Source organism: Polynucleobacter sp. CS-Odin-A6, assembly GCF_018882095.1.
Lineage (GTDB): Bacteria > Pseudomonadota > Gammaproteobacteria > Burkholderiales > Burkholderiaceae > Polynucleobacter.
In genome coordinates, this window is sequence record NZ_JACVPD010000001.1 from 679,790 (window position 1) to 737,460 (window position 57,671).

54 protein-coding genes and 1 tRNA gene (1 of these 55 cut by a window edge) are annotated in these 57,671 nt (G+C 47.4%); 41 read left to right on the forward strand and 14 right to left on the reverse strand.

Annotated elements, in window-relative coordinates; all coding sequences use genetic code 11:
* Positions 1–41: 41 nt before the first annotated feature.
* From ICN15_RS03485 to ICN15_RS03495, 3 genes are read left to right on the forward strand one after another with little or no spacing between them, the layout of a single operon-like run.
* Positions 42–1,214, forward strand: coding sequence for a UxaA family hydrolase (locus ICN15_RS03485; RefSeq protein ID WP_216201251.1), 1,173 nt, complete (start codon positions 42–44; stop codon positions 1,212–1,214).
* 9 nt (positions 1,215–1,223) lie between these two features.
* Positions 1,224–1,943, forward strand: coding sequence for a GntR family transcriptional regulator (locus tag ICN15_RS03490; RefSeq protein WP_216201252.1), 720 nt, complete (start codon positions 1,224–1,226; stop codon positions 1,941–1,943).
* 6 nt (positions 1,944–1,949) lie between these two features.
* A complete protein-coding gene (locus ICN15_RS03495; protein WP_216201253.1) occupies positions 1,950–2,954 on the forward strand; it encodes a YeiH family protein in 1,005 nt (334 codons plus the stop codon).
* 8 nt (positions 2,955–2,962) lie between these two features.
* On the opposite strand, the gene ICN15_RS03500 is transcribed toward ICN15_RS03495, so the two are convergent.
* Positions 2,963–3,127 carry a hypothetical protein gene (locus ICN15_RS03500; RefSeq protein ID WP_216201550.1) on the reverse strand — a complete coding sequence of 55 codons (165 nt, stop codon included), beginning with the start codon at positions 3,125–3,127 and terminating at the stop codon, positions 2,963–2,965.
* Positions 3,128–3,235: 108 nt separating this feature from the next.
* Positions 3,236–4,012 (reverse strand): ferredoxin--NADP reductase, encoded by a 777-nt coding sequence (locus tag ICN15_RS03505; RefSeq protein ID WP_216201254.1) that lies wholly within the window; start codon positions 4,010–4,012, stop codon positions 3,236–3,238.
* A gap of 150 nt (positions 4,013–4,162) precedes the next feature.
* Between ICN15_RS03505 and ICN15_RS03510 the strand changes: the two genes are divergently transcribed.
* The 3 genes from ICN15_RS03510 to ICN15_RS03520 are packed head-to-tail and all read left to right on the forward strand — an operon-like array spanning position 4,163 to position 5,442.
* Positions 4,163–4,435, forward strand: a complete 273-nt coding sequence (locus ICN15_RS03510; protein WP_216201255.1) for a hypothetical protein — start codon at positions 4,163–4,165, stop codon at positions 4,433–4,435.
* 40 nt (positions 4,436–4,475) lie between these two features.
* The gene (locus ICN15_RS03515) at positions 4,476–4,961 is read left to right on the forward strand and encodes an isoprenylcysteine carboxylmethyltransferase family protein (RefSeq protein ID WP_216201256.1); all 486 of its coding nucleotides are present in this window, start codon (positions 4,476–4,478) and stop codon (positions 4,959–4,961) included.
* A gap of 28 nt (positions 4,962–4,989) precedes the next feature.
* Positions 4,990–5,442, forward strand: coding sequence for an OsmC family protein (locus ICN15_RS03520; RefSeq protein WP_216201257.1), 453 nt, complete (start codon positions 4,990–4,992; stop codon positions 5,440–5,442).
* A 75-nt stretch (positions 5,443–5,517) separates the two neighbouring features.
* On the opposite strand, the gene lysS is transcribed toward ICN15_RS03520, so the two are convergent.
* The 4 genes from lysS to ICN15_RS03540 all read right to left on the reverse strand — a co-directional run bounded on the left by lysS (position 5,518) and on the right by ICN15_RS03540 (position 10,978).
* Entirely contained in the window at positions 5,518–7,074 is a 1,557-nt protein-coding gene (lysS, locus tag ICN15_RS03525) for a lysine--tRNA ligase (protein ID WP_216201258.1), read from the reverse strand.
* A 34-nt stretch (positions 7,075–7,108) separates the two neighbouring features.
* A protein-coding gene (gene prfB, locus ICN15_RS03530; RefSeq protein ID WP_216201259.1) for a peptide chain release factor 2 occupies positions 7,109–8,213 on the reverse strand; the annotation gives its coding sequence in 2 pieces (ribosomal slippage) (positions 7,109–8,131 and positions 8,133–8,213; 1,104 coding nt in all).
* Positions 8,214–8,276: 63 nt separating this feature from the next.
* Positions 8,277–10,022, reverse strand: coding sequence for a single-stranded-DNA-specific exonuclease RecJ (recJ, locus tag ICN15_RS03535; RefSeq protein ID WP_216201260.1), 1,746 nt, complete (start codon positions 10,020–10,022; stop codon positions 8,277–8,279).
* Entirely contained in the window at positions 10,019–10,978 is a 960-nt protein-coding gene (locus ICN15_RS03540) for a hypothetical protein (RefSeq protein WP_255532847.1), read from the reverse strand. The genes recJ and ICN15_RS03540 overlap by 4 nt, the downstream gene beginning before the upstream one ends.
* A 70-nt stretch (positions 10,979–11,048) precedes the next feature.
* Here ICN15_RS03540 and ICN15_RS03545 point away from each other — a divergent pair, with 70 nt between their 5' ends.
* The 6 genes from ICN15_RS03545 to ICN15_RS03570 are packed head-to-tail and all read left to right on the forward strand — an operon-like array spanning position 11,049 to position 17,004.
* Entirely contained in the window at positions 11,049–12,308 is a 1,260-nt protein-coding gene (locus tag ICN15_RS03545) for a lipoprotein-releasing ABC transporter permease subunit (RefSeq protein ID WP_216201529.1), read from the forward strand.
* Complete coding sequence (locus tag ICN15_RS03550; RefSeq protein ID WP_255532848.1) at positions 12,301–13,011, forward strand: ABC transporter ATP-binding protein; 711 nt, start codon at positions 12,301–12,303, stop codon at positions 13,009–13,011. The genes ICN15_RS03545 and ICN15_RS03550 overlap by 8 nt, the downstream gene beginning before the upstream one ends.
* The gene (locus tag ICN15_RS03555; RefSeq protein ID WP_216201262.1) at positions 13,008–13,880 is read left to right on the forward strand and encodes a TatD family hydrolase; all 873 of its coding nucleotides are present in this window, start codon (positions 13,008–13,010) and stop codon (positions 13,878–13,880) included. The genes ICN15_RS03550 and ICN15_RS03555 overlap by 4 nt, the downstream gene beginning before the upstream one ends.
* Before the next feature lie 4 nt (positions 13,881–13,884).
* Positions 13,885–16,377, forward strand: coding sequence for a DNA internalization-related competence protein ComEC/Rec2 (locus ICN15_RS03560; protein ID WP_255532849.1), 2,493 nt, complete (start codon positions 13,885–13,887; stop codon positions 16,375–16,377).
* 42 nt (positions 16,378–16,419) lie between these two features.
* Positions 16,420–16,611, forward strand: coding sequence for a type II toxin-antitoxin system HicA family toxin (locus ICN15_RS03565; protein WP_216201263.1), 192 nt, complete (start codon positions 16,420–16,422; stop codon positions 16,609–16,611).
* Positions 16,612–17,004: a type II toxin-antitoxin system HicB family antitoxin gene (locus ICN15_RS03570; RefSeq protein ID WP_216201264.1), complete on the forward strand. Its 393-nt coding sequence runs from the start codon at positions 16,612–16,614 to the stop codon at positions 17,002–17,004.
* 165 nt (positions 17,005–17,169) lie between these two features.
* Here the strand turns inward: ICN15_RS03570 and ICN15_RS03575 are convergent.
* A tRNA-Met gene (locus tag ICN15_RS03575) sits at positions 17,170–17,246 on the reverse strand.
* Between the two features lie 156 nt (positions 17,247–17,402).
* On the opposite strand from ICN15_RS03575, the gene ICN15_RS03580 reads away from it, so the two are divergent.
* The 3 genes from ICN15_RS03580 to radA are packed head-to-tail and all read left to right on the forward strand — an operon-like array spanning position 17,403 to position 21,221.
* Positions 17,403–19,346: a potassium transporter Kup gene (locus ICN15_RS03580; RefSeq protein WP_216201265.1), complete on the forward strand. Its 1,944-nt coding sequence runs from the start codon at positions 17,403–17,405 to the stop codon at positions 19,344–19,346.
* Positions 19,343–19,852: a hypothetical protein gene (locus ICN15_RS03585; RefSeq protein WP_216201266.1), complete on the forward strand. Its 510-nt coding sequence runs from the start codon at positions 19,343–19,345 to the stop codon at positions 19,850–19,852. The genes ICN15_RS03580 and ICN15_RS03585 overlap by 4 nt, the downstream gene beginning before the upstream one ends.
* A 4-nt stretch (positions 19,853–19,856) precedes the next feature.
* Complete coding sequence (radA, locus tag ICN15_RS03590) at positions 19,857–21,221, forward strand: DNA repair protein RadA (protein ID WP_216201267.1); 1,365 nt, start codon at positions 19,857–19,859, stop codon at positions 21,219–21,221.
* A gap of 12 nt (positions 21,222–21,233) precedes the next feature.
* On the opposite strand, the gene prmB is transcribed toward radA, so the two are convergent.
* Genes prmB through dapD form a run of 3 tightly spaced genes read right to left on the reverse strand, consistent with a single transcriptional unit; the run spans position 21,234 to position 24,158 of the window.
* Positions 21,234–22,130: a 50S ribosomal protein L3 N(5)-glutamine methyltransferase gene (gene prmB / locus ICN15_RS03595; RefSeq protein ID WP_216201268.1), complete on the reverse strand. Its 897-nt coding sequence runs from the start codon at positions 22,128–22,130 to the stop codon at positions 21,234–21,236.
* Positions 22,131–22,169: 39 nt separating this feature from the next.
* A complete protein-coding gene (gene dapE, locus ICN15_RS03600; protein WP_216201269.1) occupies positions 22,170–23,321 on the reverse strand; it encodes a succinyl-diaminopimelate desuccinylase in 1,152 nt (383 codons plus the stop codon).
* A 9-nt stretch (positions 23,322–23,330) separates the two neighbouring features.
* The gene (gene dapD, locus ICN15_RS03605; protein ID WP_216201270.1) at positions 23,331–24,158 is read right to left on the reverse strand and encodes a 2,3,4,5-tetrahydropyridine-2,6-dicarboxylate N-succinyltransferase; all 828 of its coding nucleotides are present in this window, start codon (positions 24,156–24,158) and stop codon (positions 23,331–23,333) included.
* A 174-nt stretch (positions 24,159–24,332) separates the two neighbouring features.
* Here dapD and smc point away from each other — a divergent pair, with 174 nt between their 5' ends.
* The 4 genes from smc to ICN15_RS03625 all read left to right on the forward strand — a co-directional run bounded on the left by smc (position 24,333) and on the right by ICN15_RS03625 (position 31,488).
* Positions 24,333–27,854, forward strand: a complete 3,522-nt coding sequence (gene smc / locus ICN15_RS03610; RefSeq protein WP_216201271.1) for a chromosome segregation protein SMC — start codon at positions 24,333–24,335, stop codon at positions 27,852–27,854.
* 18 nt (positions 27,855–27,872) lie between these two features.
* The gene (locus tag ICN15_RS03615) at positions 27,873–28,904 is read left to right on the forward strand and encodes a cell division protein ZipA C-terminal FtsZ-binding domain-containing protein (protein WP_216201272.1); all 1,032 of its coding nucleotides are present in this window, start codon (positions 27,873–27,875) and stop codon (positions 28,902–28,904) included.
* A gap of 9 nt (positions 28,905–28,913) precedes the next feature.
* Positions 28,914–30,929, forward strand: coding sequence for an NAD-dependent DNA ligase LigA (ligA, locus tag ICN15_RS03620; RefSeq protein WP_216201273.1), 2,016 nt, complete (start codon positions 28,914–28,916; stop codon positions 30,927–30,929).
* Between the two features lie 67 nt (positions 30,930–30,996).
* A complete protein-coding gene (locus ICN15_RS03625) occupies positions 30,997–31,488 on the forward strand; it encodes an NUDIX hydrolase (protein ID WP_216201274.1) in 492 nt (163 codons plus the stop codon).
* A gap of 5 nt (positions 31,489–31,493) precedes the next feature.
* Here ICN15_RS03625 and ICN15_RS03630 read toward each other — a convergent pair whose 3' ends face one another.
* Complete coding sequence (locus ICN15_RS03630) at positions 31,494–34,097, reverse strand: [protein-PII] uridylyltransferase (RefSeq protein WP_216201532.1); 2,604 nt, start codon at positions 34,095–34,097, stop codon at positions 31,494–31,496.
* Between the two features lie 14 nt (positions 34,098–34,111).
* On the reverse strand, positions 34,112–34,948 hold the full coding sequence (gene map / locus ICN15_RS03635; protein ID WP_216201275.1) for a type I methionyl aminopeptidase: 837 nt from the start codon (positions 34,946–34,948) through the stop codon (positions 34,112–34,114).
* A 257-nt stretch (positions 34,949–35,205) separates the two neighbouring features.
* On the opposite strand from map, the gene rpsB reads away from it, so the two are divergent.
* The 17 genes from rpsB (at position 35,206) to ICN15_RS03720 (ending at position 50,545) form a co-directional block, all read left to right on the forward strand.
* On the forward strand, positions 35,206–35,955 hold the full coding sequence (rpsB, locus tag ICN15_RS03640) for a 30S ribosomal protein S2 (protein ID WP_216201276.1): 750 nt from the start codon (positions 35,206–35,208) through the stop codon (positions 35,953–35,955).
* Positions 35,955–36,833: a translation elongation factor Ts gene (tsf, locus tag ICN15_RS03645; protein ID WP_216201277.1), complete on the forward strand. Its 879-nt coding sequence runs from the start codon at positions 35,955–35,957 to the stop codon at positions 36,831–36,833. Before rpsB ends, tsf begins: the two co-directional genes overlap by 1 nt.
* A 189-nt stretch (positions 36,834–37,022) precedes the next feature.
* Positions 37,023–37,733: a UMP kinase gene (gene pyrH, locus ICN15_RS03650; RefSeq protein ID WP_046330461.1), complete on the forward strand. Its 711-nt coding sequence runs from the start codon at positions 37,023–37,025 to the stop codon at positions 37,731–37,733.
* 11 nt (positions 37,734–37,744) lie between these two features.
* The gene (gene frr, locus ICN15_RS03655) at positions 37,745–38,305 is read left to right on the forward strand and encodes a ribosome recycling factor (protein WP_216201278.1); all 561 of its coding nucleotides are present in this window, start codon (positions 37,745–37,747) and stop codon (positions 38,303–38,305) included.
* 31 nt (positions 38,306–38,336) lie between these two features.
* Positions 38,337–39,110 (forward strand): polyprenyl diphosphate synthase, encoded by a 774-nt coding sequence (uppS, locus tag ICN15_RS03660; protein WP_216201279.1) that lies wholly within the window; start codon positions 38,337–38,339, stop codon positions 39,108–39,110.
* 21 nt (positions 39,111–39,131) lie between these two features.
* Entirely contained in the window at positions 39,132–39,959 is an 828-nt protein-coding gene (locus ICN15_RS03665) for a phosphatidate cytidylyltransferase (protein WP_216201280.1), read from the forward strand.
* A 2-nt stretch (positions 39,960–39,961) separates the two neighbouring features.
* A complete protein-coding gene (gene ispC, locus ICN15_RS03670; RefSeq protein WP_216201533.1) occupies positions 39,962–41,149 on the forward strand; it encodes a 1-deoxy-D-xylulose-5-phosphate reductoisomerase in 1,188 nt (395 codons plus the stop codon).
* 12 nt (positions 41,150–41,161) lie between these two features.
* Positions 41,162–42,295, forward strand: coding sequence for an RIP metalloprotease RseP (gene rseP, locus ICN15_RS03675; protein WP_216201281.1), 1,134 nt, complete (start codon positions 41,162–41,164; stop codon positions 42,293–42,295).
* A 5-nt stretch (positions 42,296–42,300) separates the two neighbouring features.
* Entirely contained in the window at positions 42,301–44,640 is a 2,340-nt protein-coding gene (bamA, locus tag ICN15_RS03680; protein WP_370625395.1) for an outer membrane protein assembly factor BamA, read from the forward strand.
* Positions 44,641–44,658: 18 nt separating this feature from the next.
* On the forward strand, positions 44,659–45,186 hold the full coding sequence (locus ICN15_RS03685) for an OmpH family outer membrane protein (RefSeq protein WP_216201283.1): 528 nt from the start codon (positions 44,659–44,661) through the stop codon (positions 45,184–45,186).
* Positions 45,187–45,191: 5 nt separating this feature from the next.
* Positions 45,192–46,265, forward strand: coding sequence for a UDP-3-O-(3-hydroxymyristoyl)glucosamine N-acyltransferase (lpxD, locus tag ICN15_RS03690; protein WP_216201284.1), 1,074 nt, complete (start codon positions 45,192–45,194; stop codon positions 46,263–46,265).
* An 83-nt stretch (positions 46,266–46,348) separates the two neighbouring features.
* Positions 46,349–46,798 carry a 3-hydroxyacyl-ACP dehydratase FabZ gene (fabZ, locus tag ICN15_RS03695; protein ID WP_216201285.1) on the forward strand — a complete coding sequence of 150 codons (450 nt, stop codon included), beginning with the start codon at positions 46,349–46,351 and terminating at the stop codon, positions 46,796–46,798.
* Complete coding sequence (gene lpxA, locus ICN15_RS03700; RefSeq protein ID WP_216201286.1) at positions 46,798–47,595, forward strand: acyl-ACP--UDP-N-acetylglucosamine O-acyltransferase; 798 nt, start codon at positions 46,798–46,800, stop codon at positions 47,593–47,595. The genes fabZ and lpxA overlap by 1 nt, the downstream gene beginning before the upstream one ends.
* The gene (gene lpxB, locus ICN15_RS03705; RefSeq protein ID WP_216201287.1) at positions 47,555–48,808 is read left to right on the forward strand and encodes a lipid-A-disaccharide synthase; all 1,254 of its coding nucleotides are present in this window, start codon (positions 47,555–47,557) and stop codon (positions 48,806–48,808) included. Before lpxA ends, lpxB begins: the two co-directional genes overlap by 41 nt.
* Positions 48,805–49,398: a ribonuclease HII gene (gene rnhB / locus ICN15_RS03710; RefSeq protein WP_216201288.1), complete on the forward strand. Its 594-nt coding sequence runs from the start codon at positions 48,805–48,807 to the stop codon at positions 49,396–49,398. Before lpxB ends, rnhB begins: the two co-directional genes overlap by 4 nt.
* Positions 49,399–49,406: 8 nt before the next feature.
* Positions 49,407–50,231 carry an RNA methyltransferase gene (locus ICN15_RS03715; RefSeq protein WP_216201289.1) on the forward strand — a complete coding sequence of 275 codons (825 nt, stop codon included), beginning with the start codon at positions 49,407–49,409 and terminating at the stop codon, positions 50,229–50,231.
* 158 nt (positions 50,232–50,389) lie between these two features.
* A complete protein-coding gene (locus ICN15_RS03720; protein ID WP_216201290.1) occupies positions 50,390–50,545 on the forward strand; it encodes a DUF3309 family protein in 156 nt (51 codons plus the stop codon).
* Between the two features lie 106 nt (positions 50,546–50,651).
* Here ICN15_RS03720 and ICN15_RS03725 read toward each other — a convergent pair whose 3' ends face one another.
* On the reverse strand, positions 50,652–51,488 hold the full coding sequence (locus tag ICN15_RS03725; protein ID WP_216201291.1) for a pyruvate, water dikinase regulatory protein: 837 nt from the start codon (positions 51,486–51,488) through the stop codon (positions 50,652–50,654).
* Between the two features lie 106 nt (positions 51,489–51,594).
* Between ICN15_RS03725 and ppsA the strand changes: the two genes are divergently transcribed.
* Positions 51,595–53,997, forward strand: coding sequence for a phosphoenolpyruvate synthase (gene ppsA, locus ICN15_RS03730; protein ID WP_216201292.1), 2,403 nt, complete (start codon positions 51,595–51,597; stop codon positions 53,995–53,997).
* 90 nt (positions 53,998–54,087) lie between these two features.
* Here the strand turns inward: ppsA and smpB are convergent, their stop codons facing one another.
* Positions 54,088–54,540, reverse strand: coding sequence for an SsrA-binding protein SmpB (gene smpB / locus ICN15_RS03735; protein ID WP_046330447.1), 453 nt, complete (start codon positions 54,538–54,540; stop codon positions 54,088–54,090).
* Positions 54,541–54,565: 25 nt separating this feature from the next.
* On the opposite strand from smpB, the gene ICN15_RS03740 reads away from it, so the two are divergent.
* The 4 genes in view from ICN15_RS03740 to guaA are tightly spaced (at most 26 nt apart) and all read left to right on the forward strand, a layout consistent with a single transcriptional unit that may run on beyond the window.
* Positions 54,566–55,000, forward strand: a complete 435-nt coding sequence (locus ICN15_RS03740; RefSeq protein WP_216201293.1) for a type II toxin-antitoxin system RatA family toxin — start codon at positions 54,566–54,568, stop codon at positions 54,998–55,000.
* Positions 54,990–55,349 carry an RnfH family protein gene (locus ICN15_RS03745; RefSeq protein WP_216201294.1) on the forward strand — a complete coding sequence of 120 codons (360 nt, stop codon included), beginning with the start codon at positions 54,990–54,992 and terminating at the stop codon, positions 55,347–55,349. Before ICN15_RS03740 ends, ICN15_RS03745 begins: the two co-directional genes overlap by 11 nt.
* 26 nt (positions 55,350–55,375) lie before the next feature.
* A complete protein-coding gene (guaB, locus tag ICN15_RS03750) occupies positions 55,376–56,842 on the forward strand; it encodes an IMP dehydrogenase (protein ID WP_216201295.1) in 1,467 nt (488 codons plus the stop codon).
* Positions 56,843–56,855: 13 nt separating this feature from the next.
* A protein-coding gene (gene guaA / locus ICN15_RS03755; RefSeq protein WP_216201296.1) for a glutamine-hydrolyzing GMP synthase crosses the window boundary here: on the forward strand, positions 56,856–57,671 show its 5' portion. Its footprint extends 792 nt past the window's final position; only the first 816 of its 1,608 coding nucleotides appear in the window; the start codon lies at positions 56,856–56,858; its stop codon lies off the right edge, out of view.

A 57,671-nucleotide genomic window follows, 5' to 3' on the forward strand; every position in this document is an offset into this window, starting at 1 on the left:
CAGCCCCTTATTTACTTACCTATTCATTAAAAGAGATAAAAATGACTAATTTGAAAAACGCGACCTTCTTAGGTTACCGCCGTGAAAACGGTCGTATGGGTATTCGCAATCACGTATTGATTTTGCCTTTAGATGACCTATCTAACGCCGCTTGTGAAGCGGTAGCGAATAATATTAAAGGGACCATGGCAATTCCTCACTCCTATGGCCGTTTGCAATTCGGAGCCGATTTAGATTTGCATTTCCGCACTTTAATTGGTACCGGTTCAAACCCGAACGTTGCTGCAGTGGTAGTCATTGGTATTGAGCCACAGTGGACAAAAATTGTGGTTGATGGAATCAAGGCATCTGGTAAGCCAGTCGAAGGCTTCTGGATTGAAGGTAACGGTGATACCGCTACGATTGCCTCCGCAAGCAAGTCTGCCTATAGCATGATGAAGCATGCCTCCAAGCAAAAACGGGTATCGGCCCCTTTATCAGAACTATGGGTATCAACAAAATGCGGTGAGTCAGATACTACTTCTGGTTGTGGTGCAAACCCGACTGTTGGTGATGCATTCGATAAGCTCTATGAGATTGGCTCTACATTGGTTTTTGGCGAGACTACCGAGTTAACTGGCGGCGAGCATTTGGTTGAAGCACGTTGCCGTACTCCGGAAGTAAAGAAGAAGTTTCGCGAAATGTTTGATCGCTATCAAGCGGTGATTGAGCGTCATAAAACAAGTGACTTATCGGATTCTCAGCCAACCAAAGGCAATATCGCAGGTGGTTTAACCACCATCGAAGAAAAAGCATTGGGTAATATCCAGAAAATTGGTAAGAAATGTATTGTGGATAGCGTGCTTGATAAGGGTGAGGAGCCAAAGATTCCAGGCTTACACTTTATGGACTCTTCCTCAGCTGCTGCTGAGATGGTGACCTTGTGTGCTGCTGCTGGTTTTGCTGCACACCTCTTCCCAACTGGGCAGGGTAATGTCATCGGTAATGCCATTCTTCCCGTAATTAAGATTTGCGCCAATCCAAAGACTTTTCGTACGATGGCTGAGCATATCGACGTTGATGTGTCTGGACTACTTCGTCGTGAAGAGAATATGGATCAGGCGGGTGATAAGTTGTTAGATTGCTTGATGCGTACTGCTGATGGTGAATTGACTGCTTCTGAGATTTTGGGGCACCGCGAGTTTGTATTAACCCGTTTGTACGAATCAGCATAAGTCTTAAGTATGAAATCCCTGGCCGCTTATCAAGAGGTAAAGCAAAAGATCACCGAGGATCTGGTCAGGGGTCGTTTTCCGATGGGGCAGGCATTGCCTGCTGAAAAGGATTTATCGAAAGAGCTAGATGTATCTATAGGAACCCTGCGCAAGGCGGTGGATGAATTAGTCGCTGAAGGTATCGTAGTTCGTCGCCAAGGCAGGGGTACCTATGTAGCTGAGCATGACCTCAAGCGGCTTTTATATTATTTTTTCCATATTGTTAAGCATGATGTAGATAAAAAGGTCTATCCCAATGTAGAGCTCGTTTCTTTAAATAGTGCTGTTGCTAATAAAGAAGAGGCAAGCAAGTTGCAGATTAAAGAGGGCTCGCCAGTTTGGAGAATTACAAACCGCCTCTCCTTAGAGGGGCAGTGTGTCATGATCGATCAGATTACATTGGATAAAAAAAGATTTAAAAATTTGACGCGGGCAGATTTTATTGATCGCAAGGGTAGTATTTATCAGATGTATCAGATGCAGTACGGTCAATCCGTTGTGCGTAGTAGTGAGCGCCTGCGTGCTGGACTTGCAGGTAGACAGTATGCAGAGTGGCTCGGATTAAACCCAAATGCTCCAGTGATTACTATTAGAAGGATAGCCCTTGGCATCCAGGATGAACCCTTGGAGTGGCGTGTTTCAACACTCAATACCAACCAACATGAGTATTTCAGTGAGCTGGTGGTCTAAAGCTCTATGTTGAGAACCTTGTTAAACAACATCCCCAAAAACATCCCAGGTGTATTGGTCTGTCTCGTGATAGCTATGTCGACCAGTTTTCTTTCTGAAAATTACGGTGGACCACAGTTGTTATATGCCTTATTAATTGGTTTATCGCTCCATTTTTTATATGCCAACGAGAGAGTGACGCCGGGAATTGATTTCTGCGCAAAAACGATTTTGCGTTTAGGGGTCGCATTTCTAGGTATCCGCATTACCTTCGCTGATATCAGCGCGATTGGCTTGAATACGGGTTTGATGGTGATGTTTGCTGTCACCGCTACAGTATGTCTTGGATTCTTTCTGGCCAAATTCTTAAAGCTATCTCCGGATTTTGGCTTGATTGCCGGCGGCTCTGTTGGAATTTGTGGAGCATCAGCAGCGCTAGCAGTGGCTTCAGTCCTCCCTAAGACTAAAGAGAATGAGCGCTTTACCTTACTCGTAGTGGTCGGTGTAACTGTCCTATCCACCATAGCAATGGTGAGCTATCCATTCATGTTGCAGTTGTTGAGTATTACTTCTTTACCTGCGGGAATCTTTTTAGGGGCAACGATTCATGATGTTGCCCAAGTGGTAGCGGCGGGGATGTTGTTTGGTCCCGAAGCGGGCGACGTGGCAACTGTAGTTAAATTATTTCGTGTTGCGCTGTTGTTACCGGTAGTCTTATTTATCTCTATTTTCTTTGGCGCTGAAAAATCATCTCAGCGCTTGGGTTGGGGCAGCCTTCGTTTGATCCCGACATTCCTATTGGGATTTGTGGCCCTCTCCGTGATTGCCTCTATGCAGATTTTGCCAAGTTCCGTAACTCACTCAATTAGTGACGTTTCTCGCTGGATGCTTGTCATTGCGATTGCTGCCGCTGGCTTGAAAACCAACTTTCAAGAGTTGGCTAAGCTAGGCTGGCAACCCGTGGTGATGTTGGTGGTTGAAACAATTTTCATTGCCACTATTGGCTTGATTTTTATTACTAGCTTTTCCTAGTATTCACCTCAGGCAAAAGACTCTTCCAGTTCATCCATCTTGATTCCTGACATCAAGAATAGAATTTTTCGTTGAACGCTTTTGCGCTCACTAATTTGGTCATGTGGCAGGCTGTCATGCTCACGCAGTAACTTAGTGATGATCGGGTTGTAGTGCTCGCGTACTAGGGACACCTGAATTCCTTGGTAAATATCTTGTGTAGACAATTTACCAAGGTAACTAATTACCCACAAGGAATATATAGCGATATCTAAATTACTTCTAGATATAAAGTGAGTACATTACTTTTCTACAAACGCCCTTTCAAATACGTAATCACCTAATTGACCGAGGCTTGGGGATACCTTGAGGCCCTTGGCATCCAGCATGTCTGCAGTTTCCTTGAGCATGGATGGACTGCCGCAGATCATGGCGCGGTCTACCGCGGGATCTAATGGAGGCAGGCCAATGTCTTTAAAAAGTTGACCGGATTCAATTGCAGTAGTCAGGCGGCCTGTTTGCTTAAATGCCTCACGCGTGACTGTAGGATAGTAGATAAGTTTTTCACGAATGATTTCGCCAATGTACTCATCTTGAGTGAGTTCATTCTTGATGTAATCGGCATAAGCCAATTCACTGACTAGGCGTACACCGTGAACCAGGATGACCTTTTCAAACTTCTCATACGTATCCGGGTCACGAATGATGCTCATAAACGGCGCTAACCCTGTGCCCGTACTAAAGAGATAGAGATGCTTGCCGGGATTTAGATCATCAATAACTAAGGTGCCAACGGATTTCTCACTAACCAGTATGGGATCGCCCACCTGAATCTTCTGGAGACGTGAGGTGAGGGGACCATCCTGAACCTTGATGCTCAAAAACTCGAGATGCTCTTCATAATTTGGGCTAGCAACGCTATAGGCTCGGACTAGCGGTTTGCCTTCTACCTCCAAGCCAATCATCAGAAAATGGCCGCTACGAAAGCGTAAACCTTTGTTTCTGGTGGTGGTAAAGCTAAAAAGCGTGTCATTCCAATGTTGAACGGTGAGAACGGTTTCGGTGTTATAGGCTGCCATAAGTGCTTAAAAGTAGATACAAAAACTGAATTATCCTCATTCTTAACAAGGGGCTATAGATTAAAAAGTATTTAGTATATAAAAAGGGAGTCTTTTACAAATAGACCCAGCCCCCATAAGATCTTTCTATGCCTATTCCAAGGAAGAATGATGTCCAAAAAGACTATAACTGAAAAGCCATTATTTCTGACGATCATCCAAATATTTTTGGGTTTAGCGCTCATCAGCGTATCCACCCACCTTGCTTTGGACAGTAGTCGCTATTTAGAGGTTCTAAACCAAAATGGCCTGAATCAATATCACGCTTTTGGCCTGCTGGTTTGTATTGGCTTTATTTCGGGGGTATTTTTGATTGCCCAGCACGTGCTCTCTCAGGATAGCGCCAGCATTGACGAGCATTTTGATAAGGCCCTGACTTACTAAAGCAGGCTAGACTGTGGTCTTATCTTCTTGAGACCTCAGAATGAATCCTGCATCCCGTCGATCTCTCTTTGACAGAGGCGCATGGTACGTTGTAGTTCAAGCCCTACTGATTGGCCTGATTCTGTTTGGGCCCCAAGGATTTCTTTTGGTGAGGGCGGAGCCCCTAAAAACTATCTTTCAATCGAGTGGCATTTCAATCGGCTTGCTAGCCTGTTTGATTGTGGTGATCTCTGCAATTAACCTAGGAAAAAATCTCACTCCTTTGCCTTGCCCAAGAGATGATGCGCAATTAGTTCAAGCTGGTCTATACGGCTTTGTTCGACATCCCATGTATTTTGGAGTCCTCTTAGCGGCCGTTGCATGGTTCCTCCTGCTTCCTGGCATGTTTATTTTGGCATACGTCATTTGCCTCTTTCTTTTGTTTGACCTAAAGGCAAGGCGGGAAGAGGTCTGGCTGGTTGAGCGCTTTCCAGAATATGGAGAGTATCAAGTCAATGTTAAAAAGTTAATTCCGGGCATCTATTAATATCTTGTTTTGAGACATTGGAGAATGTATGAGTGATACACCATCTGTAAGATTGGTTCAGCAAAGTGATTATCAATTTGCCATTTACTATAACGAAGAACGTGACCCTATCTATGGTGATGAGCCGCCTCCACTGGGTAAGTCACAAGGCGCCACACCCTCACAGTTCTTATTGGCTGGAGTAGCTAATTGCCTTTCGGATTCATTATTGTTTGCCATAAGAAAGTTTAAGCAAAATCCAGAGCCGATTGAAACTAAGGCCAGTTGTGAGATTGGTAGAAATACAGAAAATCGTTTGCGTATTTTGGCAATGGATGTGGAGCTCCGTATTGGAGTACCAGGCGCTACCCTAGAAAATCTTGAGCGGGTATTAGCTCAGTTTCAGGATTTCTGTACTGTTTCTGCCAGTGTGGGCTTAGGAATTCCTATCAATGTGACGGTAATCGATAGCGAGAATACGAAGCTATATCCAGCTAGCTGAGTTCTGTAAGCTCAATAAAAGAAAAAGCCGCAGACCTTATCCGCGGCTTTTGTATTTCTAAAGAGCTGAAGTCTTTTATTCTTCTTCCCGACGCAGATGGGGGAACAAAATCACATCACGAATATTAGGCACATCCGTTAGCAACATGACTAAGCGATCGATGCCAATGCCACAACCACCGGTGGGTGGCATGCCATATTCAAGAGCGCGGATAAAGTCATGGTCAAAGTACATTGCTTCTTCATCACCTGCTTCTTTTTGCTCCACCTGTTTTCGGAAGCGATTCGCTTGATCTTCTGCGTCATTGAGCTCAGAGAAGCCGTTAGCAATCTCACGGCCAGTGATAAACAATTCAAAGCGCTCGGTAATGCCAGGACGCGTATCGGATTCACGGGCAAGAGGACTGACTTCGATTGGGTAGTCAATGATGTAGGTTGGCTCCCAGAGATGCGCCTCAGCAACCAATTCAAATAAAGCCAATTGAAGTGCGCCAATGCCCGCATTTTTGAGGGTAGGCGAGTCTGGATTCTCGCCCCCTTTTTTCAATTCAGCACGAATGAATGCGATATCTTCCAATTGTGCAGCTTCATAGCTTTTATTGGACTGGCCGCAGTATTTGAGAATCGCCTCGGTGATCGTGAGCCGTTGAAAAGGTTTGCTGAGGTCGAGCTCACGACCTTGATGAGTCAGAACAGCGGTGCCCTGGGAATCTATTGCCGCAGCACGAATTAAATTCTCCGTGAAATCCATGAGCCAACGGTAGTCTGTGTAGGCTGCATAGAATTCCATCATTGTGAACTCTGGATTGTGACGTGGACTCACACCTTCATTACGGAAGTTACGGTTAATTTCAAAGACGCGCTCAAAACCACCTACCACTAAACGCTTGAGATACAACTCCGGCGCAATACGCATGAACATTTGCATGTCTAAAGCATTGTGATGCGTGATGAAGGGTTTAGCGGTTGCGCCACCAGGAATCGGATGGAGCATCGGAGTCTCCACTTCCATAAAGTCTGCATCCAGCATATGGCGACGTAAGGAGGCGATCGTATTACTGCGGGCTCTGAATGTATTGCGACTCTCTGGGTTCACAATCAGATCAACATAGCGTTGACGATATTTGGTTTCTAAATCAGAGAGACCATGGAATTTATCTGGCAGGGGGCGCAACGATTTGCTCAGTAAGCGCAGATTGCTACATTGTACTGAAAGCTCACCCTTATTGGTCTTAAATAAATTACCCTCAGCAGAAATAAAATCACCCATATCCCAATGCTTAAATGCACCATGGGTATCCACACTACTGATTTCATCGGTGATATAGAACTGAATTTGGCCGCTGCGATCCTGAATCGTTGCAAAACTCGCCTTACCCATTACCCGCTTAAGCACCATACGGCCAGCCACTTTGACGTGCACCTTCTTTTCGGCTAATTCTTCTTTAGTGAGGCTATCGAAATGAGCGTGTAAATCTACAGCTAAGTGGGTGGGTACAAAGTCATTCGGAAATGCCACGCCGTTTTCACGTAACTTGGCTAACTTTTCGCGGCGCTCTGCAATGATGTGATTTTCATCCACCGCTTCAGTTGTGGGGGTTTGGCTAGGGTTAGGATTGGATTGATCGTTCATGTAAATTATTTATAGCTGGAATAGGGGTAATGAATTAGACGCCTTGTTTTAGGCTTGCTTCAATAAACGCATCAAGATCACCGTCTAAAACCTTTTGAGTATTAGAGATCTCCACATTGGTACGCAAGTCTTTGATACGGCTCTGATCGAGAACATAGGAGCGGATCTGATGACCCCAGCCCACATCGGTTTTAGTGGCCTCTAATTTATCTTGCTCTACACGGCGTTTTTGCATTTCATGTTCATAGAGACGTGACTTCAGCATCGTCATGGCTTCAGCTCTATTGCGGTGCTGACTGCGATCGTTTTGACACTGCACCACAATGCCAGTTGGTAGGTGAGTTAAACGAACAGCTGAGTCGGTCTTATTAATATGCTGACCGCCCGCCCCAGAGGCGCGGTAAGTATCCGTACGAATATCCGCTGGATTGACATCAATCTCAATCGAATCATCAATCTCTGGATAGACATAGATACTGGCAAAGGAGGTATGACGGCCATTGGAAGAGTCAAAAGGGGACTTACGCACTAAGCGGTGCACACCAGTCTCCGAGCGGAGGTGGCCATAAGCATACTCACCATCGACTTTAATTGTGGCGCTCTTAATGCCGGCTACATCGCCATCGGATTCTTCGAGAATTTCTGTTTTATAGCCTTTGCGCTCACAATACTTGAGGTATTGCCGATAGAGCATACTGGCCCAATCACACGCTTCAGTACCACCGGCACCCGCTTGAATATCAATGAAGCAACTACAAGGATCCATCTCGTTGTGAAACATGCGACGGAACTCTAAGTCGCCAATGATCTTGCTGTAATTTTCGACATCGTGTTCGATCGCAGCAATGGTTTCAAAATCACTTTCTTCTTTAGCCATATCGAATAATTCGATGGCGCCAGTGATATTGGTATTTAAATCGGTGAGGGTAGCAACCACTCCATCCAGTAATTTCTTCTCTTTACCGAGGGCTTGCGCTTTTTTTTGATCGTCCCAGATAGTGGGATCTTCAAGAATTGAGTTAACTTCGGTGAGACGGCGTGACTTTACTTCGAAGTCAAAGATACCCCCGAAGTGCTTGCTCACGGGTGAGCAGATCGGAGAGGGTATTTGAAATGAGATTGAGTTGTTCGGCTTCCATCCCCTGATTATAAGGGGATGTTGTAGCTTAGTCCGCAGCTCAGCCTACAGCTCAGTCTGAAGCTCAACCCTCATCATGAGCCTCAATCATGAGCTGCACGCGAGCCTGTCCCTGAAAGCGGTCTGTCACCAGACGATAGGCCAGCTTAGCCTTGGCTGGTAAGGGCTGGGTCCGGTTAAACCAAACCCCAGTAAACGGTTTGCTAGCCAATTGACCTCCCCCGATGGGGCGAAGCTGTAAGCGCAGATGCTTTTCTTTCATGAGGCTTTGCTGGCCAATCTCAAATTCCCCATAAAAAATCGGCTGAGGAAAGCCTTGACCCCAGATTTCTTCGGCCAGCAGGTCGCCTGTCTCAGTAGTAAATTCCGATAAATCCAGAGCGCCATCATGAATGTGTTTTCGTTCAAGGAGCTCGTCGTTCAATAGCTCACTAGCAGCCTGCTGAAAGAGGATGTCAAACCGTTCAAAGTCGGATTTTCGGATGGAGAGTCCGGCAGCCATGGCATGACCGCCAAATTTCAGAATGAGGCCAGGCTCCCGTTTAGAAACGATATCCAACGCGTCTCTCAGATGAAAGCCGCTAATGGATCGGCCGGATCCCCTTAACTCTTCACCAGCGGCACCATCTGCAGGTGCAAAAACAATAGCAGGGCGATTAAAACGTTCTTTGAGGCGCGAGGCCACAATGCCGACCACACCTTGATGCCATTCTGGGTTCCAGAGACAGATACTGGAGCGTTCTGCCATAGTGCCAGCCAGTTGATCCTCTGCAAGATGCGCTAGTGCAGCTTCTTGCATGCCGCCCTCAATGACGCGGCGTTCACGGTTAATTCGATCGAGTTCATAAGCCAGCTCAATTGCCTCGTCTGGTTTATCGCTGAGCAATAGGCGGATGCCTAATGTCATATCCGCTAATCGTCCTGCAGCATTGAGTCTTGGTCCAATCGCAAAACCCAAGTCAAATGGCGTGGCTTTGCGAGGATCACGTACTGCCGCCTGAAAGAGTGCCTGAATACCCGCTTGTGAGACCCCAGTACGAATGCGTTTTAATCCGTTAGAGACTAAGATGCGATTATTGCGATCGAGTTGCGCTACATCGGCCACTGTACCCAATGCCACGAGATCTAAGAGATTCTCAATTTTGGGTTGCGTCTCGGCGGTAAATTTTCCACGCTTTCGAAGTTCTGCACGCAGTGCTACTAGTAAGTAGAACATCACACCCACACCTGCAAGCGCTTTGCTTGGAAAGCGACAACCGGGTTGATTGGGATTGACGATCGCGATCGCTTTGGGCAGTCGATCCCCAGGCAAGTGATGGTCAGTCACAATCACCTCCATACCTAATTCGCGAGCACGATCTACCCCAGCCTCGCTGGCAATGCCGTTATCTACCGTAATCAGATATTTAGGTTTAGGATTTTGCTGGGCCGCTAAATCGACAACCTCTGGGGTTAAGCCATAGCCCATCGTAAAGCGGTTGGGTACCAAGAATTGAATTGCTGTATCTGTGCCACCCAGCATTTTCAGACCACGCAGGGCAACTGCACAGGCGGTGGCGCCATCACAGTCGTAGTCGGCTACTACCAGCATCGGCTCTTTACGTTCCAGGATATCTGCTAGCAAGGTTGCGGTACTAATGCAGTTGTTGAGTTCTACTGGGGACAGTAGCTGCTTGAGATCGAGTGATAGCTCTTCTGGCTCATCAACACCACGTGCCGCAAATAATCTGGCGAGTAATGGATGAAGACCGCTTTGCTGTAACCAAGTAGCAGTGCGTTCAGAGAAGGGGCGTTGGGCAAATACACTCATGCTGAAATGATTTCCTGCCAAGTGAAGGGCTCTGACTTTTTCCAGAAGGCCCAGGATTTTTTATGCAAGTCCTTAGCAGAGAAAATCCGATGGCGAACTTGACCCTTTGGAAAGTCAATGATTTCAATTTCGGCTAAAGCTTGATTGAGTAAAGCCTTGCTTAATTCACCCCACACCTTTTTGGGGTGATCAATCCAAGCAAAGCCGTTTTCTAGACTTGAAAAATTGATTGATCCTTGATGACTTACCCCAATGTATTTGGCTAAACCCACTAACAAGGGATGGTCGCCATAAATATGAGTGATGTTCTGAAAGAGCATTGGTGGCTCAATCTCGTTTAACTTGCCAATGCCACTAATCCAAAGTGAATTGATGCTGGGGAAGCCACTTTGAGCACGCGCCTCATTGACTGGATCAATGTGCCACAGCATCTGAATTTCATTTTGAAGTTTGCGCCAGAGTTTGGCGATACCGAGCTCGCTGGTATCGCGCGGCATCCACCAATCGATATTGCGGCCATGCGCTTGATCAATAGAGTGTGTTGCTAAGCTAGAAAATGGCCCTGCTGGAATGAACCAATCACGCTGCCCTTGAAATAAGACTGTATGCCCAAAATCTTCTTCTATTAAGGGAAGTGCTACTCGAAGTAATGCCTTAGATTCTTCTACAGTCAGATCAATCTGACTTTGTGCCATCAAAATCAAGTGGTCTCTGGTGGCATGGAGGTGGACTGGCTGCAAGCAGGCAATCACTTGATCAGGGCTCAGAGGGAGGTCGCTTTGGCCCAATAAGAGGACTGGGGCAATCGGCAGATTTTCCCCCAAGAGGAAACGTTCTTGTGGGAGCCCACTTGGAGGGCTACCTTGTCCTGGGTTTGCATCCACTACATCTTCCCCCGATACCATGAGGGTAAAGCGGGATAGAGGGCGTGGTTGGGAGCTTGAATTGGCAGTCATTCCCCTGATTTTAGGTGGCATTTACACAATCCATCTATTTGTCCATGCGATTGTCTAAACTGTGGGTATGTTGAGACTTCCGATTGAGCTAGAAATTGGCCTGCGCTATACCCGATCCAAGCGTCGCAAGACGGTAGGGAAGCGTGATGGCTTCCTCTCGTTTATTTCTGGGATATCCACCGCAGGTATCGCTTTAGGGGTTGCCGCCTTAATTGTGGTCCTCTCAGTGATGAACGGCTTCCAGAAGGAAGTGCGTGATCGCATGTTGTCAGTTCTCTCCCATGTTGAAATTACCGCCCCAGACGGATTAGCCAATTGGGAGCCAGTTTCCCTGAAGGTAGCTGTCCAGCCCCACGTAGTCGGTGTAGCTCCGATGGTCAGTTCACAAGGTTTACTCAGTCGCGATAACGTCATGCGCGGTGTCTCCATTCGCGGAGTACTCCCGAGTGAAGAGGGCAAGGTTTCTGATTTGCCTAAACAATTTGTTGTGGGCAAGATTGAAGATCTCAAACCTGGCTCCTTTGGCGTTGCTTTGGGTGCGCAATTAGCCAACATGGTTGGAGCACGTGTAGGTGATCGCGTTAACCTCATCGTTCCTGAGAGCGATTTGACGCCAGCAGGTGCTATGCCCCGCATGCGAACACTGCAAGTGGTTGGCATTGTCGATAGCGGCCATTATGAATACGATAGCTCGCTTGCTATCTTGCATTGGAAAGATGCGGCTGCTTTACTGCGCTTACAAGACCCAAGCGGTTTACGCGTTAAATTAGATGACATGCAACGTGCACCGGAGATTGCTGCTGAGTTAGCCCAGGTAGTCCCACAAGCTCTCTGGGTTACGGATTGGTCACGCTCTAACCGCAATTGGTTTGCGGCTGTTCAAACGGAAAGAAAGATGATGTTCATCATCCTGACCTTGATTATTGCAGTAGCCGCTTTTAATTTAGTTTCCACTTTGGTCATGACCGTCAATGAGAAGCAGGCGGATATTGCTATCTTGAGAACGATGGGCGCGAGTCCTGGATTAATTCAGCGGATTTTCTTGGTACAGGGTTTGGCGATTGGTTTATTGGGCTCTTTAGCAGGGGTCGGTTTGGGTTTGCTAATTGCGCTTAATATCGATGTGATCGTTCCCGCAATTGAAGCCATCTTCCGCGTCCGCTTCTTGCCGCGCGACGTGTACTTTATTAGTGAGCTTCCTTCTGATGTGCGCCTATCCGATGTTGTGACGGTGGGTTTGATGGCGTTTGGTTTATCGGTATTGGCGACTCTGTATCCGAGTCGACGTGCCGCCCAAGTTCAGCCTGCGGAGGCATTGCGCTATGAGTGATTCAAAAAATGAATCCATGAGTTCGGTCATCCTGAGTGCAACAGGCCTTGCAAAGACCTACGGCAAAGGACCCACAGCAGTTAATGTCCTCATAGAAATTGATTTAGAGGTGAGCGCCTCCGAGAAAGTCGCCATCGTCGGCTCTTCCGGATCAGGCAAAAGCACCTTATTACATCTCTTGGGTGGTTTGGATACTCCGAGCGCAGGCACAGTCATGCTGGCTGGAGAAAATCTCCATCAACTCTCTGTTAGTAAATTAGATCAGCTGCGCAACCATAGTCTGGGATTCATTTACCAATTTCATCATCTTTTAGATGAATTTAGTGCGGTTGAGAATGTGGCATTACCTTTACGTATCCGTGGCTTAGGTAATGATGAAGCCATGGACCGAGCAAGTCAGATGCTCAATGCAGTGGGTTTATCTAAGCGAGTGCAACATACGCCAGGAGAGTTATCTGGCGGTGAGCGTCAACGCGTTGCAGTCGCCCGTGCACTAGTAGGCAATCCTACCTGCGTCTTAGCCGACGAGCCCACTGGCAATCTGGATACCGAGACAGCGGATGGGGTGTTTGACTTGATGTTAGATATTGCCCGCGATCAAGGCACTGCTTTTGTGATTGTGACTCATGATCCTATACGTGCTAAACGATGTGATCGGATTTTGCATTTAGAGCGTGGAGTATTGAAAAATTTTTCGCAATGAGCGAAGCCAGTGCAGACCTCGCTTGGGTAGATACTCACTGCCACCTTGATGCACCCGAGTTTGCAGATACGCTCCCTGAAATTATTGCAAACGCAGTAGACCGAGGAGTGAAAGCGATTCTGCTGCCTTCAGTCCAAGCCTCCGATTGGGATCAAGCTAGAAATTTAGCCGAACAATTTGCACAGCAAGTACCAGGCTTAGTCTATACATTGGGCATTCATCCTCTGTATATCAATCACGCTCAAGAGAGTGATATTGCTATTCTTAAAACTCAAATCCAGACTGCCTTAAGTGATCCCCGCTTCGTGGGCGTCGGTGAGATTGGCCTGGATTATTTTGTTGAAGGACTAGATCCTCAGCGTCAAGAATATTTCTTTCATACGCAGTTGGATTTGGCGGAGCAATTTCAATTACCAGTCATCCTGCACGTCCGCCGTTCACAAGACGCTATTTTGAAAGCCTTGCGCAAGCGAAAAGTTCCTGGCGGAATTGCCCATGCCTTCAATGGCAGTCATCAGCAGGCACATCAATTTATTGAGCTGGGTTTTAAGCTGGGATTTGGTGGCGCAGCAACCTATGACCGGGCTTTGCAGATTAGACGTCTCTTACAAGAGCTGCCGCTAGAAAGCATTGTTACTGAAACCGATGCGCCAGATATTCCTCCAGCTTGGCTCAAAGAAGAGGGTAGTCAAATGAACGAGCCTGCCTTGCTCCCCAGAATTGCCCAGCAATTAGCAGAAATTCGTGGTGTGAGTGAAGACGTATTTGCAAGTGCAGTGTGGCAAAATGCCATGCAAGCATTGCCACGTTGGTCAGCATTAGTGACTAGCAACTTTGGTCATCAGCCCAATCCCCTAAAAACCTCTTAAGCACTTGCGCATCAATATTGCGGCGTTCATCGCCGGGGGATCGCTTCTGCTATTTTTACCGGCAGTGCCAGAATATTGGCAATGGATATGTGGGCTGAGTATCGCCATTTACTTGTTTGGTTTCTTTATTAACCGTTCGCTAATTCGGTATCGCCATGGCAATAAGATATTGGGCGCGCTTTGTTGCTTGTCGCTAGGCTTTGCGTGGAATGCGCATTACGCCCAAAGTCGTCTAGGTAATATCTTATCCATTGAGTATGAAGGTAAAGAGTTAATGCTCGAGGGTAGGGTCAATGCTTTACCGCAAAGCGCCTCTGGTGGCGCCAAATTTTCTTTCGCAGTGGATCATGCACTTTTGCGTGGGCAAAAGCTGGAGTCGTTTCCTGAGCAGGTCTATTTAAGTTGGCAACCAGCGTGGCGTAATCCTCAGGATATTCCACAGATCGTTCCAGGACAGCGCTGGAAATTGATGGTCAAAATCAAGCGACCCTATGGTTCCTTGAACCCACACAATTTTGATTTTGAGCGGTGGTCTTTTCATCAAGACTTTGGTGCTAGCGGCTCTGTTAGATCAGGTGAGTTATTACTTGATAAAGAGATTGGCTGGACAGAGTTTTCTCTGGCTATGGAATATCAACGCTGGAAATTAAGAGAAAAGATTCGACACTTACTACCAAAGGATGCTCGCTATGGCGGTGTCATTGCCGCACTGGTGATGGGTGATCAAAATGCGATTGATCAAGAAGATTGGCGGGTATTTAATGCCACTGGTATTGGGCATTTAATTTCTATCTCAGGGCTCCATGTCACGATGCTGGCTGGGTTTGGTTCAATGGTTGCTGCTTTTTTATGGCGCCGTAATACTTTACCCATATTAATTCCTGTCAGTAAAGTGGCTGCAGCCGTTGGTTTTTTGACGGCATTTGTCTATGCCTGGTTAGCCGGTTTTCAGATTCCGGCACAGCGAACAATGTATATGGTGGGTGTAGTTGCTTTCGCATTATGGTCCGGCAGAAATCCCCGATCCTTTGATATTTGGTGGTGGGCTTTAGCGTTTGTACTGCTGATTGATCCAATGGCGCCATATACCCCTGGGTTCTGGTTATCGTTTGGAGCGGTTGCTGCAATCTTGTTTGCGATGCAAGATTCAGATGGCCTATTAGGAGTGCCGACTGGTAAAGAGTTGGAGGTGCATTGGCGACATCGACTTATTCAAGCATTACGTGAAGCCTGTCGTGTTCAGGCCGTTGTCACCATCGCACTTTTACCTCTTACCTTGTATTGGTTTTATCAGACATCAATCGTTTCGCCATTCGCCAATGCAATTGCGATTCCGGTAGTGAGCTATATCGTCACTCCTCTAGCCATCGCTGGCGCTTTACTCCCTGACTTTATTGGTAAGTGGTTATTGCTGCCTGCACATGCCACGATGGATTATTTAGCGATCATGCTCACTTGGATGGCGCAATGGAGATGGGCAATCGCTTGGTCTAGTCAGCCTGCTTGGTGGGCACTTGCCTTATCCGCTGTGGGCATTGTGATAGCGATTCGTCCCGGAGGGATTATGGAGAGCTGGGCATCCAGAGTTACCGGCCTAGCTTTATGTGCCACTGTTTTTATTCAGCCAATCCCCGACATCAATTTAGCGAAGGGTGAGTTCCGTGCGACGGTATTGGATATCGGTCAGGGTACTGCGGTCCTCATTGAAACCGCATCACGAAGATTGCTTTATGACACCGGCCCAATTCAAGGGAAAGACAATGCTGGTCAAAGAATTATTCTGCCGTATTTAAGGGGCAGGGGAATTGCTCATATTGATCGAATGGTCATCAGCCATAGTGACAGTGATCACATTGGCGGCGCAGCTACTTTATTGAAAGACATTTCATTTGATTCCATGATGGGGTCCTTACCGAGCACTAATCCCTTGCTAACTAATTTAAACAATAAACGGATACCCGCCATTCCCTGTCGCTTTGGCCAAGAGTGGAATTGGGATGGAGTGCGCTTTCATATTTGGCATCCCCATGAACACACTGTGTTTGAGGATCATCATCCCAGAAAACCTAATGAGGTTAGCTGCGTACTAGAGGTACGTAATCACACAACGTCATTCTGGCTTACTGGAGATGTAGAAAAGCAGGGTGAGGCTGAAATGACTGAGCGCTTAAACCCAGATACTCTCAATCATCTAAGAGGTAAGAATCTCATATTCATGGCACCACACCATGGCAGCAAAACCTCTTCCTCGCAGGCGCTGCTAACAGCCTTAAATCCAGATGAAGCCTTTGCACAAAACGGCTATCGCAACCGGTATGGTCATCCACACCCAACCGTCAGTGCTCGATATCAAAGCATGAACATCCCTTTTTATCAAACTCCCTCAACGGGTGCTCAGATATGGACTTTTTCAACTAAATCAGAGTCGCAGACTTCTGAGCCCCTATTTTGGCGACAACATGTTAAGCGCTTGTGGCACAGAGACGCTCATAATTAAACCAAAAAATGTGTATGGTGTGTATAATTTAAAAGGAGACGAATGCATAGTAAAAAATTAATTGAATTACTAAAGCAGGATGGGTGGGTATTAAGTAGGACCAAAGGCTCGCACCATATCTTTACCCATAAAACAAAGAGTGGACATATTTGTATTCCTCATCCAAAAAAAGATTTGGGACTAGGTTTGGTAGAAAAAATATTGAAATATGCTGATTTAAAGAAGGGGTCTTAAATGAAATATCCGATCGCCATTGAGCCGGGAAATGAAAAAAATGCATGGGGTGTAATCGTCCCAGATTTACCCGGTTGCTTTTCCGCAGCTGATAACGACTTAGATGAAGCTATCGAAAGAGCCAAAGAGGCTATAGAGCTCTGGATTGAGATGGCTCTGGATAGAGATCAAGCTATACCAAAGCCAAGTTCCTTAAGGGAATTACAAAAGCGAAAAGAGTTCAAAGGTTGGGTTTGGGCGATTGTGGAAATTGATCCAGCTTTGTTATCGGATGAGATAGAGCGCATCAACATCACTCTCCCAAGAAGAGTGTTGGCTAGATTAGATGCAAAAGCAAAAAGGGCCGGTGAAAACAGGTCTGCTTTTATTGCGCATTTAGCATTGACAGCTTGATGTGACAACTAAATCCTCAATAAGGAGGTTGTTGCTCAGGAAGCCTGCAAGGCTAAAAAATCTGGAATTCTGATAAATATGTAATGCTCTTCGATAAATTACAGTTCCAAGCACTAAAAAACAAAAAGGCTTCTGAGTCAATTGACCTAGAAGCCTTCTACTGTTTGGTTGCGGGGGCAGGATTTGAACCTACGACCTTCGGGTTATGAGCCCGACGAGCTGCCAGACTGCTCCACCCCGCGTCTGAGTCTTAGATACTACCATTTTTTAGCCCTCTCTGTCGAGCTATTCCCGTAATTAAGGCCTAGTAAAGCAGTTCTTGAATCTAAATAAGACTGTAGAGTCAGCCTGCATAAGGAGTAACATATTGCTACGCAACATTGTGATGAGGCTTATTAATGTCAGTCAGTAACCAGGAATTTTCGCAATCCTCTCTGTTAAGACCGGTTGAGATTTCTCGGCAAGAGAGCAGTCATCCTCAGGGCGCCTCATTTTCTCTCATGCTTGCAGCCATTGGTGTCGTCTTTGGCGACATTGGTACTAGCCCTCTCTATGCTTTAAAGGAGTGTTTCAGTCCTGAGCATGGCATTCCATTTTCAGATGAAGCGGTATTCGGCGTTATTTCAATGGTGTTTTGGGCTTTCGCGATTGTGGTGTCACTTAAGTATGTGCTGTTTGTGATGCGCGCCAATAACCATGGTGAGGGTGGCATTTTGGCTTTAATGGCTTTGGCATTACGAACGGCGCCTGCAGGTTCCAAACGATCTCTCATGATTATCATGGCCGGCGTCTTTGGGGCCTGTATGTTTTATGGCGATGCGATTATTACTCCAGCGATCTCGGTGCTGTCTGCGGTAGAGGGATTGGAAGTCATCTCACCAGACTTAAAGAGTTACATTATTCCAGTCACCATTGTGATTTTGGTGGGACTGTTCTTAATTCAGAAAACAGGCACTGCCGTAGTGGGCAATCTATTTGGGCCCGTAATGCTAGTTTGGTTTTTAGTCATTGGTCTAATGGGTCTCTATCAGGTGATCGATAACCCGGTCATCTTTACTGCTATCAATCCTGTATACGCTATTCGATTCATGATTGAGCATGCCCTCCAGGGATTTATTGTGCTCGGCGCTGTCTTCTTGGTGTTAACGGGCGCTGAGGCACTGTATGCTGACATGGGACACTTTGGCATCAAACCTATTCGCATGGGCTGGTTCTTATTTGTGATGCCTTGCTTGCTCTTAAATTACTTTGGTCAGGGTGCCATGTTCTTGAGTCATCCTGAGAACATCACGAATCCATTCTTCTTAATGGTGCCGGATGCCTTTGTAATCCCCTTGGTGATATTGGCAACACTAGCTACTGTCATTGCCTCCCAGGCGGTGATTTCTGGTGCGTTTTCAATGACGAGTCAAGCGATCTTGTTAGGTTTTGTCCCCCGCATGAAAATTCTTCATACGTCAGATCGCGAAATCGGACAGATCTATATGCCGCTAGTGAACTGGGCTTTATTAGTTTTGGTGATCGCAGTAGTTCTGGCATTCAAAGAGTCCGCAAATTTAGCTGCTGCTTACGGTATTGCAGTGACTACCACCATGATTGTGACAACATTCTTGGCAGCTATCGTCATGCGTGTTGTCTGGCGCTGGAATACGCTCTTGGTTACCTTTGTGATCAGCGCTTTTTTAATTGTTGATCTTGCCTTTCTGGTTGCCAACCTTTTAAAGATCATGGAGGGCGGTTGGTTCCCATTGCTACTGGGTGCAATGTGCTTCCTATTGCTCATGACTTGGTATCAAGGTCGCAAATTATTACGTAAACGCGCGGTGGAGGAGGGTATTGAGCTGAAGGGCTTCATTGATGTCTTGATGAAAAATCCCCCGCACCGTGTTGAGGGTACTGCCATTTTCTTGACTGCGCATGTAGATTACTTGCCAGTGTCTTTCTTGCATAACTTAAAACACAATCATATTCTTCATGAGCGAGTATTTTTTCTGAAGGTCAGTATCTGGGATGTGCCCTACGTGAAAGAGGAAGAGCGTATTACCCTGCGTGACTTAGGAAATAATATTTTCGTAGTTAGGGCTGTCTATGGATTTAATGAGACACCAGATATGGGTAAGATTATTGAGTTGCTTGAAAAGTCATCTGGACTTCAATTTAATGTGATGGATACCTCCTTCTTTTTGTCTCGTGACACGATTGTGGCTACTGAGCTTCCTGGCATGGCTTTATGGCGTGAGCGCTTGTTCTGTTGGATGTATCAGAATGCCGGACGTCAATCGGACTTCTTTAAGATCCCTGCAAACCGCTTAGTTGAGCTCGGTGCAAAGGTAGAGATTTGAGAAAGCCTTTTCCTTTGCGGGCATTACTCGCATTTAATCTCTTTCTGTTGCTTGGCTGCTTCAGCTCCTTGGTGCTAGCCACGCCTGCCGAAGAGGCTCAGCTCGATCAGTTGGACAAGATTGAGCAAGAATTGGAATTACAGCGTGATTGGGCTAAATACCGTTGGGATAAAAGAAATTCTGAGTGCTATCAAAAGTATTGGGTTAATAGTTGTCTGAGAGATTCTCGTGCTGAATATCGCAAAGAGATTGATCCGATTCGCACGCAAGAGGTGGAGTTACACGTAGTACAGCGTAAGCTACGCGCCAGTATTAAGGACCAGCGCGATGCCGCTAAGATTGCCGAGCGTGCCTCCGCTGAAAAAGCGGCTGAACGTGCAGAAAGTCAAAAAGAGTTTGAAGAAAAGCAAAAAGCCGCTGCTGCTCGCGCAGCAGATTTAGAGCAGCGTCGTAAGGATGCGCCTAAGCGTGCCCAAGAAAATAAAGCGGGCACTCAGCTCGATTAATTCATTGGCTAAGATAAAAACTATCTACATCTGCCAGTCCTGCGGCGGAACCTCCGCTAAATGGCAGGGTCAGTGCCCTTCATGCCAAGCTTGGAATACATTGGAAGAAGGCATACCTGAAGTCAGTTCAAATGCGCGTTTTCAGGGCTTAGCTCAATCATTGCCGCGTCAAAAACTCTCCGCGATTAGCGCAGAAGATCTACCGCGCTTTAGTACTGGTGTCGAAGAATTTGATCGTGTACTCGGTGGTGGATTGGTGCCTGGTGGTGTTGTCCTGTTAGGCGGAGATCCTGGTATTGGTAAGTCCACTCTCTTACTGCAAGCGCTTGCAGAGATGAGTGCGGCTGGTATGAATGTCCTCTACAGCAGTGGCGAAGAGTCGGCTGCGCAGATTGCGCTCAGGGCTAAACGCATTGCACTCGATGCCCCGCAGCTGGAAGTGCTTGCGGAGATTCAGCTAGAAAAGCTCTTATCCATCATGGATACCGTGAAGCCACAGGTATTAGTGGTGGATTCGATTCAGACTTTGTATTCAGAGGTGCTGAGCTCAGCGCCAGGATCCGTTGCCCAAGTGCGTGAGTGCGCTGCGCAACTCACCAGAGCTGCAAAATCTAGTGGTATTTGTGTACTGATGGTCGGGCATGTGACTAAGGATGGTCATTTAGCAGGGCCTCGCGTACTGGAGCACATTGTGGATACCGTGCTGTACTTTGAAGGCGATACCCACTCTTCATTTAGATTAGTCCGCTCCATTAAAAATCGTTTTGGCGCCGTCAATGAGTTGGGTGTGTTTGCGATGACGGAAAAAGGTCTGCGAGGGGTTGCCAATCCTTCAGCGATTTTCTTATCGCAGCATGCGGAGATGGTGCCGGGTGCTTGCGTACTTGTGACGCAAGAAGGTAGCCGTCCTTTATTGGTGGAAATTCAGGCGCTGGTTGATACGGCACATATTCCAAATCCACGCCGCTTAGCAGTGGGTTTAGAGCAGGCGCGCTTAGCTATGTTGTTGGCTGTATTGCATCGCCATGCAGGGGTGGCGTGCTTTGATCAAGATGTATTCTTAAATGCAGTTGGTGGCGTGAAGATTTCAGAGCCGGCGGCTGACTTGGCTGTACTGCTAGCGATTCAATCCTCCATCCGGAATAAAGCCTTGCCTAAAGAGTTAATCGTATTTGGTGAAGTTGGCTTAGCCGGAGAAATTCGTCCATGCCCACGCGGTCAAGAGCGCCTGAAAGAGGCAGCAAAGCTGGGTTTTACGGTGGCGATCATTCCTAAAGCAAATATGCCTAAAACCAAGATTGCAGGATTGAGAGTCATTCCTGTAGAGCGCATCGATCAAGCGATTGCGGCAGCAGCAGAACTCAGTTAGTTGTTTCGCTTATTAATGCAGGTCTTCCGCCTGAATTAACAGCACCTGCCGATCGCCAGCAGATACTTCCATCCAGATCGCTGGGATCTGTGGGAATGCCTTCTTAAAGTGCTCATACTCATTGCCGATCTCCAGCAGAATGGCACCACGCTCAGATAGATAGTCTGGAGCGCTAGCAATAATCTTACGAATCAGATCCATGCCATCCTCTCCTCCAGCCAATGCGAGAGCAGGCTCTGCATGATATTCAGCAGGTAAGGCATTCATGGAGTTGGCATTGACATAAGGGGGGTTGCAGATAATGAGATCAAAACGATTGTCATCATACGGCTCTGGTAAAGCATCCCAGAGATCGCCTTCAAAAAGCTCTACATGCGAAGTCAGGCTATGACGATCAAGGTTGCGTGCGGCTACCGCTAATGCAGGCATGCTGATGTCACAGGCACTGACATGAATATCGGGGCAGGTCATGGCTAACAAAATAGCGAGCGAGCCATTACCAGTGCACAGATCCAGTGCTTTACCATCAGCCGGTAACCAAGGCTCAAGTGAGCCATCCACAATTAACTCAGCAATCCATGAGCGGGGAACAATACTTTGCTCGCTAGAGAAAAACGGCACACCCATTAACCAAGCTTCACCCAAAATATAGGCTAGAGGTTTACGTGTCGTAATGCGCGTTTCTGCAATCGCTAGTGCCTGGCTGATTTTCTCGCTACTGATGATTTGATCTAAGTGATCGAGCGCTTTGCTAGGGCTGAGATCTAATTGCTTGCTGGCGATCCACAGTGCCTCACTTTTCGCATCGATGGCGCCATGGCCATAATGCAAATCTGCAGCCTCAAGTCGTTTTGTGATTTGATCAATGCATTGATCAAGGGTGAGAGATTGCTGGGGGGCAGGGTCCATGAGGCTGTTAAAAATGAATGAATTAAACGGTTTTAAAACCTAAGCAATTAAGTGCTCGAGAGTCTTGCGGAAGATGTTCTTCAATGGAACGACATCATCAATAATGACGCACTCATCAATTTTGTGACTTGTTGCATTGAGTGGCCCAAACTCCACCACTTCTTTGCAGATTCTGGCGATAAAGCGACCATCACTAGTGCCACCCGTAGTCGAGAGTTCGGTATCAATCTGGGTTTCTGCTTTGATTGCTTTGCGTAATGCGCCAGCCAGAGCGCCATCATCTGTAATAAACGGACTACCACCCAAGACCCAATCAATCTCAAAGTCGAGGCCTGCAGTTCTGAGGATTCCCTCAAGGCGACTGCGCAGTTCTTCGGGCTTGCTTTCAGTAGAGAAGCGGAAATTAAAGTCAATACTAAGTTCACCAGGGATGACGTTATTTGCGCCGGTACCTGCATGGATATTGGAAATCTGAAAACTGGTCGGCTGGAAATACTGATTCCCTTTATCCCATTCCGTTTCCACTAGCGCTTGAATCGCTGGCGCTGAAAGATGGATTGGATTCTTACCGAGGTGCGGATAAGCGATATGTGCCTGAATGCCTTTGACTCGCAACTTTCCGGAGAGAGATCCGCGGCGACCATTCTTAATCATGTCACCTAAGCGATCTACCGAAGTGGGTTCACCAATGACACAGTAATCTAAACGTTGGCCCTGCTTTTGCAAGCGCTCGCACATGATGACGGTACCATCGTTTGCTGGACCTTCTTCATCGCTCGTAATCAGAAAGGCAATCGAGCCTTTGTGATCGGGGTGAGTTGCAACAAACTCTTCCGTTGCCACTACAAACCCCGCTAGGGAAGTTTTCATATCCGCTGCGCCACGACCATAAAGCATGCCATCCCGAATCGTTGGCGTAAACGGATCACTAGTCCATTTTTCAAGGGGGCCAGTAGGCACAACATCAGTGTGGCCGGCAAACATCAAGACCTTGCCTTGATCGCCTGCTGTACCTTTTTTGAGTGCCCATAGGTTAGTCACTTGAAAGTTCTCGGGGCCACTGACAACACTCTCAGTATGAAAGCCGATCGCTTGAAGGCGTTGGGAGATGAGCTCCTGACAGCCGCCATCGGCCGGAGTGACCGAACGACAGGCGATGAGGGCTTCAGTTAGCTCAAGGGTAGCGCTCATGGATTTAGCTTAATCGCGCAATAGATCGTTGATAGCCGTTTTTGCTCTCGTTTGAGCATCTACCTTTTTCACAATGATTGCAGCGTACATGCTGTACTTGCCGCAAGCCGAAGGCAGTGAGCCTGGAACAACAACGGAGCCTGCTGGTACTCGGCCGTAATGGATTTCACCGGTTGCGCGGTCATAAATTTTCGTACTTTGACCAATGAAAACGCCCATTGAAAGCACCGCATTTTCTTCAACGATTACGCCTTCGACAACCTCAGAGCGGGCGCCGATAAAGCAGTTATCTTCAATAATGACTGGACCAGCCTGAATTGGCTCTAAAACGCCTCCAATGCCTACGCCGCCAGATAGGTGCACGTTCTTACCAATTTGAGCGCAAGAACCTACAGTCGCCCAAGTATCGACCATAGTGCCTTCACCCACGTAGGCTCCAATATTGACGTAAGAGGGCATGAGGATGGCATTTTTGCCAATAAATGAGCCACGACGCGCCATGGCAGGGGGAACAACCCGGAAACCACCGTTGGCAAAGTCTTCTGCGGTGTAGTTTTCGAACTTGCTAGGAACCTTGTCGTAAAACTGGGTATAGCCGCCAGCACTCATCGGTTTATTGTCTTCTAAGCGAAAAGACAGCAAAACCGCCTTTTTGACCCATTGGTTGACTTCCCATTGACCAACGCTTCGGCGCTCGGCCACCCGAATAGTGCCAGTATTGAGGCCTTCCAGGACGGCATTGACCGCGTTACGAATTTCCCCAGAAACGGCGTCAGGAGAGAGGTTTGCACGGTTTTCCCAGGCTTGTTCGATGATGTTTTGTGGTGATTGGCTCATACTTTTTAGTTAACTATCAGATTGTTAAGGGGTTTTGCCCCTGGATATAGATTAATCATTATATCGGTGAGCCAAAAACCCATGGCTTAAGCCCTAAGCTTGCTATCATCTTCCCACTTTGGTAATAATTTTTACCCCCTTATTTGAACCCCTCTTTTCCCTGCAAAGTACGCCGTGCAACTGAAATCCATCAAACTTTCCGGCTTTAAGTCATTCGTCGACCCCACCCACTTTGAAATGCCCGGTCAATTAATCGGTGTTGTGGGCCCTAATGGTTGTGGAAAGTCGAACATTATTGATGCAGTTCGCTGGGTTTTAGGCGAATCCCGCGCTAGTGAATTGCGTGGCGAGTCCATGCAGGATGTTATTTTCAATGGTTCTGGTTTACGCAAACCTTCTGGCCGTGCCAGTGTCGAACTCATTTTTGATAATTCAGAAGGGCGTGCTCAAGGTCAGTGGAGTGCCTTTACGGAATTAGGTATTAAACGGGTTCTCACGCGTGATGGCAATTCTAGTTATTACGTCAACAACCAAGTCGTCCGTCGTAAAGATATTCAAGATATTTTCTTGGGTACCGGTATGGGCCCAAGAGGCTACGCCATTATCGGGCAGGGCACGATCAATCGCATCCTGGAAGCGAAGCCTGAAGAGTTGCGTGTTTTCCTAGAAGAGGCAGCGGGCGTTTCTAAATATAAAGAGCGTCGTAAAGAAACTGCCTCTCGCCTTGAAGACACTAAAGAAAACTTAGTGCGCGTTGAAGATATTGTGCGCGAGTTGGATCAACAGCTCACGCGTTTGGAGAAGCAGGCAACGGTTGCTGAGCGCCATGCTGAACTTTCCACTGAGATGAAATCTCAGCAGCAGTTACTCTGGTTTGTGCGTCAGACTGAAGCAGGCAAAGAGCAAGAGCGTCATGCCAATGGTATTCGGGATACTCAAGTGAGCCTGGAAGAGCAGACTGCAAAAATGCGTCATGCAGAAACTGAGCTCGAAACGATGCGTACTCAGCAATACGCTTTGCAAGATCTAGTTTCCCAAGCTCAAGGTGACTTGTATCAAACCAATGCGGATGTCAGTCAAGTTGAGTCCCAAATTCGTTACGTGCAAGAGGCACGTCAGCGTCTACAACAGCAATCTCAGGATTTATTAGCGCAGTTACAGCGCTGGACTGTTCAAGAAACGGACGCTGCTCAAGCACAACGCACAGCTGAGCAAGAGCTCAGTTTGGCTGCAGAAAAAGAGCAAACCTTATTGGCGGATTTATCCGACCTGCAAGAGCAAATGCCTAGCCTTGATGAGTCTTATCAAGTCCATGCTCGCGAACTCAATGATGCCCGCGAGAACTTGGCTACGATTGACCAACGTTTGGCGAGCTTGGGTGAGCGCGTTAAGGCGATCTTCGCTCAAGTAGAGGAGCTCAAAGGGCGCGATACTCGCCTTGAGGCTGAGCTTGCTGGTATGCGCAGACCTGATGCTGAAGCATTGCAAATGGCAATCGATCGTCACGCGATGGCACAGCGCAAAGTGGAGGAAGCCAGACTCAAAGCAGGTGAGGCGCAACAACGCGTTCCGGCTGCTGATGAGGCGCGCAATACTGCGCAACAACAATTTCAGGCTGCTAATCAAGAGTTAGCGCAAACCGAAGCAAAGCTCACTGCCTTAACGGCCTTGCAAGCGAGCGTTCAGGCACAAGGAAAAATTGGGCCTTGGCTTGAGAGTAAAGGCTTAAAAGAGAGTAAACGCCTTTGGCAAGAACTCAAGGTGGAAAGTGGTTGGGAAGCGGCTTTGGAGTCGGTATTACGGGAGCGCTTAGCTGCTGTTACTGCCAAGAGTGTTCAAGAAACCTTAGCCTTAGCAAATGATGCGCCCCCAAGTCGTTTAGCAATTTTGTTAACCGAGGAAATTTCTCCTGCGCGTACTGCGGTACCAACAGACTTTATTCCTTTGTTAACGCGCGTTCAAAGTGCCGGTGCACCGCGTGTAGCTGCTGTATTGCAGGAGTGGTTGGACAACATCTATATTGCTAACAGTCTTGAAGACGCCTTGCATCGTCGTGAGAAATTACCTGCGGGTGGCGCCTTTGTCACGCAACAGGGCCACTTAGTGAGTCGTGTTGGTGTTCAGTTATATGCTGCGGATTCAGAGCAGGCCGGCATGTTAGCGCGTGCGCAAGAGATGGAGGGTCTCGAGAAGCAATTACGTGCCCACAAACTCATTCAGAGTGAACTGCAGAGTGAGTTGGATCAATGCGTTGCCAATTATCAAGCTGCTCACCAAGCCGCGGAACAAACCCGGATCCATGCTGAACAAGCCGTGCAAGAAGTGCATGGTTTTGAAGTTGAAAGAATGCAACTCACTCAAGCTGAGGAAAAGTACAGCCAACGCGCTGAGCAAATTCAGGGTGAGTTAAGTGAACTGCGTCAGCAAATGGAGCAGTTCAGTCGAACTCATGAGCAATCTTCAGAAGAGCTTGCCCAATCAGAAGAGTCCAAGCAGGGCTTGCAAGAGAATTTAGCGGTTGCTCAAGAAAAACTGGAGCTAGCAACCCAAGAGCGCGATCGCCTCCGTGAATCTTTGCGTTCTTCTGAAATGTCTGCCCAAGAAGCGGCCTTTGCAACTCGCTCCCTACAACAGCGTATCTCTGATTTACAACGCGATCAAAGCACTGCTCGTGTTCAGATTATGGAGATTCAGGATAAGCAAGCTAACTCAGAGCAAGAGCTTGAAACCCTGAGCGATGAAGCAGCTCAAGATCAATTACAGGGACTACTACTGGCCCGAAGCGCTCGTGAGGCAGCCTTAGCAAATGCGCGCACTGAGCAAGATGCGGTCTTGCATCAACTGCGGGAAGCGGACGAAGTGCGCTTACAGATTGAGCGTAGTCTGCAGCCCATGCGTGACAAGGTGGTAGATTTGCAGTTACGTGAACAAGCGGCTCGATTGAACTTTGAGCAATTCGCCACTTTGCTGTCAGATGCAGAGGCCGACTTAATTGCTTTGGAAGCCAACTTTAGTCCCGACCTCAGAGTAGGTGCTTTACAAAGCGAGGTGACTCGTCTCGGCAATGAGATTCAGTCCTTAGGCCCTGTCAATATGGCTGCGCTAGATGAGTTATCAAGTTCTCGTGAGCGTAAACAATTCTTGGATGCACAGACTGCCGACTTGACTGAAGCCATGCAGACCTTAACTGATGCAATCGCAAAGATTGACGCGGAAACGCGGGACCTCTTGCAGGGTACATTTGATCAAGTGAATATCCATTTCGGTAAATTATTCCCTGAGCTCTTCGGTGGCGGTCATGCAGAGTTGGTAATGACAGGTGAAGAGATCTTAGATGCGGGTGTTCAGGTGATGGCTCAGCCTCCAGGCAAGAAGAACAGCTCGATCTACTTATTATCCGGCGGTGAAAAAGCGTTAACTGCGATTGCTTTAGTGTTCTCCTTATTTCTTCTCAATCCTGCGCCATTCTGCTTGCTCGATGAGGTGGATGCGCCACTGGATGATGCGAACACCTTGCGCTATGCGCAGATGGTTTCCAAAATGTCCAATAAGACTCAGTTTGTGTTCATTTCACACAACAAGATCACGATGGAAATTGCGCATCAACTGATTGGTGTCACCATGCAAGAGCAGGGTGTATCCCGGATTGTGGCTGTAGATATTTCCTCTGCAGTATCGATGGTGGAGGCTGCTTAAGTGGAGCTAGAGCAAATCATGACAATGTTGGGTTTGTCTGAATTGCAGCTTGCTTTAGCCGTAATTGGCTTACTGATCTTAGTATTTGTAGCAGTAGTGAATATCAAATATGCCCGTGCGCGTCGCAAGATGGAAGTGAACAAGAGCTCATTAATAAAGGAGCCTTCTTTTAGCCAAGATTTTTCTGAGGCTGTCGATCGAGCAGAACCCACCTTTGGAGATATCAGCCTCCCATCCACATCCATTCCAGACAATTTTTCTATCGACCCTCGAATTGACTGCGTGATTACGCTGCGCTTTGATGAGCGTATTCGGGGCGCTGAAATTCTTGATGAAATGAAGGTATGGGTGGATGAGCCGTCTGCCTTAACGGCGCGCTGGATGTATGAAGGCTTCAATGCAGATGCTGATGAACATTGGGAGGCATTACGCCCAGAAGCTGCCTATTCTGAGTTACAACTAGCGATTCAATTAGCAAGCCGTCGTGGACCAATTGGTGTACTAGAGTTATCTGACTTCTGTTCGCGTGCGCAAGCACTTGCAGCAACCCTGGGATCTCAGATTGATATGCCCAGTGTCAATACGATGCTGGAGAGCGCTAAAGAGTTAGATGTGATGGCTGCAGAGAGTGATATTCAGCTGAGTATCAATGTGCTTTTTGATGATGCAGCTTCGGGTGCTAACTTCGATGCCTTGATGCGTAAAAGAGGTTTTAGACTCTCTCGCAATGGCCGCGCTTATGAGTTCTTTAGTAATGGCGCTCTGATTTTTACTACTTCAGAGATTAACCCCAACGCACCGGTCAAGCAGCTGACTTTATTGCTCGAGGTACCTTTAGTGGCTTATGAAGAGCGTGCGTTTGAGCGGATGCTGAGTGAGGGTCTTGAGATTGCCCAATCAGCTCACGGGCGTTTGGTGGATGACAACGGCATCAATCTGACTGAGGCTGCTGTGATTAGCATTCGCCAGCATCTAGATGTTCTTTATTCCAAACTTGAGAAGGGCGGCGTTCCTGCAGGCTCTTCTACTGCTAGTAGACTCTTCAGCTAAGGAATCACGTTGTCGTCTTCTAGTCCGACAAAATTAGCGGATCGCTATGCATTCTTACAAGTCGAGTTAGCGCGCCTAGAGCATGCTTACTATGTCCTTGATAACCCCATCGTTCCCGATAGTGAGTATGACCGCCTCTATCGCGAGCTGTTAGAGATTGAGGCTGCTCATCCCCAATGGGTTACAGCTGATTCGCTCTCTCAAAGAGTGGGCGGCGCTGCATTAAAGGCGTTTGATTCGGTCATTCATATTATGCCCATGCTTTCTTTGAATAATGCTTTTACAGATGAAGAGCTGATTGCTTTTGATCGTCGCTGCCGAGAAGGTCTGCATCTCGAACAAGTAGATTACGCTGGCGAACTTAAATTTGATGGCTTAGCGATCTCTTTGCGCTATGAGCATGGTTCTTTAGTTAGGGCTGCTACCCGTGGTGATGGTGCCAGTGGCGAAGATGTCACTGCAAATATTAAAACCATTCGAGCCATTCCGCTAAAGCTAACGGGGGAAAATATTCCGGCAGTACTTGAGGTACGCGGTGAAGTTTTCATGTATCTCAAAGACTTCCAGAAAATGAATGAGCAAGCTGCATTATTGGGCGAGAAGGAGTTTGCCAATCCCCGCAATGCGGCTGCAGGTAGTTTGCGTCAATTGGACTCTAAAATTACTGCTAAGAGGCCCCTCTCTTTCTTTGCCTATGGTCTTGGTGCGCTAGAGCCCCAGTCCTGGTTGCCAGCCACTCACGAAAAACTATTGGATGCTTATGTTGTACTAGGTTTACCAGTGTGCTCTGAACGTCGTGTCCTTCAATCGGTAGAAGCTATTTTGGCTTTCTATAACGAAGTTGGCGCTAAACGAGATTCACTCCCTTACGATATTGACGGTGTGGTCTATAAGGTGAACTCCTTTGCTGAACAAACTAAACTTGGATTTGTTTCTAGGGCACCTCGCTTTGCCTTGGCCCATAAGTTTCCTGCTCAAGAGGCCTTAACTACTGTATTGGGTATTGATGTTCAGGTAGGCCGCACTGGCGCCATTACCCCTGTTGCTAGATTGGCTCCAGTCGAAGTGGGTGGTGTCACTGTAACTAACGCAACCCTGCACAACGAAGATGAGGTCAAGCGTAAAGACGTCCGAATTGGGGATACCGTTTCTGTGAGAAGGGCTGGTGATGTGATTCCAGAGGTCGTCTCTGTAGTCAAAGAACGCAGGCCATCCGACGCAACAGAATTTATCATGCCAACCCATTGCCCTGTGTGCGACTCTCATATTGAGCGCTTGGCTGATGAGGCCATAGCGCGCTGTAGCGGCGGACTATTTTGCGGGGCACAACGTAAACAGGCGCTCATCCATTTTGCACACAGAAGAGCGCTAGATATTGAAGGCCTGGGCGAGAAGATCGTAGATCAATTGGTTGATCAGAATTTAGTACGAACACCAGCTGATCTTTATCGACTTGGCTTTACTGCGCTTGCTAATCTGGAGCGTATGGGTGAGAAGTCAGCCGATAATCTGATTCAAGCAATCAATCAATCCAGAAATACCACTTTAGCAAGATTCATCTTTGCCTTAGGTATTCGGCATGTGGGCGAGACTACCGCTAGGGATCTAGCGAATCATTATCAAACTATGCATGCGTTAATGGATGCCAATCTCGAAGATCTTCTCACGGTCAAAGATGTTGGGCCAGTCGTGGCAGATTCCATTACTAGCTTTATGGGTGAGGCGCACAACCGCGAAGTGATTGAGCAACTTCTGGCTTCGGGTATGCAGCTCTCAGTAGAAGAAAAGATCATCAGTGCAGCAGTAGCTGGAAAAACCTTTGTACTTACAGGCACTTTCCCAACCATGACCCGTGATGAAGCTAAAGACTTGCTTGAAAAAGCAGGCGCCAAAGTAGCAGGGTCCGTCTCGAAGAAAACAGATTACGTAGTTGCTGGCACGGATGCAGGCAGTAAGCTTACTAAGGCGGAAGAGCTCGGTGTCCCGGTAATAGATGAGGCGGCCATGATGGAGTTACTGAAGTAGGTGATTTCCTACGCAGTAATTGGCTTTACGCTGTCGCAGTCCTTCGATAAGATTTTTGGACTTGACTATGAAAATCATTGAACGCATCTCCAAAGAGGCTATTGGCACCCGATTTAAAGCATCTTGTGATCAGGTCTTATCTACCGTAGATCCTTACTCGCGATCTACTACGGCAGGTCACATTACTGCTAGCGGCCTGGTTGTAAGAGATGGTCGAGTACTTCTCATCTTTCATCCTTACATTAAGGCGTGGATGCAACCAGGCGGTCATATTGATGAAGGTGAGAGTCCGATCGATGCTGCAATTCGGGAGGTCTTTGAGGAAACGGGTATTGCCTGCAAGCCCATCGATGAATATCTAGATCCTATCGATATTGATTTACATGAAATCCCCGCAAACCCAAAGAAAGCTGAGGGTGTGCATTTACACATTGATCTTTTGTTTGTATTCAAAGCGATCGAGGAGCGGGAATCTCCTGAGAGTATTGAAAAGGCATGGGTGCCTTTTGATCAAATAACTTGCCCGCGTATTCAGCGAGCCTTACAAAATCTCAGTTGATTTCCCTAGACTCCTAGCGCCTCTAACAAATCGGTCTCTAGCAAGATTTGCAGCTTCGGATTTTTACTCAGGTTAGCAGCATCTAATAAGAATACGTCTTCCACGCGTTCACCCAGGGTGTTGATGCGTGCCGTATGCAGAGAAACCTGATGCTTAGCTAATATTCTGGAGATGGCATAGAGCAGGCCAGTGCGGTCACTTGCTGAGAGTGACAGTGCGTAGTAGTGCCCGCGCTCATCCGGTGTCATATGTACTCGTGGTTGAATCGGGAAAGTGCGTGATTGCCTTGAGAGGCGCCCCATGCTGGGTGATGGCAGAGGATCATTGTGTTGAAGTGCCGCAGTGAGCTCATATTCAACAAGTTGAATGAGGTCACGATAGCTACCACCTTCATCAACTAAATTACTACCCGAAATTTGGAAGGTATCGAGTGCATAGCCATGTCGTGTTGTATGAATGCGGGCATCCCAAATGGAGAAGCCGTGGCGCTCAAAGTAAGCGCAAATTCTGGCAAATAAGTCTTCTTGATCCTTTACGTAGACGGCAATTTGCAAGCCCTCGCCGACAGGGGAAAGTCTTGCACTGACGACCGGAGTTTTACTATCCACCTGATTGAACAGATGGCGCGTGAGCCAAGCAACATCAGATGCCTCTTGGCGTAAGAAGAAGGCCACATCTAACTGCTGCCAGAGATTCTCATAAGCAGTATCCTCGATGCCGTAAAGTCTCAGCTTAGCGCGCGACTCCTCTTGATGCTGGGCAAGATCTGAGGAGGCGTCTGGTTTAGCACCCCCTAATACCCTTAGCGTGGCGCGATAGAGGTCCTCTAGCAATTTCCCTTTCCAGGCATTCCAGACTTTTGGGCTGGTACCGCGCACATCGGCTACTGTGAGCAGATAGAGTGCGGTGAGATGGCGTTCATCACCCACTTTCTTCGCAAAAGCTTGGACTACTTCCGGATCGGTAATGTCTTTCTTCTGAGCCACTTGGCTCATATTGAGATGTTCTGCTACCAACCAGATGATGAGTTCTGTATCGGCTTTATCTAAGCCATGATCTTTAGCGAATTTACGGACATCCGCTTTGCCAAGCTCCGAATGGTCTCCACCCCGACCTTTAGCAATGTCATGAAAGAGGGCGGCAATGACCAAGAGCCACGGCTTTTCAAAATGGGCCATTAAGCTGCTGCAGAACGGAAATTCATGGGTATGCTCAACCACCATAAAGCGGCGCACATTGCGCAAAACCATCAAGATGTGTTGATCCACTGTGTATACATGAAATAAATCATGCTGCATCTGACCCACGATTTTTCTGAAGGCAGGTAAGTAGCGACCAAGCACGCTAGTACGGTTCATGAGTTGGAATGCGCGACTGACTCCTTCAGGCTCTTTTAATATTTCCATGAAAAGAGAGCGATTGATAGGATCTTGGCGCCACTGACTATCCATCTTTTGGCGCGCGTTATAGAGCGCTCTGAAAATAGTGGCGGATAAGCTTTTGACATTCGCTGTTTGTGCAAAGACCAAGAAGGTCCTTAGAATCTGTTCGGGGTGTTTCTGGAATAACTGAGGGTCGGTGATATCTAGTACACCTTGACGCTCAATAAAGCATTCATTGCCCTCACCAGTAATAGCATAGGTCGTTTTGGATTCTTGAGGAAAGAGCAGGGCTTCAATATTTTGTAGCAAGACATCGTTTAATTGACTAACCGCTTTGGCAGCCCAATAGTAACGACGCATAATCGCTTCGCTTGCGAGTCTTGAAGAATCCTCTTCGATGCCCATAGCCGCGGCAAGTGGTGCTTGCAAATCAAACACCAACACATCCTGCCTACGCTTAGCAAGCAAATGTAAATTGACGCGCAGAGCTTCTAAAAAACGTTGATTGCGATTAAGTTCTGTCAACTCCCGTTCGGTAACCAAACCCGCAAGATTGAGATCCTTAAATGTGCTGCCTAAGTGCGCGGCTTTACTAACCCAGGTAATGATTTGTAAGTCCCGCAGGCCACCAGGGCTTTCTTTGCAGTTGGGCTCAAGGGAGTAGGGCGTATCCTGATATTTATAGTGGCGCTGAATTTGCTCTGCTAATTTTGCTTGGAAAAATGACTTTGGATCTAAAGTCTTTTCGTAAGTTTCTTCAAATTCTTTGAAGAGAGATTTCTGGCCGCAGATGAGTCGTGATTCCAGCAACGAAGTGCGTACGGTAATGTCTTGTTCTGCCTCAGAAATACATTCGGCCACTGTTCTAACGGAAGAGCCGATCTCTAAGCCGGTATCCCAGCACCTTGCTACAAACCGTTCAATCTTGTTGGCGAGGACTTTTTCAAAGTATTGCTGGTCTGCTGGAAGCAGAATCAAAATATCAATATCAGAGTACGGGAAAAGTGCGCCCCGACCAAACCCACCCACTGCAATTAAGGCAGCATCTGTGTGCAGGTCACAGGAGTTCCACAAGCTGATTAGTAACTCATCACTGAGCTTGCTCAATTGCTTCGTTAATCTACTGGCAACTTGATGCTCCCGAAAATCGGCATAGGCCAGCTCACGAGCTGCACGCAAGCTCGCAATATCTGCAATCGGCTTCGCGCCTGAGAGGGGTTGAGGCATCACGCTGGAGTGGTTTAAACGTTAGCTAGGTTTGGCCTAAAGGAAAGCCCCTTGACACAATCCGGTATGGGATTGCTTCCTTCTGACCAAGTAAGGACTTCAACACCGGTAGCGGTTACTAATAGTGTATGTTCCCATTGAGCAGAGAGGCTGCGGTCTTTCGTCTTCACGGTCCATTGATCGGGCATAGTGCGAATATCGCGGCGACCTGCATTAATCATCGGTTCAATCGTAAAGGTCATACCTTCTGTCAGTTTTTCACCAGTACCAGGGCGGCCATAGTGAAGAATTTGCGGATCTTGATGAAAGACTTTGCCAATACCATGTCCGCAATATTCACGGACCACAGAGTAACCCGCCTTCTCAGCATGCGTTTGAATGGCATAGCCAATATCCCCTAACGATGCACCAGGCTTTACTTGCGCAATCCCTAGCCACATGCATTCAAAGGTCACTTGGGTCAGGCGTTTTGCAATAACCGACACTTCACCCACCATGAACATGCGGCTGTTATCTCCGTAGTAGCCATCAGGTGTGATAACGGTAATATCGAGATTCACGACATCACCGGTTTTCAAGATCTTCTCCCCAGGAATGCCGTGGCAGATCACATCGTTAACTGAGGTGCAGATTGCTGCCGGAAAGGGTGGATAGCCTGGGGGCTGATAGTTCAATGGTGCTGGAATGGTCTTTTGGACATCACGCATGTACTCGTGGCAAATGCGATCTAACTCTCCAGTGCTCACTCCTGCTTTGACATGGGGGGCAACATGATCCAGCACTTCACTGGCTAAGCGGCCAGCCTCGCGCATCCCTTGGATGTCTTTTTCGGTGGTAAATACACTATTCATGCCTTGATTATCAACGACTTGACCGTTTTTGCGAGCGGTGCAATGCCTAAATAATGGGCAGAGACCCTATTTAATGTGATTTTGAGGTGGGTATTCCTTCAGGAGGATGGCTCTGGAGTGTCTAGGTCCCTGATATTTAAGCTATAATTTTTGTTCTCAGATCAATTTTGAACTGAAATCGCGGGTTGAACCTTCCAGGGTGGCGCTTTTTAGCGCAGCTAGGGTTCAATCTTAGAAACTAACCCTTAGGAGATGTTATGTCAGTAACTATGCGTCAAATGCTGGAAGCCGGTTGCCATTTTGGCCACCAAACCCGTTTCTGGTCCCCAAGAATGGCCCCTTATATTTTCGGCCATCGCAATAAAATTCACATTATCAATTTGGAAAAGACCTTGCCGATGTTTCAGGACGCCCTGAAATTCGCAAAACAAATTGCTGCTAATCGTGGAACCATCTTATTCGTTGGAACAAAACGTCAATCACGCGAGATTATTGCTGAAGAAGCGGCCCGCGCTGGTATGCCTTATATCGACAGTCGTTGGTTGGGCGGTACGCTCACCAACTTTAAAACCGTTAAAGGCTCCCTCAAGCGTTTAAAAGATATGGCAGTCGCTAAAGAAGCCGGCGATTGGGAGAAGCTTTCCAAGAAGGAAGCCTTGACTAATGATCGCGATCTCGACAAGTTGCAAAAAGCACTTGGCGGTATTCAGGATTTGAACGGCGTGCCAGATGCGATTTTTGTAGTGGATGTGGGCTATCACAAGATTGCTATTACCGAAGCGAACAAGCTGGGTATTCCGGTGATCGCTGTGGTGGATACCAACCATTCACCAGAAGGTATTGATTACATTATTCCTGGTAACGATGACTCTAGCAAAGCAGTTTTGCTCTACGCTCGCGGGATTGCCGATGCAATCCTCGAAGGTAAATCCAATTCTGTTCAAGAAATCTTGACCGCCGTTAAAGAAGGCGAAGAAGAGTTCGTTGAAGAAGGGAAAGCTGAATAATGGCTGCTATTACCGCTGCAATGGTTGGTGAGTTACGCGCCAAAACTGATGCTCCGATGATGGAGTGTAAAAAAGCGCTGACTGAGGCTGACGGCGATATGGCTCGTGCGGAAGAGATTCTGCGTGTCAAGCTCGGTAGTAAAGCGGGTAAGGCCGCATCCCGTGTAACGGCTGAAGGTATTGTGGCTTCATTCATTAACGGTACAACAGGTGCTTTATTGGAAGTGAACTGCGAAACCGACTTTGTTTCTAAGAACGACGACTTCTTGGCCTTTACTGCTGAGTGTGTCAAGTTAGTAGCAGAGAAGAATCCAGCGGATGTTGCTGCATTACTTGCATTGCCTATGAATGGCCAAACTGTGGATGAAGTCCGTAGCGCCTTGATTGGCAAAATCGGTGAAAACATCATGCCACGTCGCTTCAAGCGTTTTGCTGGTAGCAATAAATTAGTTTCTTATCTCCACGGTACTCGTATCGGCGTCATAGTTGAGTTCGATGGTGACGAGACTGCAGCCAAAGACGTCGCAATGCATATTGCTGCCATGAAGCCAGTGGCTTTATCGATGGCTGATGTTCCTGCTGAAGCAATCGCTATTGAACGCAGTGTTGCAGTTCAAAAGGCTGCTGAATCTGGCAAACCGCCAGAAATCGTTGAGAAGATGGTGGAAGGTTCTATTCAGAAGTACCTCAAAGAGGTGTCTTTGTTGAACCAAACTTTCGTTAAAAACGACAAGCAATCGGTTGAGCAAATGCTTAAAGCTGCTAACACCACGATCAAGAGTTTCACCATGTTTGTGGTGGGTGAGGGCATCGAGAAGCGTCAAGACGACTTTGCGGCTGAAGTGGCTGCTCAGGTTGCCGCTGCTAAGGGTGCTTAACTAGCGCTACCACTACTGGGTTTACCCAGTAAGGCCGTCATCCTCAAAAGGGCATAGGAATCTCGGTTTCTATGCCCTTTTGTTTGATCCGCGCCAAGCCCCTTATAATTTAGGTAAGACATTAAAAAGTACTTAAAGATCAATACGCTAAGCAAGTAGATTGCTTGGCTAATTACGGAAAACAAAACCATGCCAGCCTACAAACGTGTTCTCTTAAAACTCTCTGGTGAAGCCCTCATGGGGGATGATGCTTTTGGTATCAATCCCATCACTATTGATTCGATGGTGAAAGAAATTGCCGATGTTGTCAACAGCGGTGTTCAATTAGCGATTGTGATTGGTGGCGGAAATATATTTCGTGGTGTAGCAGGCGGGGCGGCCGGCATGGATCGTGCAACAGCTGATTACATGGGAATGCTAGCAACGATGATGAATTCTCTTGCGCTACAAGATGCTTTGCGTCAAAAAGGCGTTGAGGCTCGCGTGCAATCTGCTTTAAGAATGGATCAAGTCGTTGAGCCTTACATTCGCCCGCGTGCTATCCGCGCGCTGAGCGAAGGCAAAGTCGTGATCTTTGCAGCGGGTACAGGCAACCCATTTTTTACTACCGACACTGCGGCCGCTTTGCGGGGCGCGGAAATGGGTGTCGAGATCGTACTCAAAGCCACCAAAGTCGATGGTATTTACAGCGCAGATCCAATGAAAGACCCAACGGCTACTTTATATAAAACGATGACCTTTGATGAGGCAATCATTAAAAACTTACAGGTAATGGACGCAACTGCTTTTGCATTGTGCCGTGACCGTAAATTACCCATTAAAGTGTTTTCGATTCTCAAGCCAGGCGCTCTGATGCGCGTGGTTCAAGGGGAATCTGAAGGCACCTTAGTACACGTTTAATAGGAGGCTTGATGTCCGCAACAGAAATTAAAACTACTACCGATCAAAAGATGCAAAAGTCTCTTGAGGCGTTGAAGACCAATTTGGCAAAGATTCGTTCTGGCCGCGCCAACCCAGGAATCTTAGAGCATATTCAGGTTGATTACTACGGCAATCCAACCCCACTAAGTCAAGTGGCGAACTTAGGCTTAGCTGATGCCAGAACGATTAATGTGCAACCATTTGAAAAGACGATGGTTGGTGCTATTGAGAAGGCTATTCGGGATTCTGACTTGGGTTTGAATCCGGCATCACAAGGTACGGTCATTCGTGTACCAATGCCTGCATTAACAGAAGAACGTCGTCGTGACTTGACTAAGGTAGTCAAACATGAGGGCGAAGAAACGAAGATTGCAGTACGTAATTTACGTCGCGATGCCAATGAGCATTTAAAGCGCCTCACTAAAGACAAAGAAATTTCTGAGGATGATGAGCGTCGTGCGACTGACGAGATTCAGAAGATGACGGATCGCGCTGTAGTCGATATCGATAAGATCATTGCAGAAAAAGAAAAAGAGATCATGACGGTTTAGTCGTCAGATTCTTTTTTATCAATCTCTATCCATGACTCAGCATACTAGCTCTACCTTAGTGATTCCCGAGGTACAAGCGATTCCGCGCCATGTCGCCATCATCATGGATGGCAATGGTCGTTGGGCTAGCAATCGTTTTATGCCTCGTGTTGCGGGGCATACTGAAGGTTTAGCCGCGCTTCGTAAGATTGTGCAAGAGTGCCGCCGTCTGGGAGTGGAATACCTCACGGTATTTGCCTTTAGCTCAGAGAACTGGCGCCGTCCGCCAGAAGAAGTCGGTTTTTTGATGAAGCTTTTTTTGAAATCTTTGAAAAGCGAAGTTGCCCGACTTGCTGAAAATGATATTGCCTTTCGACTCATTGGTGACTTAAGTCGCTTTGATGATGCAATCCAACAAATGGTGAAATTCTCTGAAGAAAAAACGGCTGACTGTAAGGGTCTGACTATGACCGTCGCCGCGAACTATGGGGGTCGCTGGGACATTTTGCAGGCGATGCGCAAATGTTTGATTGCGAATCCTGGATTACAGGCTGAGCAGGTTTCTGAAGAGTTGTTACAACCCCATTTATCGATGGCCTATGCGCCGGAGCCGGATCTCTTTATTCGTACTGGCGGTGAACAGCGAGTGAGCAATTTCCTACTATGGCAATTGGCTTACACCGAGCTCTACTTCACGGATACGCTCTGGCCTCATTTCGATGAAGCTGAATTGCATAAGGCTTTTGATTGGTTTAGTCAGCGTGAACGTCGTTTTGGTCGAACTAGTGCTCAGCTTGAATCTGTGCCCATGAGTGACGCAGTTTAATCGCTCCTCTCACACTTCTTTATGCTAAAAACCCGAATCATTACTGCCACTATTCTGATGGCAGTCCTATTGCCCATCCTATTTTTATTGCCCCCATTCTATATAGGCGCTTTTTTTCTGATTGCGCTCGTCGCTGCCGCTTGGGAATGGAGTCGCATGATTGCCCCTGAGTCCAAGATGGCTGCATGGCTCTATGCCGTTTTTTGCTTGGCTATTATTTTGTTGTTGTTGGGGATGCAAGCTATCTCATGGCAATTTTCTTTACTGATGATAGCCGTCTTATTTTGGTTCTTCTTAGCACCATTCATCTTTGCAAAGGGTATGAATCTTTCTCTTCACAAGCTGAAAACGTTCTATAGCATTGTGGGTTTAATTATTCTCCCAGCAACATGGTTTGCTTTGGTCTTCTTGCGTGAACTAGGTTTAGTATTTTTGCTCAGCACCATGGCCTTGGTATGGGTGGCAGATATTGGCGCTTACTTTGTTGGCAAGGCTTTTGGAAAGCATAAACTGGCGGTGCACATTAGCCCAGGAAAGTCGATTGAAGGTGCGCTAGGGGGCCTGGCTCTTTGCTATCTGTACGCGTTTTTGTGCGTAGCATATTTGCCATTAGGGGATACTTTATTTGGAGCTTGGGCAATTCGCTTTGGCTGGGTGCCCCTATTCTTGATGGTGACGGTATTGACAGCATTCAGTGTGTTCGGTGATTTATTTGAGTCTCAGCTCAAGCGCTTAGCAGGAGTCAAGGATAGTAGCCATTTGCTTCCTGGGCATGGTGGGGTTCTCGATCGTGTTGATGCGCTGATTCCGACGATGCCGATTGCTGCATTATTGGCTGGATTTATTTAATGTTGCTTAAACAAATTGCGATCTTAGGGTCTACGGGATCCATCGGCGTCAACACACTAGATGTTATTCGTGCGCATCCCGATCGCTTCTCAGTAGTTGCGCTGACGGCTGCAAAACAAATTGAGCGACTAGCTGAGCAATGTATCGAGTTTAAGCCACGCATTGCCGTCGTTGCTGACGCAGAAGGTGCTGGTCGCCTCAGTAAATTACTAGCCGATCGGAATGTCAAAACTCAGGTTTTATACGGTCCTGAAGCATTAGTTACTGCGGTAACGGACTCCGGATGCGATGCGGTTATGGCGGCGATTGTAGGCGCTGCCGGACTCGTCCCAACGCTCGCTGCAGCGCAAGCTGGTAAGCGGGTATTACTAGCCAATAAAGAAGCGCTCGTGATGTCGGGTAATTTATTTATGCAGGCTATGAAAACCGGCGGTGGCGAGCTACTACCAATCGATAGCGAGCACAATGCGATTTTTCAATGCCTGCCTGACCATTTCACTAAAACTCCATCAGATCATTTCGGGGTTGAAGAGCTGTGGTTAACCGCCTCTGGTGGACCATTCAGAGATGTACCAATTACAGACTTAGCGGATATTACTCCCGACCAAGCTTGTGCACATCCAAACTGGGTCATGGGTAGAAAGATTTCCGTAGATTCTGCAACGATGATGAACAAGGGCTTAGAAGTCATCGAGGCGTTTTGGTTGTTTGGTTTGCCGCTAGAAAAAATTAAGGTATTCATTCATCCGCAAAGTGTGGTCCATTCCATGGTGCGCTATCGCGATGGTTCTGTTCTGGCGCAAATGGGTCAGCCGGATATGCGCACCCCCATTGCTTATGGATTAGCTTGGCCTGAGCGCATTGATGCTGGCGTGGCCCAGTTAAATTTGACGCAGTTAGCGGGTCTGAGTTTCTCAGAGCCTAATCTCTCTCAATTTCCTTGTCTGAGCTTAGCATTTTCTGCTGCAAAGTCAGGGGGCACAGCACCTACGGTTTTGAACGCCGCGAATGAAATTGCTGTTGCGGCATTCTTAGACTCGGGCTTACCTTATTTGCAGATTGCAGACGTGGTAGAGCGCACATTACATACTGTTCCTACAGCACCCGCGGATTCCTTAGAGACGATTCTCGAGGTGGATGCGCGGGCTCGTCAGATTGCGAATGATCTGATTAATAAGATCAAGTCCTAGAGTGGGATATTTGTGCAGGCTTTAATCACCCTTGGCGCCTTTATTGTTACATTAGGTGTACTGGTGAGTTTTCATGAGTATGGCCACTTCTTAGCGGCTCGCTTGTGCGGCGTGAAAGTACTTCGCTTTGCCCTAGGGTTTGGTAAACCGTTGTTTACTTATCGAGCCAATAACGGAACCGAATGGGTTATTGCTCCCATCCCTTTGGGTGGTTATGTCAAATTATTGGACGGACGCGATAGTCAGCAATCGATTCGACCCGAAGAGCGCCCAGAATCGTTTGATGTAAAGCCGCTTTGGCAACGCGCCTTGATCGTAGCGGCGGGACCATTCGCTAACTTTTTGTTGGCTGTGATGCTTTTCGCGGTGATTTATGTTTCTGGCGTTCCGCAACTTCCCGCTCGACTCCAAGCACCACCCGAGCAATCTACCGCCGCAACATTAGGGATAGTGGCGGGCGATCAGGTGATTGGTTGGCAATCCCTGTCGGCTGATGATAGCGTTCATCCCATTCTGCAGGACTTTGATTTTGTCCCTAGTTGGAATGCCTTACGCTGGTTGCTCTTGGATGCCATTACCGGGGAACAGGGCTTTGCCCTAGAGATACAGGATGCTTTTGGCAGTCGCCAAATCAAATTCTTCAAGCACACCGATTTACGGCCGATGACTCCGGAATCTAACCCATTTGAGGCCTTGGGCCTCGCCCCCCAACTCACTCCTCCATCTGACTGGAAAGAGCTCAAATTAGGCCCCTTAGACGCCCTGGGCTTTGCTAGTCAACGGGTTTATTTGATTACCAAGGTCTCCTTCAGGCTCATGTTGGGATTATTTACTGGCAAAGCCAGCTTCAAACAGCTCGGTGGGCCCCTAAGTATTGCTGACATGGCAGGAAAGACTGCTCAGGTAGGTTGGCAACCATTTGTCGCCTTTTTGGCTCTCATGAGCATCAGTATTGGGCTCTTGAATTTAGTACCCTTACCGATGCTAGATGGAGGCCAGCTCCTGTATGATGCATGGGAGTTGGTTGTTGGCAAGCGAATTTCATTATCGATGCAAGAAAAGCTCCAAAAAGTGGGCTTTGTGCTGCTGATATCCCTTTCCTTGCTAGCCTTGTTTAACGATTTGCAACGCTATCTTTCACCTTGAATTTTTTGATTCCCTCTTTTCGCTCTGTCACTCGATTTGTTGCTCAAGTAGCACTGATTGCTGCTGCCGGCATTTGCTTCAATACGCAAGCGGCTGATTCCTTTGTCGTAAAAGACATTCGCATCGAGGGTTTGCAGCGCGTTGAGCCGGGTACGGTATTTAGTTACCTGCCAGTCCAAGTCGGAGATACCTTTACAGAAGAGAAGGGCGCTGAAGCCATTAAGGCCCTCTACAGCACCGGCTTCTTCCGCGATGTGCAGATTCAAGCACAAGGCAATGTCTTAATTGTGATTGTGGAAGAGCGCCCAACGATCTCCCGGATTGAATTTACTGGAATGAAAGAGTTTGACCCAGAGATTGTGCGTAAATCCTTGAAGGCCGTAGGAGTCGCTGAGGCCCGTTTTTACGACAAAGCGCTGATTGATAAGGCTGAGCAAGAGCTGAAGCGCTCATACATTGGTAAGGGGATGTATGCAGCGGAGGTGGTTGCGACGGTCACTCCAGTTGAGCGCAATCAAGTAGCCGTTTATTTCAATATCGATGAAGGTCCTGTAGCAAAGATTGAGGAAATTAACTTTATTGGCAATAAAGTCTTTAGCGAGAGCACTCTAAAAAGTGAGATGCAGCTCAAGACTGGTGGATGGTTATCTTGGTACAGCAAAGACAATTTGTATTCGAAGCAGAAGCTCACGGCCGACTTAGAGAACATTCGTTCTTACTATCTCAACCGGGGCTACCTTGAGTTTGTTATTGACTCCACTCAAGTCTCTATTACTCCAGATAAAAAAGGGATTTATCTCACGATCAGTATTCGTGAGGGTAATAAATTCACCGTCAAAAATGTGCGATTGTCAGGAGATTCATTGGGTAAAGAGGCAGAGCTGAGTCAGCTTGTGACACTTAAACCAGGTGATACCTTTTCTTCTGCCAAATTAACGGAGAGCACTAAGGCGATTGCAGAAATTCTGGGTTCCTATGGTTATGCGTTTGCAACCATCAATCCTCAACCAGATATTCGTCGTGATCTGAGTGAGGTAGATTTGACTTTGGTGATTGATCCAGGTCGCCGGGTCTATGTTCGTCAAGTCAATGTTAGCGGAAATGCCAAGACCCGCGACATGGTGATTCGTCGTGAGATGCGTCAGTTTGAAAGCGCTTGGTTTGATAGTGAAAAGATCGATCTATCTAAAAAACGCTTAGGGCGCTTGGGTTACTTTACAGAGACGGATATCACCACTCAAGATGTTCCAGGATCCCCTGATCAGGTTGATGTCAACGTGAAGGTCACTGAAAAGCCCACGGGTGCGGTAACTATTGGTGCTGGTTTCTCCTCAACAGAAAAATTGATTCTATCTGCCGGTATTAACCAAGAAAATGCGTTTGGTACCGGCACGTCGGTAGGTCTCAATATGGCGCTGGGTAAGATTAACCAAAGTTTGGCCTTATCAAACTATGATCCCTACTTCACTGAAGACGGTATCAGTCGCTACACTGATTTGTACTACCGTTCCTCCAAGCCACTGTATTACGTTGGTGACCCTGAATACCAAATTAAATCGGTAGGCTCAAATATTAAGTTTGGCGTTCCGTACACTGAGGTGGATCGCGTATTTTTTGGGACAGGTATCGAGGCTTTCCAAATTAAGACCACGAGCAATACTCCCATCCCTTATTTAAATTATGCGATAGACTACGGCGTAGCTTCACCTGGGTATCCATCAACACTGACAACCTATAACGTGCCAATTACTGTTGGCTGGTCCCGTGACGGTCGCGACAGCGCATTAATTCCATCGACTGGATCATTACAGCAGCTAAGTGCCGAAGTCGGAACCCCCGCTGGAAATATGATGTTCTACCGGCTCTTTGGTCAGTATCAAAAATTTCACTCCTTCTCAAAGGGCAATATTTTGTCGTTTAACGGTGAAGTGGGTTACGGAGAGGCTTATGGCAAATATCCCTTCCCAATTACCAAAAACTACTATGTTGGCGGTATCGGATCGGTCCGTGGCTATGCTCCGGGATCTCTCGGACCAACTTATTACAATACCATTACAGGCTTGAATCAGCCAACCGGCGGACAATCCAAAATTGTGAGCAATGTGGAATATACCGTTCCTGTTCCTGGGTCCGGCGTAGATAAGACCTTGCGGGTATTCGGATTCGTGGACGGTGGTAATGTTTATAACACCAACATCAATTTGGTTTTGCGATATTCCTATGGCTTAGGTTTATCATGGATATCACCACTGGGCCCGCTGAAGTTCAGTTATGGTATCCCGATCAAATCGTTGTCAACGGATAACATTCAGCGTTTGCAGTTCCAAGTAGGTACCGCGTTTTAATTGTTTAAGGAAAGCGTCATGAAGCTTCGTCAATCTTCTCAATGGGTTCAATTTGGCTTAATTGCCATTACTTTTGCTTTTTCATCGCCTCAGGTGCTTGCACAAGATGCTGGTACTCGAGTTGCTGCCGTTAACGTTGAAAAAGTATTTAACGAATCGAATATGGCTAAAGCAAGCCAAACCAAGTTGCAGAACGAGTTCATGAAGCGTCAAAATGAAATTCGTGACAGCGCTCAAAAAATTAAATCTGCCGCTGAAAAATTGGACCGTGATTCAGCGGTGATGTCTGAGGCGGATCGCGTGCGTCGTCAACGTGAGTTGTCTGATCAGGATCGTGAACTCCAGCGCAAGCAGCGTGAATATACCGAAGACCTGAATCAGAGAAACTTTGAAGAGCGCGCCAAGATTGCTGAAAAAGCAAATCAAGCGCTCAAGCAAATCGCTGAGCAAAGAAAAATTGATGTCATTATTCAAGATCCAGCTTATGCCAATCCAAAGATTGACGTAACTGATGATGTCATCAAGGCTTTGAATAGTCTCAAGTAAGTCGTATGCCTACCGCCATTGAGCTGGCCGAACAGTTTCAAGTAAGCTTGGTGGGGGATGGCTCTCTGGTGTTTCACGGACTCGCCCCGCTTGAACGAGCCTGTTCTAGCCAAATCTCTTTTCTTTCTAATCCACTGTATCGACAGCAGGCGAGTGATAGTGCTGCTGGTGCGTTGATTGTTAATGAAGCCGATTTAGATTTTCTAAAGGCAAACCCTGGCGCACATTCTGCGCAACGGGTTTATTTTGTCTCGAAGAATCCCTATGCTAGTTTTGCCAGAATGGCCCAACATTTTGCAAAGGCATCTGCGCCCATTTATGCGCCTGGTGTTCATCCTTGTGCAGCAATCGATATCTCTGTAATCGTTCCTGCCTCTTGTCATATAGGACCATTTGTTCAGATTGGTCCTGGGGTGAAGCTGGGTGAGCGTATCACTTTGCTGGGCAATATCTCAGTCGCCAGAAATTCTAGCATCGGTAGTGATACTTTGATTTATCCTAATGTATCCCTCTATTCGGAGACTACCATTGGTGAACGTTGCATTATTCATAGTGGGGCAGTGATTGGTGCTGATGGATTTGGTTTTGCACCTGACTTTTCGGCTAGCGGCGCTGAGTGGGTAAAGATCCCGCAAACCGGCGCTGTGGTGATTGGTAATGATGTGGAAATTGGTGCGTCAACAACGATTGACCGTGGTGCTATGAGTGACACCATCATCGGTGCAGGTACAAAAATTGATAATCAAGTACAAATTGCCCATAATGTGACTATCGGAAATTGTTGCGTCATTGCAGGGTGTGCAGCCATCTCTGGCAGTACCAAAATCGGTAACTTCTGCATTATTGGCGGCGCCTCTAATTTTGCTGGACATCTCACAATTGCAGATAGAACAACGGTATCGGGTAATACGTCGATTATTCGCTCTATTACCGAGCCCGGCCAGCATTACACTGGAGTCTATCCCTCGATGCTCCATAGTGCTTGGGAGAAAAATGCAGCCATTCTGCGCGGTCTCGATAAAATACGCCAACGCTTACGTTTGCTGGAGAAGTCCAGAGATTCAGAATTAAAAGAGTAAGTATCCATACTCAGAAAACGCGCTATCAGTTCACTGTGACCTTACATTAAAAAATCTAGACACTTTATTAAGCAGGTAAATATATGAGTAAACCTATCGCTATCGACATCAATCAAATATTGAAGTTGTTACCGCATCGCTACCCTTTTTTATTAGTGGATCGCGTGCTGGAGATTGAGCCTCGCAAAAGTATTACTGCACTTAAAAATGTCACGATGAACGAGCCGTTCTTTCAAGGACATTTCCCTGAATTTCCAGTCATGCCTGGCGTGCTCATTATTGAAGCGCTGGCTCAGACTGCAGCTCTTTTAACATTCTCAGAAGAGCGCGCTGAGGATGCGATTTATTACTTTGCTGGTATTGATGCCGCGCGCTTTAAGAGACCTGTTTTGCCTGGTGACCAATTGATCATGACGGCTACATTAGAGCGAGAGCGTGCAGGTATTTATAAGTTTCAAGTACAGGCTATGGTAGATGGTGAGCTTGCAGCTGAAGCCAACATCACTTGTGCTGTTCGGACGAAAGGTGCGTAATGACTCGGATTCATACATCTGCTGTAGTTGATAGCAAAGCTGAAATCGCCAGCGATGTGGAGATTGGCCCTTATTCAGTCATTGGGCCTAATGTGAAAATTGGCGCTGGCAGTAAGATCGGCTCTCATACCGTGATCGAGGGTTGCACCACGATTGGCCAGGGGAATATTTTTGCGCATTTCGCAGCAATTGGTGGTCCTCCGCAAGATATGAAATATCGCGGAGAGCCCACTCAATTGATCATAGGCGATCGCAATACGATTCGTGAGTTCACCACAATCCATACTGGCACAGCCCAAGATGAAGGTATTACCCGCATTGGCAATGACAACTGGATCATGGCCTATGTTCATATCGCGCATGATTGTCAAATTGGCAACCATACGATTTTTTCAAGCAACGCTCAAATTGCGGGTCACGTTCAGGTAAAAGATTGGGCGATTATGGGTGGTATGTCCGGCGTTCATCAGTTTGTACGCATTGGACAGCATGCCATGCTTGGGGGTGCTTCTGCGCTGGTACAGGATATTCCGCCATTTGTGATTGCGGCAGGCGATAAAGCGTCTCCGCATGGCATTAATGTGGAAGGTCTCAAGCGTCGTGGTTTTTCAAGCGAGACGATTGCTGCGTTACGTCAGGCATACAAGGTACTTTACAAGGATGGCCTGAGCTTTGAAGAAGCTAAGGTCGAGATTCAGAAGATGGTCATTGCGAGCGCAGCTGATGCCGCTACCGCAGAAAAACTGACTGAATTCCATGACTTTATTGCCGCCTCAACGCGCGGCATTGTTCGATAGAGCGAGTCTAGTGCCTAAACTTGCTTGTGTTGCCGGAGAGCCTTCGGGTGATTTATTGGCTGCACCAGTACTGAGTGCATTAAAACAAATCCCAGATACTTCAAATCTAGAGGTTTATGGGATTGGTGGTCCACGCATGCAGGCAGAGGGCCTCCGTTCAGATTGGTCTATGGAGACGCTCAGTGTCCGTGGCTACGTTGAGGCGATCAAACAGCTTCCTGCCATCTTGAAACTTCGTAAAGAGCTGATTACTAATCTACTGGGTGAGGGTCGCCCAGATATATATCTTGGCGTTGATGCACCAGATTTCAATCTCGGGGTTGAGTTGGCTTTGCGAAAGGCGGGTATCCCTACGCTCCATTTTGTATCACCTTCTATTTGGGCTTGGCGGGCAGGGCGCATTAGTAAAATTAAGCAAGCGGTCGACAGAATGCTCTGCATCTTCCCCTTTGAAACCGAGATTTACGAGCGTGCTGGTATGAGTGCGACTTATGTAGGACACCCACTAGCCAGTGAAATTCCTTTGGAGCCAAACCCCGCATCCGCTAAACAAAGAATTAAAGAAATCCTCCGTTTGCCAGCCCATGCGCTGGATGGAATTATTGTTTCAGTGCTTCCAGGTAGTCGTGGTTCTGAGATCGAGCTGATTGCCCCCATCTTTTTTAACACCATGTCAGAGCTTGCCAAGCGAATGCAGGGACAGTCTTTGCACTTTGTGATTCCAGTAGCTACACCGCGTTTGCGCGAGCCGCTTGAGATGTTGCTCAAAAACACTCTAGAGCAAAACCCAAATCTGGATATTCATTTGATTGATGGCGAGGCGGATGCTGTTCTCGAAGCTGCTGATGTTGTATTGATTGCGAGTGGTACCGCTACCTTGCAAGCGGCGCTCTGGAAAAAGCCCATGGTGATTTCTTATAAGGTGCCTTGGCTGACTGCGCAAATTATGAAACGTCAGGGTTACTTGCCTTATGTAGGCCTCCCCAATATTTTGTGTGGAGAATTTGTTGTCCCTGAGTTACTACAAGACGATGCTACTCCAAGTAAGCTAGCTGAGGCGCTATTGCTATGGTTAAAGAATGCCAATAAAGTCGATCAACTGAAAACCCGTTTTGCGGAGTTGCATGAGACTTTACGTAGACCAACGGGTCTTTTAGTTGCTCAGGCTGTAATGCAAACGATTACCGCAGGAAAAAAACGGATTAGCTCGTGAGTGTGATTTGGGTTTGTGGTGTAGATGAAGCGGGGCGGGGCCCCTTAGCTGGCGCAGTGGTTGCTGGTGCAGTCGTGCTTGACCCAGAAAACCCCATCACCGGCTTGAAAGACTCTAAGAAATTATCCGCTACAAGACGAGCGTTTTTGTTTGAAGAGATTCAACGAAAAGCAAAAGCGTGGGGTCTTGGTGAAGCCAGTCCGGCAGAGATTGATGAGATTAATATCCTGCAGGCAACCATGCTGGCAATGCGCCGAGCGATTGAAGATTTGACTGCCCGTTTGGGCGCCTGGCCAGATAAGGCATTAATCGATGGTAATCGTTGTCCGGAGCTTCCTATATCGGCTGAAGCTATAGTCAAGGGTGATGCCAAAGAGCCTGCAATATCCGCTGCCTCGATCTTGGCTAAGGTAACGCGTGATCGTCAAATGATGGCTTTACATGAACTTCACCCACAGTATGGTTTTGCCCAGCACATGGGCTACCCAACACAAGCCCATTTTAATGCCTTAAAAGAATTTGGCGCCTGCGACCAGCATCGTCGTAGCTTCTCCCCAGTTCGTAATGTCCTAGCGCTGCATAGCCGATAATCTCTCTAATGAAAATTGAATTCATCACCTCAAAAGACAATTCTTTATTTAAAGAGATTCGTCAGTTACAGGCTACTGGCCCTAAGGGTCAAAAGGCCCGATTTACAACTGGCCAGGCTTTGCTTGAAGGTATTCATTTAGTACAAACCTGGGTAGGCGATCCAGCGCTGAAGTTTTTGATTACTTCTGAGCTGGGTTTACAAAATCCCGAGATTGCCGAAGCTGTTTACGACCATGTAGAAATCTGCCCTGACACACGGGTATATCAACTAGACAAAGGCCTATGGGATTTGCTTAGTGACTTAGTGAATGCCCCCCAGCTCGCGGGCTTATTAGATCTCCCGGAAAACGTTCTAAATCCTCAGAAGTCTGTCGCTACCATTTCTGGTGATGTGATTATTCTGGATCGCATTCAAGATGCCGGTAATGTCGGCTCCATTCTCAGAACTGCCGCAGCCGCTGGCTTTACTCAGGTGATTGCGCTGACGGGATGTGCACACATGTGGTCTAGCAAAGTAATGCGCGCTGGTATGGGCGCCCATCGCTTACTCGATCTCTATGAAGGTTGGTCAATCCAGCAAGTCCTAAGTGCAGTGACCGCGCCTTTGTATGCTACTACTGCTGATGGTGAGTTAGAGCTCTTTCACATGCGTAAGGAATTAATTCATCCGGTTGCCTGGGTAATGGGTAGCGAGGGTCACGGCGTATCTGCCGATTTGATGGCCCAAGCAAAAGGAGTCTCCATTCCGATTGACCCAAGAGTAGAGTCTCTCAATGTTTCCACGGCTGCAGCAGTATGTTTGTTTGAGACCCTAAGGGTAAGACGCGCTTAGCAGGCAGTCTTCTTGTGATGGTCTCATTTTGACCATTAGTGGCAATCGAAATAATGCGGCGACAGACAGAAATACTTTCACTATGTCGGATACCGAACAATCATGGTGGTGATTGACGAGGTACATTGATAGCGCTGACTTGCTGAAAGGAATCTCAAATGTTAAGAACCATTGTGTTAGTAGTCTTAATCCTGATGTTACTGGGCGCCATTCCAATATGGCCTTACAGCATGAATTGGGGATATGGACCGAGCGGAGGATTAGGCTTGCTGTTCTTAATTCTGGTCATCCTGTTGATCACCGGTAGAATTTGATGTTATCTGTAATAGATATGGTCGTCATGGGTTGGCACCCCCAATATTTTTTTCTTGCCAACTAATGACCGCTATAAATCGCAAGCGGATATCAGAAAAATATTTTCTAGCCTAGTATCGTTTTATCTGACTTCATGGATTGCAATATGGTGGTGGCAATTTCTTCGATAGATTTGCTGGTAGTCACTACCGAAGGAATGGATTGTTTTTTCATCATGGCTGTGGCTTCATTTATTTCATAGCGACAGTTTTCGAGTTTGGCATAGTTACTGCCGGGGCGTCGCTCATTGCGGATTTCTGATAAGCGCTCGGCATCAATCATGAGCCCAAAAATCTTACTGCGATAGGGTATCAAGTCTTTAGGTAATTGGCCGCGTTCAAAGTCCTCGGGAATCAAGGGGTAGTTTGCTGCCTTCATGCCATACTGCATTGCCAGGTAAAGACTGGTGGGTGTCTTACCGACCCGTGATATCCCCACGAGAATGACATCAGCCTCAGCTAAGTTTTTATTGGATTGGCCATCATCGTGCGCTAAGGAGTAATTAATTGCCTCAATCCGGTTTTTGTAGGCCTCGGTATCCGCATTATGGTGGAGGCGGTTCATTGCATGGGTGGATTTGATGCCTAAGGCATGCTCCAGTGGTGCGACGAACGTTTGGAACATATCCAAAATGAGTCCATTCGCTTTGCTGACAATCGCATTCAGTTCGGGATTCACCAAAGTGGTGAATACAATCGGTAGAACTCCATATTTTGAGGCCGCCTGATTGATGCTAGAAACCGCATCATGGGCCTTGTTAGGCTCATCTACAAAAGGCACACGAATGTGCTTAAAAGAGGCCTCAAATTGAGCCAAAATCGACTGGCTGAAGTTCTCAGCCGTGATGCCGGTGCCGTCAGAAACAATAAAAACAATGCGGGTTTGGATACTTTGGGTACTCATGAGGATGGCCTAACAGTCGTTGTCAGCACTACAATAGATAGTTAATGAAGTATGCCGTATTGTATTCGGCCGCTCGACCAGTTTCCTTATCTTTTGAGAGTATTTTATGTCCAACCAACAACAGCAGAGTAGTGATGTAGCAAATGCCTATGTTTTACCTTTTGAGCAACTCCGGATGACTGACGTAGAGTCAGTCGGTGGAAAAAATGCTTCTTTAGGTGAAATGATTTCTCAGTTGTCTTCCACGGGTGTGCGTGTGCCTACTGGATTTGCAACTACTTCCTTAGCCTTTCGGGATTTTTTAGAGCATAACAACTTGACTGAGCGCATTCAGAAGCGTTTAGAGAATCTCAATATTGATGATGTCCGTGCACTAGCGGAAGCCGGTAAAGAAATCCGTGGCTGGATTGAGACTGCTCCCTTTCAGGCGCGTCTTGATGAAGAGATTCGTACGGCATTTAAAAAATTAGATGATTCTGGCAAAGGCTCTTTTGCAGTGCGCTCTTCTGCAACAGCAGAAGACTTACCAGACGCCTCATTTGCTGGTCAGCAAGAAACTTTCTTGAATGTGGAAGGCATTGATGATGTTCTGAAAAAGATTCGCGAAGTATTTGCGTCTTTGTACAACGACCGTGCGATTTCTTACCGAGTTCACAAGGGCTTTGCGCATGCTGAAGTAGCCCTGTCTGCTGGTATTCAGCGGATGGTACGTTCCGACCTCGGTGCTGCTGGTGTGATGTTTACTCTCGATACTGAGTCGGGCTTCGAAGATGTTGTATTTATTACTTCAAGCTACGGCCTTGGCGAGACAGTAGTACAGGGTGCTGTGAACCCAGATGAGTTCTATGTTTTTAAGACCACTCTCGCAATGGATAAGAAGGCGATTATTCGTCGATCTTTAGGTTCAAAGTTGATTCAGATGCAATTTGCTCCTGTAGGTTCAGCTGAGAAGGTCATCACAGTTGATGTTGCCCCAGAAAAACGCAATCGGTTTTCCTTGGAGGATGCTGATATTACAGAGTTAGCAAAATACGCAGTCATCATTGAAAAACACTACGGTCGTCCGATGGACATTGAGTGGGGCAAAGATGGTCAAGATGGCCGCATCTACATTTTGCAAGCCCGCCCTGAGACAGTGAAAAGCCAGGCTGCTGGTCAAGTCGAGATGCGTTACAAGTTAAAAGGTAGCTCTAAGGTTCTGACCAAAGGCCGTGCAATTGGTCAAAAGATTGGTGCTGGTCCAGTACGAGTAATTCGTGATCCTAGCGAGATGGATCGCGTTCAACCAGGTGACGTGTTGGTTGCCGATATGACAGACCCCAACTGGGAGCCTGTGATGAAGCGGGCTTCCGCAATTGTTACCAATCGTGGTGGCCGTACTTGTCACGCCGCAATTATTGCCCGTGAATTAGGCGTTCCAGCAGTCGTAGGCTGTGGTGATGCTACTGAGCATTTGCAGGATGGCATGATGGTCACGGTTTCCTGTGCAGAGGGTGATGAAGGTCATATTTATGATGGCTTGATCGAGACTGAAGTGACTGAAGTGTCTCGTGGTGTGTTACCAGAGATTCCAGTCAAGATCACCATGAATATTGGTAACCCTCAGTTGGCGTTTGATTTCTGTCAAATCCCGAATGCGGGTGTTGGCTTAGCTCGTCTCGAGTTCATCATCAATAACTACATTGGTGTGCACCCACGGGCGGTCTTGGAATATCCCAACATCGATCCGGACCTGAAGCGCGCTGTAGAAAGCGTAGCTCGTGGTTACGCCAGTCCTCGTCAATTCTATGAAGATAAGCTGGTTGAGGGGGTTGCTACTATTGCTGCTGCCTTCTATCCAAAACCGGTCATTGTCCGTTTGTCTGACTTTAAGTCTAATGAATACAAGAAGCTGATTGGCGGTTCACGCTATGAGCCGGACGAAGAGAACCCGATGCTGGGATTCCGAGGTGCATCCCGTTATGTATCGGCTGACTTTGGTGAAGCTTTTGCCCTAGAGTGCGCTGCTATGAGGCGTGTTCGTGAAGACATGGGCTTAGATAACGTCGAGATCATGGTGCCATTTGTGCGTACCATTAAGCAGGCTGAGCGTGTGATCGACATGATGGCGCAGTTAGGTCTGAAGCGTGGTGAAAACGGGCTACGCCTGATCATGATGTGCGAGATTCCATCTAACGCCATTTTGGCTGATCAATTCCTGGAGCATTTTGATGGCTTCTCGATTGGTTCAAACGATATGACTCAGTTAACGCTGGGATTGGATCGTGACTCCGGCATGGAATTACTGGCCATTGATTTTGACGAACGTGACCCAGCAGTAGAGTTCATGATCGCCCGTTCAATTGAGGCTTGTCTGAAGCAAAACAAGTATGTGGGTATCTGTGGTCAAGGCCCATCAGACCATCCAGACTTTGCCCGTTGGTTAGTGGCTAAGGGTATTACCTCGATCTCTCTGAATCCCGATAGCGTCGTAGCAACTTGGGAAATGTTGGGCAAGAAAGAGTCGTAATCAATCCAGCCGATTAAGAGCTGTAATAAAAAAGGCCTAGATTCATCATCTAGGCCTTTTGCTTTAGTCTGAGCTTTCCCCGTTCCCTGCTCAGGCGTTGAGATCGCCCCTAGCAATGCGTCCCTTTTGGACTTCCCACTCGCGCTCTTTGGTGGCTGCACGCTTGTCATGCTGTTTCTTGCCTCGAGCTAGGCCAATCTCGCATTTCACATTGCCCTTGGAGAAATGTAAATTCAGGGGCACGAGGGTGTAGCCCTTTTGCTCTACCTTACCAATCAGTTTTTTGATCTCAATCGCATTTAGTAGGAGTTTGCGCGTGCGCGTGCTGTCAGGAACAATATGGGTAGAGGCTGAAAGTAGGGGGGTAATATGGCAGCCAATCAGGAATAGCTCCGCCTGACGGATGACGACATACGCTTCTTTGACGTGCACGCGACCAGCGCGGATGGCCTTTACTTCCCAGCCTTCCAGTACGAGTCCTGCCTCGAACCGTTCTTCGATAAAATAATCAAAGAAGGCTTTTTTGTTATCGACGATACTCATATTTATTTAGCTCTCAAGATCGATTATGGCAGACGTCTACAAGACCGTTTTAATTGGGCAATCAGCTGACCGCATGTATGGCCTAGTGACTGATGTGGCTCTCTACCCTGAGTTCTTGCCCTGGTGTGGCGGAGTGGAAATTTTTGAGCAAACGGAGACCGTTCTGGATGCCAAAATCAATATTCACTTTAAGGGTATCAATCAGTACTTTCATACCCGAAACATCAATCATCGCCCCGAGACCATTGATATGGTCTTTGTGGATGGCCCGTTCAAGCATTTTTCAGGGCAATGGAACTTCATCCCCCTAAAGGAGGATGCCTGTAAGGTCGAATTTAAGCTCCACTGGGAGTTTAAAAACGTGGTCCTAGATAAGATCATCGGCCCTGTTTTTGGCCATATAGCAGGTACTTTTGTAGATTGCTTTGTGAAGCGGGCTGAAGACCTTGATGGGCAATAGACCCCCAGAAGCTTTGAAGATCATTATCTGTGATGCTAGAGAAGGCGATCCCAAGTTAACCTCTTTTACCTTGGAATTAGGCCCTCAAGACAGCCCAACAGTAGGTTTAGCTCTTCAAAAAGCGGGCATTGCCACTGCAGCTGATGACCCAAAAATTGCTAGAAAAGGCTGTTTTGGCGTCTTCGGTAAGCGCAAGGACTGGGATAGCCCGCTTTATGAGGGAGACCGCTTGGAGCTGTATGCACCACTCTTGGTTGATCCTAAAGCCGTCCGCAGAAAGAAGGCCAATCAGAATCAGGATGCCAAATTCCAGGCGGCTGCAGCTAAAAGAAAGGCTAGAAGGCTATAATCGATTTTTGTGACTAGGGGTTTTGCATGCGACTCATTCAAAAAGCACTCACTTTTGACGATGTGCTCCTCGTGCCGGCTTATTCTTCGGTACTCCCTCGAGATGCCAGTCTGGCAAGTAAGTTAACTCGAGATATTTCACTCAATACACCATTGGTGTCCGCTGCGATGGATACCGTGACCGAAGGCCGTTTAGCAATTGCAATGGCCAGCGAGGGTGGCATTGGCATTATTCATAAAAATCTGAAGCCTGCAGAGCAGGCTAGAGAAGTGGCTAAGGTCAAGCGCTATGAGTCCGGCGTCCTGCGTGATCCCATCACGATCGGTCCTGATGACACCTTACGCCAAGTGATTCATCTTTCACGTGAACATGGTTTTTCCGGCTTTCCGGTGCTGACAGGTAAAGAAGTTGTGGGCATCATCACCAATCGCGACTTGCGATTTGAGGAAGACTTAGATGCGCCAGTCAAGTCGAAGATGACGCCACGTGAGCGCTTGATCACAGTTAAAGAAGGTTGTTCATTGGACGAAGCAAAGCGTTTGATGAGTCAACATCGCTTGGAACGTGTGTTGGTGGTGAACGATAAGTTTGAGTTGCGCGGCCTCATCACCGTTAAAGATATTTTGAAAGCCACTGAGCACCCGAATGCTTGTAAAGATAGCGAAGGCAAGTTGCGTGTAGGCGCTGCTGTTGGTGTTGGTCCTGATAATGATGAACGTATTGAGCTATTGGTTCGTGCGGGCGTCGATGTCATCGTTGTTGATACAGCCCATGGCCATAGCCAGGGCGTATTAGATCGAGTGAAGTGGGTCAAGAAGAACTATCCTCATGTCCAAGTCATTGGTGGCAATATTGCTACTGGCGATGCTGCTAAGGCGTTAGCTGATCATGGCGCTGATGGTGTGAAGGTAGGTATTGGCCCAGGCTCTATTTGTACGACTCGTATTGTTGCTGGGGTTGGTGTTCCGCAAATTAGTGCCATCGTGAATGTGGCTGCTGCACTGAAGGGCACTGGCATTCCGTTAATTGCGGATGGTGGTGTGCGCTATTCTGGGGACGTTGCTAAAGCCTTAGCTGCTGGTGCCAGTTCGGTCATGATGGGCGGCCTGTTTGCGGGTACAGAAGAGGCGCCTGGCGAAGTGTTCTTATATCAAGGTCGTTCATACAAGAGTTATCGTGGCATGGGCTCCTTGGGCGCGATGGCAGATGGTTCAGCAGATCGTTACTTCCAGAGTGATATCAGTGCAGCCAATGCGGAGAAGCTAGTACCGGAAGGTATTGAAGGACAAGTGCCTTACAAAGGTAGCGTACTTGCCATCTTGCATCAATTGACTGGCGGCATTCGTTCATCCATGGGTTATTTGGGTTGCACGACCATTGATGAGCTGCATGAAAAAGCAAATTTTGTGGAAATCACATCGGCAGGCGTACGCGAGTCGCATGTTCATGATGTGAAGATCACTAAGGAAGCGCCAAATTACCATATTGATTAAGGCTATTCCTTAAGTGCACGACAAAATACTGATTCTCGACTTTGGTTCACAAGTCACCCAACTGATTGCGAGACGCGTGCGTGATGCCCGCGTCTATTCGGAGATCCATCCTTACGATTGCGATCCAGAATTCATCCGCAAATTTATTCAAGAGCAGGGCGGCAAGGGAATTATTCTCTCTGGTGGTCCCAGCTCTGTTACCGAAGAAGGTAGTCCGCGTGCACCGCAAATCGTATTTGAATTAGGTGTTCCTGTTTTGGGCATTTGCTACGGCATGCAAACCATGGCAACCCAATTGGGTGGCGCAGTTGCTTCTGCTGAGTCTTTAGGTAAAGCCCGCGAGTTTGGTTATTCCGAAGTACGCGCTCATGGCCACACTAATCTGCTTAAGGGTATTCAAGATTTTTCCACTGGCGAAGGCCATGGGATGCTGAAGGTGTGGATGAGTCATGGCGATTCCGTAACGACGATGCCGCCAGCCTTCAAGTTAATGGCGTCAACAGATTCTTGCCCCATTGCAGGCATGGCTGATGAAGAGCGGCGTTTTTATGCATTTCAGTTCCATCCAGAAGTCACCCATACCGTGCAAGGTGAGGCTATCTTGAGTCGCTTCGTGCATGAGATTTGTCATTGTAAGCCCGATTGGGTGATGGGCGATTACATCGCTGAAGCAGTCGAGCATATTCGTAAACAAGTTGGGAATGAGGAAGTCATTCTGGGTTTATCTGGTGGGGTAGATTCGAGTGTCGCTGCCGCATTAATTCATCGGGCGATCGGTGATCAGCTCACTTGTGTATTTGTAGATCATGGTTTGCTGCGTCTTAATGAA

Bases quoted from the DNA above. Each gene is read 5' to 3' on its own strand.
- ICN15_RS03485 (WP_216201251.1), top strand. From the start codon at position 42: ATGACTAATTTGAAAAACGCGACCTTCTTAGGTTACCGCCGTGAAAAC.
- ICN15_RS03490 (WP_216201252.1), top strand. From the start codon at position 1,224: ATGAAATCCCTGGCCGCTTATCAAGAGGTAAAGCAAAAGATCACCGAG.
- ICN15_RS03495 (WP_216201253.1), top strand. From the start codon at position 1,950: ATGTTGAGAACCTTGTTAAACAACATCCCCAAAAACATCCCAGGTGTA.
- ICN15_RS03505 (WP_216201254.1), bottom strand. From the start codon at position 4,012: ATGGCAGCCTATAACACCGAAACCGTTCTCACCGTTCAACATTGGAAT.
- ICN15_RS03510 (WP_216201255.1), top strand. From the start codon at position 4,163: ATGTCCAAAAAGACTATAACTGAAAAGCCATTATTTCTGACGATCATC.
- ICN15_RS03515 (WP_216201256.1), top strand. From the start codon at position 4,476: ATGAATCCTGCATCCCGTCGATCTCTCTTTGACAGAGGCGCATGGTAC.
- ICN15_RS03520 (WP_216201257.1), top strand. From the start codon at position 4,990: ATGAGTGATACACCATCTGTAAGATTGGTTCAGCAAAGTGATTATCAA.
- lysS (WP_216201258.1), bottom strand. From the start codon at position 7,074: ATGAACGATCAATCCAATCCTAACCCTAGCCAAACCCCCACAACTGAA.
- recJ (WP_216201260.1), bottom strand. From the start codon at position 10,022: ATGAGTGTATTTGCCCAACGCCCCTTCTCTGAACGCACTGCTACTTGG.
- ICN15_RS03540 (WP_255532847.1), bottom strand. From the start codon at position 10,978: ATGACTGCCAATTCAAGCTCCCAACCACGCCCTCTATCCCGCTTTACC.
- ICN15_RS03550 (WP_255532848.1), top strand. From the start codon at position 12,301: ATGAGTGATTCAAAAAATGAATCCATGAGTTCGGTCATCCTGAGTGCA.
- ICN15_RS03555 (WP_216201262.1), top strand. From the start codon at position 13,008: ATGAGCGAAGCCAGTGCAGACCTCGCTTGGGTAGATACTCACTGCCAC.
- ICN15_RS03565 (WP_216201263.1), top strand. From the start codon at position 16,420: ATGCATAGTAAAAAATTAATTGAATTACTAAAGCAGGATGGGTGGGTA.
- ICN15_RS03570 (WP_216201264.1), top strand. From the start codon at position 16,612: ATGAAATATCCGATCGCCATTGAGCCGGGAAATGAAAAAAATGCATGG.
- ICN15_RS03580 (WP_216201265.1), top strand. From the start codon at position 17,403: ATGTCAGTCAGTAACCAGGAATTTTCGCAATCCTCTCTGTTAAGACCG.
- prmB (WP_216201268.1), bottom strand. From the start codon at position 22,130: ATGGACCCTGCCCCCCAGCAATCTCTCACCCTTGATCAATGCATTGAT.
- dapE (WP_216201269.1), bottom strand. From the start codon at position 23,321: ATGAGCGCTACCCTTGAGCTAACTGAAGCCCTCATCGCCTGTCGTTCG.
- dapD (WP_216201270.1), bottom strand. From the start codon at position 24,158: ATGAGCCAATCACCACAAAACATCATCGAACAAGCCTGGGAAAACCGT.
- ICN15_RS03615 (WP_216201272.1), top strand. From the start codon at position 27,873: ATGACAATGTTGGGTTTGTCTGAATTGCAGCTTGCTTTAGCCGTAATT.
- ICN15_RS03625 (WP_216201274.1), top strand. From the start codon at position 30,997: ATGAAAATCATTGAACGCATCTCCAAAGAGGCTATTGGCACCCGATTT.
- ICN15_RS03630 (WP_216201532.1), bottom strand. From the start codon at position 34,097: ATGCCTCAACCCCTCTCAGGCGCGAAGCCGATTGCAGATATTGCGAGC.
- map (WP_216201275.1), bottom strand. From the start codon at position 34,948: ATGAATAGTGTATTTACCACCGAAAAAGACATCCAAGGGATGCGCGAG.
- rpsB (WP_216201276.1), top strand. From the start codon at position 35,206: ATGTCAGTAACTATGCGTCAAATGCTGGAAGCCGGTTGCCATTTTGGC.
- tsf (WP_216201277.1), top strand. From the start codon at position 35,955: ATGGCTGCTATTACCGCTGCAATGGTTGGTGAGTTACGCGCCAAAACT.
- pyrH (WP_046330461.1), top strand. From the start codon at position 37,023: ATGCCAGCCTACAAACGTGTTCTCTTAAAACTCTCTGGTGAAGCCCTC.
- frr (WP_216201278.1), top strand. From the start codon at position 37,745: ATGTCCGCAACAGAAATTAAAACTACTACCGATCAAAAGATGCAAAAG.
- uppS (WP_216201279.1), top strand. From the start codon at position 38,337: ATGACTCAGCATACTAGCTCTACCTTAGTGATTCCCGAGGTACAAGCG.
- ICN15_RS03665 (WP_216201280.1), top strand. From the start codon at position 39,132: ATGCTAAAAACCCGAATCATTACTGCCACTATTCTGATGGCAGTCCTA.
- ICN15_RS03685 (WP_216201283.1), top strand. From the start codon at position 44,659: ATGAAGCTTCGTCAATCTTCTCAATGGGTTCAATTTGGCTTAATTGCC.
- lpxD (WP_216201284.1), top strand. From the start codon at position 45,192: ATGCCTACCGCCATTGAGCTGGCCGAACAGTTTCAAGTAAGCTTGGTG.
- fabZ (WP_216201285.1), top strand. From the start codon at position 46,349: ATGAGTAAACCTATCGCTATCGACATCAATCAAATATTGAAGTTGTTA.
- lpxA (WP_216201286.1), top strand. From the start codon at position 46,798: ATGACTCGGATTCATACATCTGCTGTAGTTGATAGCAAAGCTGAAATC.
- lpxB (WP_216201287.1), top strand. From the start codon at position 47,555: ATGACTTTATTGCCGCCTCAACGCGCGGCATTGTTCGATAGAGCGAGT.
- ICN15_RS03715 (WP_216201289.1), top strand. From the start codon at position 49,407: ATGAAAATTGAATTCATCACCTCAAAAGACAATTCTTTATTTAAAGAG.
- ICN15_RS03720 (WP_216201290.1), top strand. From the start codon at position 50,390: ATGTTAAGAACCATTGTGTTAGTAGTCTTAATCCTGATGTTACTGGGC.
- ICN15_RS03725 (WP_216201291.1), bottom strand. From the start codon at position 51,488: ATGAGTACCCAAAGTATCCAAACCCGCATTGTTTTTATTGTTTCTGAC.
- ppsA (WP_216201292.1), top strand. From the start codon at position 51,595: ATGTCCAACCAACAACAGCAGAGTAGTGATGTAGCAAATGCCTATGTT.
- smpB (WP_046330447.1), bottom strand. From the start codon at position 54,540: ATGAGTATCGTCGATAACAAAAAAGCCTTCTTTGATTATTTTATCGAA.
- ICN15_RS03740 (WP_216201293.1), top strand. From the start codon at position 54,566: ATGGCAGACGTCTACAAGACCGTTTTAATTGGGCAATCAGCTGACCGC.
- ICN15_RS03745 (WP_216201294.1), top strand. From the start codon at position 54,990: ATGGGCAATAGACCCCCAGAAGCTTTGAAGATCATTATCTGTGATGCT.
- guaB (WP_216201295.1), top strand. From the start codon at position 55,376: ATGCGACTCATTCAAAAAGCACTCACTTTTGACGATGTGCTCCTCGTG.